Below are 42,985 nucleotides of genomic sequence, written 5' to 3' on the forward strand. Positions count from 1 at the left end.
GGCCGTTTTCAATACAGAGTTCACGGATTGGTCGACCGGTTTCCATCGCCAGCCCTGCAATGCGACTCGCCGCCTCGTAGCCGACATGCGGATTGATAGCTGTGATAATGCCGATGCTTTTCTGTACGTATGCTTCCATCTGCTCGACATTCGCTTGAATGCCGTCTAAACAATAGTTACGGAAAGCTGTGAAGACATTGGTCATGATGTCGATGGATTGGAGCAAGTTGAAAACAAGCACCGGCTCCATGACATTCAATTCAAACTGACCCGCTTCGGATGCCAAACAAATCGTTTGGTCATTCCCCATCACTTGGAACGCAACTTGGTTCATCACTTCCGCCATGACCGGGTTGACTTTTCCTGGCATGATGGACGAACCCGGTTGACGTGCCGGCAATGAAATTTCGGTTAGTCCCGCTCTCGGACCCGAAGCCATTAAACGTAAATCGTTAGCGATTTTTGACATATTGACCATGCAACCGCGCAATGCAGCAGAAACTTGGACATATGCATCCGTATTTTGCGTGGCATCTACAAGGTGATCCGCTGATTCCAACGCCATCCCGCTATTCGTCGTTAAGCATTCCACTACTTTTTCAATATAGAGTGGATCTGCATTTAGCCCTGTCCCAACAGCAGTCGCGCCCATATTCACTTCATAGAGGTGCTGTCTCGAGCCGCTAATGCGCTCAATATCACGTTGGAATACTCTTGCATATGCTTCGAATTCTTGTCCTAAACGGATAGGAACTGCATCTTGTAAATGCGTCCGACCCATTTTCAAATAAGGCTGGAATTCTTCCGCTTTTTTCAAAAATGTTCCATGAAGCTCGTCCATGACTGTAAGAAGCTGTTGCACTTTTGCCAACACGGCAATATGGATCGCTGTCGGGAACGCATCGTTCGTGGACTGTGCCATGTTGACATGCGTGTTCGGACTGATTGTCGCGTAATCCCCTTTTGAATGGCCCAACAATTCAAGTGCCCGGTTGGCGATGACTTCGTTTGCGTTCATGTTCATGGATGTTCCTGCGCCGCCCTGAATCGGATCGACGATAAATTGATCGTGGAATTGTCCCGCAATGATTTCATCGGCAGCTTGGATGATCGCACGCGCAATCGATTTATCCAATTGTCCGACCGCTTCGTTTGCTTGTGCGGCGGATTTTTTGACAATCGCAATCGCTTTGATCAACTGCTTATCGACTTGATACCCCGTAATCGGGAAGTTCTCGACCGCACGCAATGTCTGAATGCCATAGTACGCATCGATCGGTACATATTTTTCACCGATAAAATCTTTTTCGACCCGATATTCCATTACCTCTTCCATTTGTGTCACTCCCAAAAACTTATGTTAGTTCAATCGTAGATGACTTGTCGGCAATAATGAATATGGAAAAGAAACCATTTGTGTCTGTTTTGTGACATTCCGTAAAGTAAGCGCATTCATTGGAGTTTGGAATATGCAGTCAGGGAAATAAAAGGGTTAGGTGGATGGAAGTGTGACTTTTAAGTAACTTAATAATATCCCAAAATAAAGTTGGCAATGCTCTAGTAAAACTTCACAACGCTTCCCACTTAATAAGAAAGGGCTATCCAGAAAGTCTTTTCTCATTGACTTTCCGGATAGCCCTGTTATTTCATCTTACAAATATTTCGCAAACCAATCGATGATTTCGTTCAACCGAGCGATGCGCAAGTTAGGGATGCCGGTGCGTGATAGATTGTGGTCGGCCTTTGGGAAGCGGACGAATTCCGTTTCTTTCCCCATTCTTTTCAATGTGATGTACAATTGTTCTGCCTGTTCGATCGGGCAGCGGAGATCATTTTCCGAATGTAAGATAAGCAGCGGTGTTTCCACGTTTTCCGCATATTTTAAAGGTGAATGATCCCAAAGCTTGTCGACGTCGTTCATATCTGCTTGGATTTGCCACTCACTGAAATAATAACCAATATCAGAGACGCCGTAAAAGCTAACCCAGTTTGAAATCGAGCGCAGTGTGACCGCCACTTTAAAGCGATTCGTATGGCTGACGATCCAATTCGTCATAAAGCCGCCGTAACTGCCGCCCGTTACGCCGAGGCGACCCGTGTCGATCCAATCGTTTTCCTCGATGACCGCGTCGAGCCCTGCCATAATATCTTCATAATCACCGACGCCATACTCGCCGCGAACCGCATTGGCAAATGACTGGCTATAGCCGTGACTGCCGCGCGGATTGACGTAGAGCACGCCGTAGCCTTGTGCCGCCAGCAATTGCATTTCATGGAAAAAGGAGTTGCCATACATCGTATGCGGTCCGCCATGGATTTCGACGATGAGCGGATATTTTTTCCCTTCTTCATAGCCCGCCGGTTTCATGAGCCAGCCATGCACATCCAACTCTGACGTGCTTGTATAGGTTATTGCTTGCGGTTCAACAAGTTCCACTTCCTCCAAATAACTTTGGTTGAATGAAGTGAGGGCAATCCGTTCGCCCGTTGTGATCGTCTGCTTGTACAATTCGCCTGGATTGGTTGCATCCGTGACCGCAACAAGCGCAAATTCGCCATCCGCCGAAATGGCATAGTCATAAATATGTTCGTTTTCCGGAGAAGCCGGATAGAGCTCCCCTTCCAGCGTTGCAAAATAGAGGCGCACATCCCCCATCGTCGACAATTGGAAATAAAGTTGGTTATGTTTTGTCCAACTGACTGCCGGTGCATTCACCCCTTGCTGATGATCTGCCACGACATAGTCCCCAACCGGCGCATCAAGACTTTCCGTCAAATTCATGCGCATGCCGTCTTCGATATCGTAGACATATACATACGAATGTGTCGCATTGTAAAATGTTTGGTCTTTCCCGACGAAGGCAATGTATCGATCGTCCGGTGAAAACCGCGCACCGCCATAAAAGCCTTCCTCATCGATGAGCACGGTCTCTTCTTTCGTCTCCACGTCGACCAACAATAACGGTTGGCGGAATTCCAAATCCTGATTTTTGTTCCGATTAACGCCGATGACAAGTTTCTTCCCATCGTGTGAGACAGCGTGTAGCGTGTGTTGATGATTGCCTTCGGTGAACTGGGTCACTTCGCCTGTTGCAAGTTCGACCGCCCCGATTTGCTGGAATGTATCTTGTGGCAATAGTCCCGCTCCGTCCATCTTGTACTTCATCTTTGTGACGCGGTACGGTTCCGGTTTTTGCTTCTCCTCTTTTTCTTCTTTATCTGTCCATGTCTTGCCTTCTTTGACAGCAGCATTGACCCAGATTTTCTGGCCACACGGGGACCAAAGGAAGCTCGACACCCCTTTATCGAACGACGTCAGTTTTTTCGCTTCGCCGCCCTTTGTCGACATGGTGTACACTTGATTGTTTTCTTCACGGTTTGACAAAAACGCGATAAACTTGCCGTCCGCAGACCATTGCGGCGATGAGACATGATTGTTTCCATATGTCCATTGTGTCACTTCATTCGCTGTCAAATCGACGTGATAGACATTCGACACATATTTATTGTCCTTTTCGTCCATATGTGTTTTCACAAACACGGCTTCCTTGCCGTCCGGCGACAATCGCGGATTCGTCACAGAGTGTAATTTGAATAGATCCTCCACTTGCAGTTTACGTTTACCCAACGGTAATTCCCCCTTACTAATACTTCATCTACTTATTTCGCCATTCGGAACAACTTCCCTTTAATCGTGGGAATAAAAAGCCCGTTTTTGGTATACTGAAAGGACCATATACAGGGAGTGATCTGGATGCATGATAAAACCTTCCAGCAGGTCCGTACGTTTCTTAGTGAAAAATTAGATCCCGCTTTCCTCATTGTTTTCGGTTCATATGCAAAAGGGACGACGCATAGCGAAAGCGATTTGGACGTCGCTTTCTACTGCGAGAATCAATCCTTTTCTTCCTATGAACTGTTTATGATTGCACAACAATTAGCAGACCTGATCGGACTCGAAGTCGATCTTGTCGACTTGAAAGAAGCCTCCACAGTTTTTGCCGCGCAAATCTTTTCAACAGGTGAAGTCATTTATTCCCAAAACGAAAACTTGCGGATGGAACTGCATATGCGTACGTACAGCATGTACGCACGACTGAACGAAGAACGGCAGCCGATACTCGATAAAATCATTGAAACGGGGTCAGTCTATGGTGAGTGATGTGATTCTGAATAAAATTAGCGTGATTGAAAGATGTTTAGAACGGATCAAAGAAGTCTATCATGACAATCCTGATAACTTATCCGATTTTACCAAACAGGACTCAATCGTACTGAATATCCAACGTGCATGTGAAGCGTGCATTGACTTGGCCATGCACGTTTCGGCAATCAAACAATTTGGGATCCCTCAAAAAAGCAGGGAAGCATTCGATCTATTACTTACCAACAACGTGATTACTGAAGATATTGCCGCTAACATGAAAGCGATGGTCGGGTTCCGCAATATCGCCGTCCATGATTATCAAACGATCAACATTACGATTTTACAAAAGATTATTGAAGAGCACTTGAATGACTTTATCTCTTTCACAAAACAAATTCTTGCTTATTAACCATTACTGAAAATAATATATTTTTCCTACATACGCTTTTGTCTCCTGTCTTTCTAGTACAACCACGTACGTTAAAGAGAGGGAAAGTGTTTTGTGGTAAATCTCGAAAGCTCCCACTTCCTTTCTCTACTTATTCGGAAAGGAGGTTTGGACATGTCACTTTTTTTTGACAATGATTTTCAACGTTCCGGCAACAATCGTTGCGGTTGTGGACAACAACGGCCAAGCAACAGAGGTTGCGGTTGCGGACAGCAGCGGCCGAGCAATAGAGGTTGTGGCTGCGGACAACAACGGCCGAGCAATGACAGAAGATGTTGCAACTCCAACACACAACCGACTTTTACATTCAGGCATCGACTGGCTGATTGCAATGAGCGGTCAAACTTCGATCGGGATCGCTGCAACCCTTGCCGTGAACAGCGAAATCGCAGACGTTGCTGTTGGTGGTAATACGCCAAGTCACTAAATGACAAGATCCCCCTTGCCAGCTAGCAAGGGGGATTGTTCATTCGCGGACGCCGAATCTCAACCAGTTGCTTTAATATGCGCAAGATAACGCCAGCGAATGAGATAAAAATAACAAATTTGCATGACCGTAAAGCCGGCGAGGACGAGTGTCAGTTCTTTCACAATCGAAATTTCCGCAAGCGCATCCCAGATGACTTGCAACGTAAGAAATGCAAACGAACTATGGACCAATGCGACGCCCCACGGGAAGAAAAATTGCGGGATCAATTGCCGATTGACGATTTTTTTGAATTCGCGATCTGTCAGACCCATGCGACGCAATACGTCGAACTGTTTCCGATCACGTTCCAGCGATGTATACAACCTGAAATAGATGAAACTTCCAGCTGCCAGGAAAAAGACCGCCGCAAGCAGTAAGCCGATGAACAATAACAAGGAAAATGTCGTTCGGATGACCGAATAGTTCAAGCCCGGATTTTCAAATGTATAGGGCAAGGGCTCCGCATCACTTGTCAAAAACGTTTCCGTCACGGTGGCATCAATGGAACGTCCAATTTCTTTTGTCGACTGCCATTCAGGTACGTTGAACGCATAATACGTAAAGGATGGTAGATTTTTGGTATAAACACTTTCCAGCACTTTATCATAATCATTATTGTTTAAAATGATGGCGTTCGTCCCGATGGAATAGGATGTAAATAAATGATAAGGATATGCCCCTGTTATCCGGATATGGACATCACTTTCCACGAGCTGTGTCCGGACGGTCTGATCTTTCAGCTGATCATAGGATGAAGCGGAAGGCGGCAGAAAGATCGCTTCCCCCGGATCCAGTTCTAGCTCGGGATAGCCGAACGAATGGGCGAGCATATCAACATTGGACTGTTTCAAGATGGCAACACGATTCTGCGTAAAAGAGGAAGTCTGTTGCAATACATGGAACCGTATTAAAGAAAAATCGATTTTTTGCACATTCAGCTCCTCGACGAGCTGTCCGATATGTTGCCGCTCCAACTCATTTTCCGGTTCACTTTTATAGACAAGTCCGAGTGGATGCATTTCCCGGTATTGGGAAGCGAAAGAAGTCAAGGATGCAAGAATGCCGACCGACATGAACGCAATCGTCGACACGAGTGTTACGATGAAAAACATGCGGGCATTTTCACGCAACCGGACAACGCCTTCCGAAATGGAGAGCAACCAAAAATGATGCCAATATAATCGTTTTCGATTGCGGATCGTTTGCAGCAACATCGGCAAGGAATCATTAAAAAAGTAAAAGGTTCCAATTGTCGCCAGCGGGGGCAATAAAAAGAGGAGTCTAATGATAACAACATTGCCCGACGCGGCTGCCATCGCATAAGCCAAACCGAGAAAGAGCAATCCGAGATAGCCCCGGCTCTTCGAATAGCCATGCGCCTCGTGATTTCCCGCTTCTCCTTGAATCAATTCTGCCACTTCCCCTGTACGGATAAAAACAGGTGCGACATACGAAATGATGCCAAATAAGCTTAGGAAAGCACCGATTGTCAAAGCGAACGGTTCCCAGGACAAATAGAGCGGCAAGGCCGGCAACAGCACAATTTCCCGGACGATCATAAAGAAGAATTTTGAAAACATATAACCGAGAACCGTTCCCGCAGCGATGGACACCATACCGATAATCATCGTTTCCAGGAAGATGAGCCGGTTCAATTGCCTTTTTTCCATCCCTAAATGAAGCAGAATGCCAAATTCTTTCGAGCGCGCTTGCAGAAAAGCCCGCAGTGAATAGAACAGGAAAAACACAGTGAAAATGTACAAAATGAGTTCCGCCCCGCCCATTCCCATGATGGCGACTTCCTGTAAAAAACGGCCTTCAATGGATGGATGGAACAATAGCATGGAATAGAGAAAAAACACCATGACGGAGAAAATACTCGCCATGAAAAATGCGGCGTAACTCCGGCTGTTGCGCATGACATTACGGTAGGCGAACTGTCGAAAGGTCATTGACATTGCCCCCAAGAAGCGAGAGTACGTTCAAAATGCGTTGGAAAAACGTCTGACGCCGCTCATCTTTATATATTTCGTTGAAAAACTCGCCGTCTTTGATGAACATTACCCGATCGCAATAACTGGCAGCAATCGGATCATGCGTCACCATAATGACGGTCGTTTTCTCGATTTGATTGATTTGGCTGAGCAATTCAAGCACATCTCTGGCTGATTTCGAATCGAGATTCCCGGTCGGCTCATCCGCCAAAATAATTTTCGGTTTATGGATCAAGGCACGGCCGATTGCCGTCCGTTGCGCTTGTCCGCCCGACAACTCATCCGGCCTGCGATTCAAAATATCTTGTAAATCAAGCCGTTCTGTCAATTCCGCCACACGTTTTTCCATTTCCTTCACGGGCAATCCGTCAAGCGTAAGCGGCAAGACAAGATTCTCTTCCACGGTCAGCATTTGCAGCAAATTGATATCTTGAAAGACGAAGCCGAGATTCCGCCGTCTGAAAAGGGCCAAGTCATTTTGTTTCAGCGCTTCCGGTTCAATGCCGTCGATCATCAAGCGGCCGTATGTCGGCACCGCAATCGTCGAAATCAAATTCAACAAGGTCGTCTTGCCACTTCCTGAAGGACCCATGACCGCGACAAATTCCCCTTCCTCCACTTCAAAATCGAGGCGGTTCAATGCCCTGTGCATCACTTTCCCTTCATAGATCTTCGTCACTTCCGTCAGTTCGACGATCGTCTTCCGTGTCATCCCGCTCACCCGCCTCTCCATTTTCAAATAATACGGTCACTGTCGTACCAGCCCCCAATTCCGAGTCGATTGCGAGTCGATGGCCAAGCCGCTGACATACTTCCGATGCAATATACAACCCCATCCCGGTCGATTCACCTGTCAACCGTCCGTTTTCACCCGTAAAGAACGGTTTCGTAATGCGCTTCAAATCCGATGACGGAATGCCGACGCCTTCATCACGGACGGTAAGTTGAAGACCTTCAGCTGTACGCGCAGCGTCAATATGCACTTTCTTTCCTCGTTCAAATGTATACTTCACCGCATTGGTGATAAATTGCCCGATGACGAATTTCATCCACTTCATATCGGTGGCCACAGTATAGTTGTCGTCGATTGAAATGACGGGAAACACCCCATTGGTGATGAAAAGCCGCTTATGTTCATTGACAATTTCTTGCACCAACATTTTCAAGCCGACTCTTTCAATCTGCATATCCTGTTCAAATGTCTCAAGGCGCGCATTGACAAGTACAGTATCGAGGCCCCGACGGATTTTCTCGATTTCTTCCGTGAGACTGTCCCGATCCAACTCCCCTTTTTCCTGCAGGAGCAGACCGATGACTGAAATCGGCGTTTTCATCTGGTGCACCCATTGATTCATGAATTGCAGCTGACGATGTTGGGAAGCATACAAGGTTTGCACTTCATTTTGATAGATTTTGTACAATTCCCTTGTGAACGCCATCATCTGTCGGTGCTCGGGCGATTGCCCATGCCGGATCAGCGCATCCTCCATCTTTTCCGGTTTTTGCGTAATGGTCGCATAAATGGAACGCCGCATGATAAATTTGCCGACGAGATAACCCGCCGTCAACAGCATGCTCATACTGATCGAGTATACCGCCGTATTGAAATTCCGAAACCCGTCCAACCAATAAAGGAACATGATAAACAACACAAGAAACAATTGGAACACCATGAACGACATATGTTCCTGGATAAACATCGTAAACTTTTTCATGATTCCTCCGGTGCGATCATGAACCGGTAACCCGCACCACGCACCGTTTCAATGGAGGACTGGATACCGTAATCCGCCAACTTTTTCCGCACGCGCGTCATATTGACATTCAACGTATTTTCATCCACAAAAGACTGATCGTCCCATAACTCCTCCAACAACTTTTCCCGCGACACGATCTTCGGCGACGCCTCCAGCAACAATTCCAAAATGACGCTCTCCTTTTTCTGCAACGGCACAACATTATCCCGGACATGCAACTCCATCCGTTCAATGAATAAATTCAACGCGCCCACCTTCACCGTCCGCTCCGCCTGATTCGGCGCATACTCTCCGAACGTCCTGCGCAAATGGCTCCGTATTTTGGCAAGGACGATTTCATAATGAAAAGGTTTCGTAATAAAATCATCCCCACCGTTTTCCAGCGCAAACACCTGATCCATATCCCCCGATCGCGCTGAAATGAAAATAATCGGACACGTCGTATGCTGCCGCAACTCACGACACCAATAATACCCATCATAAGAAGGCAAATTAATATCCAACAAAATCATATGTGGATCAAATGCCATACACTCTTCCGTCACTTGTTCAAAGTCCTCTACAATTGCAACATCATATTGATATTTCCGTAATGTATCTGCCAATAGCTGGGCGATTTTCTTATCGTCCTCCACTATGAATATGCGATGCTTGTCCATCGTTCAATCCCCTTTCACACTTCCTCTCATTATAACCTAAAAAGCGGAAATAAGTTGGGGGTTGATTGCTTGGGGAGTTGGGTTTGGAGTGGAGTTTGAGCGCGTGATATGGGGATTGATCGCTTGGGCAGGGTTATGAGCGCTTGATTCATAGGTTGATCGCCCGCGCGGGGTTATGAGCGCGTGATTCATGGGTTGATCACTTGCGCGGAGGTATGAGCACTTGATTCGATGTTTGATCACTCACACGAGAGTTTGAGCGCTTGATTCGAAGATTGATCGCCCGCGCGGGGTTATGAGCGCTTGATTCGATGTTTGATCACTCACGCGAGAGTATAGGCGCTTGATTCGAAGATTGATCGCCCGTGCGGGGTTATGAGCGCTTGATTCATGGGTTGATCACTTGCGCGGAGGTATGAGCGCTTGATTCATGGGTTGATCGCCCACGCGAGAGTTTGAGCGCTTGATTCGAGGATTGATCGCCCGCGCGGGGTTATGAGCGCTTGATTCATGGGTTGATCGCCCACGCGAGAGTTTGAGCGCTTGATTCGAAGATTGATCGCCCGCGCGGGGTTATGAGCGCTTGATTCATGGGTTGATCACTTGCGCGGAGGTATGAGCGCTTGATTCATGGGTTGATCACTCACGCGAGAGTTTGAGCGCTTGATTCGAAGATTGATCGCCCGCGCGGGGTTATGAGCGCTTAATTCAAGGCTTGATCGCCCACGCGAGAGTTTGAGCGCTTGATTCGAGGATTGATCGCCTGCGCGGGGTTATGAGCGCTTGATTCATGGGTTGATCACTTGCGCGGAGGTATGAGCACTTGATTCGATGTTTGATCACTCACGCGAGAGTTTGAGCGCTTGATTCGAAGATTGATCGCCCGCGCGGGGTTATGAGCGCTTGATTCATGGGTTGATCACTTGCGCGGAGGTATGAGCGCTTGATTCATGGGTTGATCGCCCGCGTGGATTTATGAGCGCTTGATTCGAAGATTGATCGCCTGCGCGAGGTTATGAGCGCTTGATTCAAAGGTTGATCGCTCGCGCGGAGGTATGAGCGCGTGCTACGATGTTTGATCACTTTCATAGCAGCTAGCTCGCGTAAAAACAAACTCCACCAATCCAAAAAGCCTGACGCATTGTCAGGCTCCTTAATTTCTATCAATAAATCAATTGCAAAAATTCTTCTTTTGTGATGCCGCCCAAGTATGTGGTGATTTCGATTGGAGCGAGTGCTTCGCCAATCGATTGTCGATCATATTGAACACCTTTGAGCTTTTCCTCAATCTCGGCCACATCGCCTACTCCGAAAAAGTCGCCGAAGATGTTGACGTCTTCGATGATGCCTTTGTTTACTTGCAAGCGGACATCGATGCCGCCAACCGGGAAACGATGCGAATGCTGCATGTTGAATTTCGGCGATTTCCCATAATTCCAATCCCAGTTTGCGTAGCGCTCAGCGGATAATTCACGGATCTTTGTCCAATCGTCTTCCGTCAGCTCCATATATTGAATCTTCTCTTCTCCACCGAAAATCGATTTCAAAACTTCCATTCGGAACTGTTCAATCGTCATCGGCTCTTCGAGAAATTCAGAAATATTGGCGACCCGGCTGCGGATCGATTTGATACCTTTCGATTCAATTTTATCTTTTCGAACTTTTAACGCTTTCACAACGCGTTCGATTTCCGTATCGAACATCAGCGTTCCATGACTGAACATGCGGCCGTTTGTCGAGAATTGTGCATTCCCCGAAATCTTGCGCCCTTCGACCAAGATATCATTCCGGCCAAGCAATTCCGCTTTCACGCCCATTTCGGCCAATGCTTGTACAACGGGTTCTGTGAACTTTTTAAAGTTGCGGAATGACTCCCCGTCATCTTTCGTGATAAAACTGAAATTCAAATTGCCCAAATCGTGATAGACTGCTCCTCCACCCGATAATCTGCGAACAACATGAATGCCATTCGTATCCACATAATCTGTGTCAATTTCCTCCACCGTGTTTTGGTTTCTCCCGATGATGATCGACGGTTCGTTGATGTAGAACAGCAAATAGGAATCTTTGTCTATATCCATCGTTTTTAACGCATACTCTTCGATTGCGAGATTGATGCGAGGATCTGTAATACCTTTATTGTCAATGAAATACAATATAATCGCTCCTTAACTTAAATTGGGCTTCAGTCCTATTTTATCTGAAAAGTAAAGAAAAGTGTTGACATTCGATCAACTGTTATAATACACTACTAATATCGATTTAAGTTATAGTACAAATAAGGAGTGAGGGACATCTTCCTGGAAAACAACTTGGACTTCTTAATCACTCTTCCAACCCAATTTTGTATCATTTGTGGAAAAGAAATTGGCGAACCGACTACATGCCACGGACATATATGTGAAGCTTGTAACATCCTTCAATTTTTTAAACTGCATACGAATACGCTAGCAAAAGGAGAGATCTTGAATGCTTGAAAACATCATCGAGTTTTTTAAAAATCTACCGGCTAAAGTTTGTACGTCTTGCGGCAAGGAAATCGAAGAGCAACACGAGTGCTATGGCAATCAATGCGATTCCTGTAATATGCTTTAATATTTTTTTGTAATAGCTGTACTACTACATCAATAGATTATTAACATAGTCATAATACAAAAGAGAAAGTAGGGATTGGAATGCTTGAAAACATCATCGAGTTTTTTAAAAGTCTACCAGCTAAAGTTTGTACGTCTTGTGGAAAAGAAATCGAAGAGCAACACGAGTGCTATGGCAATCAATGCGATTCCTGTAACATACTTTAATATTTTTTTGTAATATCTGTACTACTACATCAATAGATTATTAACATAGTCATAATACAACAGAGAGAGTAGGGATTGGAATGCTTGAAAACATTATCGAGTTTTTTAAAAATCTACCAGCTAAAGTTTGTACGTCTTGTGGTAAAGAAATCGAAGAGCAACACGAATGCTATGGCAATCAATGCGATTCCTGTAATATGCTTTAATATTTTTTGTAATACCTGTACTACTACATCAATAGATTATTAACATAGTCATAATACAACAGAGAAAGTAGGGATTGGAATGCTTGAAAACATCATCGAGTTTTTTAAAAATCTGCCGGCTAAAGTTTGTACGTCTTGTGGCAAGGAAATCGAAGAACAGCACGAGTGCTATGGCAACAAATGTGACACTTGTAACAACCTTTAATTTTTTCACACTTTCTGTACTAATACAACGCACACGATAATGCGAGTACTAATACACTATAAAAAAGGAGGGAATTGCAATGCTTGAAAACATCATCGAGTTTTTTAAGAACCTACCACCTAAAATCTGCACGTCATGCGGCAAGGAAATCGAAGAACAGCATGAATGCTACGGGAATAAATGTGACTCCTGTAATATTTTATAATCTGGCACACCCATTTGAACGCAACCCCGAATGTCGGACTCCTCGTAGAGAGCCGGGATTCGGGGTTGCGTTCACTTTTATTTTTCCAGAATATCGGGACGGTCTGTATGAATGCCGTTTGCATCGAGGTCCTTCATGCGGAGTGCTGTTTCTTGATCATTCACCGTGTATGCATATACAACGAGCCCTTGTTGCTGCATATAGCTGATAAATGGCTCTGTTAAAGCTTCATAACTGACGCCGATTCCTGCCGCGTAAGTTTGTAACTTCTCTATTTCCTCTGTGGTTAACTGGGCTTCTTCTCCTTCTTCAAAAGAGATCAGTCTTAAAAGCGGGATTTTCGGATTCAACGCATGTATCTTTTCAAGCCCTTCTTCGCTAAACGATTGAATCACGGCTTTCGGATGTCCATCTTCATCCGATCCAATCATGTCATTTGCTTCCAATAGATCCATTAACTTTTCTTCAATCCCTGGATAGTCTTCCGGATTCTTTAGTTCGATGATGAAATTCATCCGATCTTCGAATTGGTCGAACACTTCACGCAGTGCCGGCACTGCATACATTTCCGCCTGTCCCTTTGCTGCCATCCCTTCGTCGTCCTGATAGCGAGATTTTTTTGATAGTTTCTTTAGTTCCTCTAAAGTGAATTCGCTAATTTTACCACTGGCATTCATCGTGCTCTCGACATCTTGGTCATGCATGACGACCATTTCTCCGTCTTTCGTCAGATGAATATCCAATTCAATATAATCGGCATCCAGATCTTCCGCCAACTCATACGAAGCCAATGTATTTTCCGGTACATATGCAGACGCACCGCGATGTGCAATGACGAGAAATTCGTCTTCCGGCATCGGTCCAATATCCTTACCACAACCTGTCAGCCATAAAGTGGCACACAACAGCACAAATAGAAGTTTTTTCATCTCATATCCTCTTTTCGCAATTTCTCTTTTTAAGTCTTATACCCCCATTCGCCTCATTCCCGTCATTCTTCTACGAGAATAGGCTTTTCGAACTAGAACAAAAACGCAATTTGTCCGGATGCAACAATTAGAGCTTCTTCATTGATCAGAGCTCCTCCTGTTCATGGCAATAAAAAAAGCCCCATTCACAATGGAATAAAGGCTCTGGTTCATGTCATTCAAATAGATCTTCTAATACTTCACGGACTGCAACTCTTCCTTGATCGATGCAATCGGGTAAACCGACGCCGTTGTAGGAAGCGCCAGCTAGTTTGACTTGCGGGAAACGCGCTTTCAGCTCTTCGCGGGCTTCTGCAATCCGTTGTTTGTGACCGACTCGGTATTGCGGACGGTCTTCTTTCCAGCGGGTGATAATGGTAAAATCAGGTTTTCCTTTGATCGTCATGATTTTGTTAAGGTCGGCGAGGACAATTTTTTCGATTTCCGCATCGGATAGGTCGACGATGGCTTCGTCGCCTACTCGGCCGACGAATGCCCGCAAGAGAATTTTACCTTCCGGCGTTGTTGTCGGCCATTTCCGATGCGTCCATGTGCAGGCTGTAATGGAATAATCGCTGCTTCTGGAAACGAGGAAGCCTGTTCCTTCCCTATCCTGTACGACCGCTGCTTCTGGAAACGCTAGCGCAACTGTCGCCACAGATGTAGTCGGAATCGCACGCAAATCTTGCAACAATCCATAAGGCGCAAATAAGCGGCCCGCCATTTCATGGCCTGTTGTCAAGATGACCGCATCCGCTTCCAGTTGCTGTCCGCCATTCAATTCAAGGACAGTCTTTCCACCTGGAGTTGCAGGCTCTTTGATCGCTTCGATCCGGACGCCTTTCATGACCGATCCCGGTTCCAGTTTTTGTTCCACCGCTTCGACAAGTGTTTCAAGGCCGTTCCGGAATGTATGGAAGACCCCTTCCTTTTTCGAGCTATGACTGTTCTTTTGTGGCAATTTTTTCGGAGTCGACTTTTTCATGCCGAGTATGAGGCTTCGATGCTTCTTTTCCACTTCGTAAAACTGCGGAAATGTCGATTCCAAGCTCATATGGTCGATGTCGCCTGCGTAGACGCCGGATAACAGCGGTTCAATCAGATTTTCAACGACTTCTCCACCGAAACGGCGACGGAAAAAACCGCCCAATGATTGATCCCCTTGAATGGCTGAGCGTGGCAGGACAAAATCGCCTGCCGCCCGTAATTTCCCTGCCAATGAAAATAAGCCTGTTTTCAAGAAAGGGCCGATTTCTGTCGGGACACCCATGATGGAGCCTCCCGGAATCGGATGGAGCTCGCCATTGACCAGCACATAGGCTTGCCCGGTCGCATTCCTTACGAGTTCTCCTGCAACCCCGACATCTTCCGCCAGAATGCCCATGCTTTTTTTCCGTATGAGAAATGAATCCGGACCACGCTCGATGACAAAACCGTCTCGCCGGACCGTCTGGATTTTTCCACCGAGCCGATTTGCCGCTTCGACAAGGGTGACATCGAGCGGAAGCCCTTTCTCACGCGCTTCTTTCTGCATGTAGAACGCCGCAGAGAGGCCGGTGATCCCTCCGCCGACGATGACGACTTTTTTGTTTCGTCTTTCCATGTCCATCATCACTTTCTTCTGTCATTTTTAGGCTTCCTTCATTTTATCGAATACTGCGTCCACCATGGCATCCACAAATAACGGATTGATATTCGGCATCTCCGGACGATAATAGGCAGCACCAATATCATCACAGACGACTTTGCATTCATAATCATTGTCGTACAGCACTTCAAGATGATCGGACACAAAGCCGACCGGTGTGTAGACGAATGCTTGATAGCCTTTTTCAGTGTGCAAGTTTCGTGTCAAGTCCTGTACATCCGGACCAAGCCATGGTTCAGGCGTCTGCCCTTCACTTTGCCAGCCGACTTCATAGTGTTTCACACCAGCTGCTTCTGCAATCAAATCTGCCGTCTCTTTCAGCTGATCTGCATACGGATCGCCGTTTGCCAAAATCTTTTCTGGCAAGGAGTGTGCCGATACGATGAGACATGCTGCTGCCCGTTCTTCGTCGCGCATGCTATCGAATGTGCTGCGCACTTTACCTGCCCAGTAATCGATAAATTTCGGTTGTTTGTACCAACTTTCGACCGATGTGATCGCAATACCATACTTATCCGCTTCCTCTTTTGCACGCCCGTTATAGGACTTGACGGAAAAAGTAGAGAAATGAGGTGCCAAAACAATCGACACCGCTTCTTCGATGCCATCCTGGTGCATTTTTTCCACTGCATCTTCGATGAATGGTGTAATATGTTTTAACCCGATATACACTTTGAATTCGATATCGTCTTGCACTTCATTCAGACGGTTGCAAAGCGCATTTGCTTGGTCTTCGGTAATGCGTGCAAGCGGTGAAATACCGCCGATCGCTTCGTAGCGGTTCCGCAAATCTTCCAATTGCTCTGGTGCCGGCGGACGCCCGTGTCGAATATGTGTATAGTACGGTTCGATATCCTCTTCTTTGTACGGCGTGCCATACGCCATTACTAGTAATCCCATTGTTTTTTTTGTCATTCTGTTCACCTCTTCGTTTGAATCAATCAATACATCATTTGCGCAATTGTGCACTATAAGTATGAATTAGTTCTGTTAACTTTTTCAGTGTGGCCGGTTTCACTTGCGGGAATACGCCGTGTCCAAGGTTGAAGATGTGGCTACCATGCTCGACGCCTTGCTCAATAATCACTTTTGCTCGTTCTTCGATGATATTCCAATCTGCAAGTAGCAAGGACGGATCAAGGTTTCCTTGCAACGGCTTCGTCAAACCGCGCTCTTCCGCTTCCTTGATGGACAAACGCCAGTCAAGACCGACAACGTCAACTGGCAGATCATGCCACTCATTCGCCAAATGGCTCGCACCGACACCAAATGTAATAAGTGGAACGTTCAATTTACGTAGTTCAGTGAAAATGCGTGTCATGACCGGTTTAATGAAGATCCGGTAATCGGAAACGTTCAAAGCCCCTACCCATGAATCAAAGATCTGGATCGCTTTCGCCCCCGCCTTCACTTGCGCAGTGATGTACGTAATCGTCATATCCGCCAGCTTGTCCATCAGCGCAAACCATGCTTCTGGTTCGGATACCATAAATGATTTCGTCAAGTTATAGCTTTTCGAAGGACCGCCTTCGATCATATAGCTTGCAAGCGTGAAAGGAGCCCCTGCAAAGCCGATAAGTGGAACGTTCAATTGCTCCTGTGTCAGCATTTTGATCGTTTCAAGAACGAACGGAATGTCGTCTTCAGGTGATAACTCGCCAAGATTATGGACATCTTGAACAGTACGGACTGGGTTGGAGATGACTGGACCGACGCCTGCTTTAATTTTCACGTCGATTCCTAATCCTGGAAGCGGAGTGACAATATCTTTGTAAAGGATGGCCGCGTCTACGTTATATTGGTCGACGGGAAGCTTTGTGACATATGCACATAGCTCGGGTTGGTGCGTAATTTCTTCCAGCGAGTACTTTTCTTTGATTTTCAAATACTCAGGTTGTGAACGCCCTGCCTGTCGCATGTACCAAACCGGTGTATGTTCAATTTTTTCACCTCTTGCCGCGCGCAGAAGTGTATCGTTGAATGTTGTCATATCGTCTATTCCCACTTTCATATATAATCGCTATTACGTGTTACATATCCGTACTCAATATAGACGTTTTGCCTTGTAATGTATAGCGTTTCGTCCTGTTTGTCATAAAATTGTGCTCCCTTTCTTCATGAGTTCGACACCAGTTTGTCATGGATTGTTTTAACTTTCTTCAGCAAAGGTTTCCTTCTTCATACGAGTGCTTGTTCGGGCAAAATATATGTTCATTTTAAGTGGTTGTCAAATCCCTGCTGAATAAAGTTAAACCCTCCGGAGGATGTCACAGATTTTGAAAGGAGTCAATATGAAGGCAGTCTAAGTTCGCGACGTCCTAAAAGGAAAGTGCCTTAATTTCTGCAAAGATCGCAGAAATACGGCAAATCGAACCCTTCGTTGTTCGATTCGCAACGACTGCATGACCTACCTCCTGTAGGCCTCAAGCTCAATTCAAAATCTGGACACAAATACGCCAAGGCGTATTTGTTTTAAGTTGTTGAATAAGGGAAAATAGGATGATAAGGATTGAAGGAGGTTTTGGTATTGAATATTTTTATGACGTCCGGTACACCTGAATTCATGGAAAAATTGAGAGCCAAACATGCACGGGAACAGATGATTATGTTACATGGGGAAAGCACGACCGTCCTCTTGCATGAAACGAATGGCAAAACGGTGTTCCAAACACCGCGCCGCTTTGAAGTGGTCGCTTCTTCCGGCGCCTTCGAAGAAAACGGCTATTTCGTCTTTCATCATATTCCTGTTGCGGATGAAGGGCGCCCCGTTTTCGAACATCGCGTTAAAGAGCGTGCGAATACGCTCGATGCCGAACCTGGGTTCATCGCTTTCCGTTTGTTGCGTCCACGCGATTCCGATACGTATATCTTCTTAACGGAATGGTCCGGCAACCAGTTTTACACCATGTGGAAAAACGCTTCATCTTTCGATCACTTTTTGACGGCCCCCACCCAAACAGGCGCCAACAGCACGCTCAACCTTTTCTCAGGCGCCCCATCCATAACGACTTATATTTCGAAGGAAAAGGATGACGAGGCGTGACTCTATCAGTCACGCTCAGCCTGTTGACAAACGCTCGCATCCGTTGTTGAGGCCTACAGGAAGTAGGTCATGCATCCGTTGCCAATCGAACAGCGGAGGGTTCGATTTGCCGTATTTCTGTGCTCTTTGCAGAAATTAAGGCACCTTCTTTCGGGACGCGGCGCCCTTAGGATGCCTTCCTTATTCGCTCGTCCGCTCATGAACTTTAGTTCTATTCGCGTCTTCGCTCGACTTCGCGCGGGCTCGCAGGAAGCGAGTCATGCAGGCGTTGCGACAGGACGTCGCGCTTTTAGCCTGCCTTCCACGTGACAAGCGTTTTCAATCAGGCTGAGGAAATTTCTAATTGATAGCATATACTCTTTATTGATTTTGCGGTGCTTTGCGACCTTTTCGGATATTTGTTATAATAGAAAAATTAACACCACTGTTATTTCGAGAGGGGAAGTACTAATGAAACAACAATTATTCGAGAAATTAGATAGTGCGTATGAAGATATGGTCGTCATTCGACGTCATCTCCATATGCATCCCGAATTATCCTTTAAAGAAGTGAAAACTGCACAATATATTCATGATTTTTACGCAGATCTTGGTATCGAAGTCCGTGCGGGTGTAGGCGGCAATGGAGTCGTCGCTCGTGTGAAAGGCGGCAGACCTGGTAAAACGGTTGCCCTGCGTGCTGATTTTGATGCGTTACCGATTCAAGACGAGAAAGAAGTCCCTTACAAATCAACCATTCCTGGGGTCATGCATGCTTGCGGTCACGATGGGCATACAGCGACCCTTCTTCAAGTTGCAAAAGCAATCCATGAATTGCGGGAAGACCTTGCCGGCGAATACGTATTTATTCACCAGCATGCGGAAGAATTTGCGCCAGGTGGGGCGATTTCAATGATTGAAGATGGTTGCCTCGATGGTGTCGATGCCATTTTCGGTACACATCTGTGGTCGATGACACCTGCTGGCACGATCGAATATTTGACAGGCCCTATTATGGCTGCCGCAGATCGTTTCTCTATCAAAGTACAAGGGGCTGGCGGTCACGGTGCATCTCCTCATGAGACGAAAGATGCGATTGTGATCGCTTCACAACTCGTCATGAATTTACAGCAACTCGTTTCACGTCGCGTCAACCCGATCGACTCAGCAGTACTATCTATCGGTTCGTTCGTTGCGGAAAATGCATTTAACATCATCGCGGACACTGCAACTTTAGGTGGTACTGTTCGAACATTCAATCCGGAAATTCGTGACCTGATGGAAGTAGAGATGAAGCGTGTAGTAGATGGTACTGCGCTCGCGCATAATTGTACGATCGAGTTCTCCTACCACCGTGGCTATCCGGCTGTTGTCAATCATGCCGCTGAAACGGAATTTTTGAAAACGGTGGCGGAAAGTGTACCGGAAGCGCAACGCGTCGTGGAATCCATTCCACAAATGGGCGGAGAAGATTTTGCCTACTATCTCGAAAAAGTGCCTGGCACATTTTTCTTTACAGGCGCAATGCCTGCCCAGCCTTACCCACATCATCATCCGAAATTTGACTTTGATGAAAAGGCCATGTTGCTTGCAGCTAAAACTTTAGGAGCTGCTGCTATCGATTATCAAGCAGACGAATCCCTATCCCTTTAATAATATCTTTTAAATTACCTAAAGCCTTCCCTCGTATTCGAGTGGAGGGCTTTTCTATTCACTCTTCCCCTTTCAACTCCCGGTTCAAACATCCCATATTCCTATTAAAAATGTTTCGAATATCAACTTTTGTAATAGTCTTAATTATCTACATAATCTGTTGCATTTTTCTTATTTTTTCCTATAATAGGACTTATAGTGGGTTCTACATTAAAAAGGGGGATATTAAATTGGAAAAAAAGACAAGAGCTGGAGATTATATTATATCTTTCGACACGTTAATGTTACAACCTGTCATCAAGGATAACAAAATTGTCACACGGGTTATTGAAAGGAATGGAGAATTTATCATTCCAAGGAAGCCGCTTCACATCGTCAGAAAGTCATGCAACTTTTATGGTGGTTCGCTCATGAATTCAACAAACACCGCTAAACTAGCCCTTGGAAAGCGGCACAAAGCACCGATTATCATTGCGCACGATTTCGGAATACCCTACATTTTTCTCCCTACCATGTCTCCGAACGCCGAATTGAATGCCTGGGTCTCCTACCATGCAATTGAAAATATAGAGCCCCATCGTTTAAATAGCATCATCCATTTAGACAATGGACGGACTCAGCAAGTGAACGTTTCTGCTATGACGATGTACAGGCAATTTGCATTTGCCGCCATTCTTGAAAAAGACTTTTTGAAAAAGCAAAGACAATTGACTCGACCAGCTCCTTACCGGGATTTTGAGGATTCCTTCAATGACTAACTTCGCCTTCAACCATCGCGAAGTACATGTTCAGCAATTCCTCTGTGCGATTGCGCAGACGGACATTTAAATAGCGCCTATAATCTTCATAGCCTCCATGGATGAATAAATACTCCGTAAATGTATCATCCGTCTTGTTGCGTATCACTTTCATCTGATGACGTTGCAAGTAGATTTTCGTTTGCTTTAACTCGGCACGCGCTTGCTTCACTGCTCCATCGATCAGCTTGACATAGGGGCCCTTTAATTTGAAGGGGCCCTTTTCAATTAATTCCCGGTCCCGTTCCAATATCGTAAGAATCATCGGCAAATAGATCATGTTCTCAAAGTACGGCAACGCCTCTGGTGGAATTAAAGGCATCTCCATCCCTCCCTAAATAGAACTAACGTTCGTACACCTATTGTATGCCTCTCTTTCAAGAAAATCAACCATCCAAATTTCGGAAACTGGACGTCGACATAAGAACTATCCAAAGTATCGATATAAAAAAGCTTCCAGCTGCACGAGCCAGAAGCTTTTGTCTACTTATTTAGTAACGTCATCTCCAATATAATGCACTGATGCAATTTTCCATTCTCCATCCTCTTTCGTCAGTACAGTCACTTGTCTACCTGTTGGATTCGTTTCCAAACCTGTTGATAACTGTTTCATGGATGTTGCAAGTTTTGCAAAAACTTGTGCTTCTTCTTTCTCGTATTTCACGATTGTCACATCGGTCACTTCACGCTGAATATCAAACTGGCTAAAATAGTCTTCCAAATCAGCCTGTTCCTGTTCCTTATTAAAACTTTCCGTCCGCTCTGAAAGTGTTTCGATATACCGTTCAATATCTTTATCATTAAACGAATCGATATACACATCGAACACTTCCAAAATCCGTTCTTTTTCTTCCACAGGCACATTGGCCGCTTCCTCAATCGTATCCCCTGTCAGATTGAAGCCGACTTTTTTGTCATCCACTCCGTGATCGATTGCACCATGCCCATTTACCGATTCTCCATCATTGACAGAGCCATGCTGAGAAGCCGGGTCCTCCTCTTTGTTGCATGCAACCAGTAACACCATCACAGCTACCAGACAAAAAACAAACCATTTCTTCATTTCTTTTCCTCCTTTAAACAAAAGCGTAGGGTACCCAGATACCAAAGAAAAAGGCCGCTCCAGACGGAAGGCCTTCCCTTTTTATGGCTAAATTTCAAAATAGTTTACTTCACTTCCACCCAACCATTTTTAATCGCTGTGACAACGGCTTGCGTCCGGTCATTAACAGCCATTTTTTGCAAAATGCTGGAGACGTGGTTTTTAACCGTCTTTTCGGAAATAAACAAAGTCTCTCCGATCGTCCGGTTACTTTGCCCATCCGTCAACAACTGCAGTACTTCACATTCACGTTTTGTCAGCAAATGGAAAGGACGACGGATATCATTTTGTTGGAATGATCCTTTATGCTCCCGTTCACTTAAGCGACGGAATTCACTCACTAAATTATGCGTCACTTTCGGATGAAGATAAGAACCGCCTGCCGCAACCACTTTGATGGCTTGGACAATGGCATCTGCATCCATCTCTTTGAGCATATAACCAAGAGCTCCCGTTTTTAACGCATGGGATACATAAGATTCATCATCATGGATGGATAACATGATCACCTTTGCATCCGGGTATTCTTTAACGAGCTGTGCAGTTGCATCGACGCCGTTCATGCGTGGCATGTTAATATCCATCAGCACAACGTCCGGTAGGTACTGCCGGTAAAGATCATTTACCTCACTGCCGTCATCACCTTCTGCAATCACTTCGAACGAATCCTCAAAATCAAGAATTCGCTTTACCCCTTCACGGAATAGCTGATGATCGTCTACAATCAATATTTTCGTCATAATCATTTCCTCCCATTGCAACTAGTTACTATTTATTTGCTTCGAGTGGGATTTGGAAATGGATAGTGGTTCCATTGCCAATTGTCGAAGAGATTGTCATATTCCCTTTCAACAAATCAATCCGCTCTCGCATTCCGATCAAACCAAATGATTTGTCTTTCACTTCGTTTTGGTCAAATCCTTGACCGTTATCTTTGATGATAATGTTCATTATATCGCGAAGCCATTCAACTTTCACCCAAATATCATCTGCTTTTCCATGTTTTAACGCATTTGATACAGATTCTTGCACAAGTCGAAAGACAGATACTTCAAAATCGGATTGAAATCGCTGTTCTTGACCCGCACTTCGAAAATGGATCTCAACGTTTTTTTCATATTCCTCAATTGTCGATAAATACTTTTTTAATGTCGGTATTAGGCCCAAATCGTCAATCGCCATCGGCCGCAGATTATAAATGATGCGTCGTACTTCGGAAAGCGCGTTTCTGACCATCCCTTTCAAATCTGTCAGTTCTTTGAAAGCCATGTCAGGCCCTTTTTCCTCATAAGTCTTTTCGATCAATCCAGATCGGATCAGCACATTTGCTAGCATTTGCGCAGGCCCATCATGGATATCACGCGAAAGCCTTTTTCGTTCTTCCTCCTGTGCTTGGATGATTCGAATACCGAACTCCTGTTTCTGTCTTGCAGTCTCAAGTGCTTCTCCCACATTTTTCAAATCGGATGTCAAATAGTTAATGACTGTCGTGACTTGATTGACAAGTTGGTCCGCTCTTTCAATCGTATCGAGCAAAGCCGCCAATCGCCTATCTAAGTCATCCCGTCTGTTACGCAATTGCTTCTCCTCCATCCGGTTGATGGATAAACGGACAAGCAAATCGTTCGCAACTTCGTAGGCGTCCCTCACTTGTTCTTCCGAATACTTCATGAAGTTTTTCGAAACATCAGCGAGACGCTTACGTGCATGGCGGGTCATCTCCTCTAAATGATCACCTTCAGTTATTACCCGGGAAATATCTTCTTTAATAACGGCAAGCTCATTTTGCATTTCTACAAGGCTCGCACGGCTCTGTTCACTAATAATGAAGATATCATTTTTCGATTGATCCATTGCACGCACCATGTTATTGAAAATCGTCTCAAGCGTTTGGATATCGACTGTATGTTCCTTCAATATACTCCCTCCCGCCTATAACCTGGTAGCACCCGTCAACTTGGAAAGTGTTGCAGGAAGGATGATTTCCTTACACACTTCATTTATTATAGCATTATAGGGACATTTGAATATTAAAATTGTATTACAAGTAATGGAGGTGCCGCAAATGCGGGCTGATTATACTACAGTTAAAAATTACGGGGAAAGTGAATTGGTCATCCAAAAGTCCCGATTCCTTACCTATGTAAAGCGTGCCGAAACGGAAGATGAAGCGCTGGAGTTTATTCAAGAGATAAAAAAGATGCATCATACAGCGACGCATAACTGTTCCGCCTATTTGATTGGCGAACATGATTCCATCCAAAAAGCGAATGACGACGGCGAACCGTCAGGCACAGCGGGTGTACCGATGCTCGAAGTATTGAAAAAACAAGGGTTGAAAGACACGGTCGTCGTCGTGACACGCTATTTTGGAGGCATTAAGTTAGGCGGTGGCGGACTGATCCGCGCGTATGGCCGCGCCACGTCAGAAGGGATTGCAGCGACAGGAGTCGTGGAGAGAAAGTTACATCATCTAATGAAAGTAACGATCGACTATACATGGCTTGGAAAAATCGAAAACGAAGCAAGGCAATCGGTCTATCCTTTAAAAGAAATGGCCTATGCCGATCTGGTAGATCTTTTCATGTACGTTCCGGTAGCAGATGTTACCTCATTTACCGAATGGATGATTGAGCTCACAAATGGTCAGGCGCAGATCAATTCGGTTGCAATGGAATTTCTAGAATTCGACATTTGAAAACGTTGTACCTTTCATGCAAAAGATAGTATAATGGTTTAAGTTGTACTATTTTCGCCTTGAACTATTGCTGTTTGTTTACATTTTTCGACATAAACAAGCGTATATAGTCCATGTAAATAATCTGCTATTTAAATTTTTTACTAGCTGATTTCGGAGGAACGACGCATGAAAAGAAGAGATTATAAGAAACGGAAGAAATCGAAGGGCAAGCGTTTGGCATTAAAAGTTTCGCTCCTGTTGACGCTTTCTGCATTTCTAATGGTCGCAGCCTATGCAGCATCCTTACAGAAAAAAGCGGAAAAAGTCGTGGAAAGTGCTTATGAGGAGATTCCAGATCGTCCGACATCCGACATTCGGGGTGAATCGACTGTCGAACCCGCCCATGATAATGTTTCCGTTCTGTTCATCGGTATCGATGATAGCGAAACCCGTCATCAGGGAGATGGTAACAGCCGATCTGATGCACTTTTGATGGCTACTTTGAATATTAAAAACAAGTCTGTGAAACTTGTCAGTATTCCACGTGATTCATATGTCTATATCCCTGAAGTAGGCTACCGGGATAAAATCAATCACGCCCATGCATTCGGCGGAACCCAAGCGACCGTTGAAACGATTGAGGAATTATTTGAAGTACCGGTCGACTATTATGTGAAAGTGAACTTTAATGCCTTCATAGATGTTGTTGATGCACTTGGAGGGATTGAAGTCGAAGTGCCTTATGATCGACTCGAAAAAGACGAAAATGATAAATACACCATTCAACTGAAAAAAGGGCTTCAACATTTGGATGGGCAACACGCGCTCGCCCTTGCGCGGACACGGAAGCTGGATACAGATGTCGAACGCGGCAAGCGCCAGCAAATGATTTTGCAAGCGATCATGAAAGAGGCGGTTTCTGCTAAGTCCATCACCAAATATGGCGATGTGATTGAAGCTGTCGGCGATAATATGAAAACCGACATGACATTCGATGAAATGAAGTCATTTTTCGCTTATGCGAAAGGCGGCATGCCACAAGTGGATACGATCAGCTTGAAAGGCTATGACGATATGTCCACCGGCACTTATTATTGGAAGCTCGATGAAACTGATTTACATGAAACAAGACAGTTGTTAAAAGCACATCTCGGACTTATTCCGGATTCCTCCAGTTTAACGGATAGCCGTTCAAATCTGACAGACTCCGCGAATGAAGCCTCTGAATCCGACAGCTTTTACAGCAACTGACACAACTGCCGAAGGCGATCGCCTCCGGCAGTTTTTTTGTTCCCATGTATAAAATGAAGAAAGTCCGAGCATACTACCTGAATAGGTCAGGTGGATGCTCGGACTCTTTTCATTTATATTTATTCAACAGAGATGCGCCATTGCTTGTCCTGATACCCGGGTATCCATCAAAACGCTATTTACTTGCCGATCATTCGGACAAGATTGAGTAGCGGGCGGTAATTCCCTCCGGCAAGACCGATGATTTCGACAAACAATTCAATCGCGATTAACATGACGATAATGAGCAAGATCGCTCCCCATACAGTTGCTTGTGAAAACAAGATTGCTGCAACACCGAATAAAGTCGCAAGACCATAAATGATCAGCACGGTTTGTCTATGGGAAAACCCTGTCCGTAACAAACAGTGATGTAAATGGGACTTGTCAGGTGCGGTAATCGGTTGTTTCATGCGGATTCGACGCACAATCGCGAAAAATGTATCTGAAATCGGAACACCAAGTATGATAACTGGAATGATAAGTGAAACGACAGCGATGTTCTTGAATCCTAATAAGGCAAGAACAGAAATCATGAAGCCAAGGAATAACGATCCTGTATCTCCCATGAAGATTTTCGCCGGATGGAAATTGTAAAACAGGAAGCCAAGTGAACTTGCCGCAAGTATTGCGGTAGTCGCCACAACGAAAAGGTCTCCCATGAGCAACGCCATCACGGAAATCGAAATGAGTGCGATCGTCGAAACACCTGCAGCCAATCCATCTAACCCATCAATCAAATTGATGGCATTTGTAATTCCGATGATCCAAATAATCGTAATTGGGATACTGAAGTAACCAAAGTCAATTTGACCGATAAATGGCAAATTGATGAACTCGATTTGTAAGCCGCCCCAAGTTACAACAACGAGCGCAGCGGCCAATTGACCTGCGAGCTTCGCTTTTGCTGTAATTTCAAGCATGTCATCCAAGAAACCGACGATGACGATAATGAGGGCTCCCACCAGGATCCCCGCAGCATGTTCGTCTGCCGGACGCAAGATCATGTAACCAATAAGAAACGCACCAAATATAGCAAGACCGCCGATTCGCGGCATAACAGACGCATGTACTTTTCGATAGTTCGGGCGATCAACCGCTCCGATCCGAAATGCTAATTTTATGACGAGCGGAGTAAGTAAGATGGATGCAATCAATGCAGCAACCATTGCAAGGAATAACATGTCCTTCCTCCCTTATGAAAATCAATAATTTTTTCAAACCAACAGTATTATAGCATGTTCGGTCAAGGAAAGCACTTAGCAAGGAAAATTTTGTTCCCTTGGTTCCCTCCACTTCCTTGTTTCTCCTTATCCTTCCCTTTGTTTCCTACACTATCCGCCGACTTTTCTTTCCTTATATATGCAGTTCTCGTCCAGACTCCGGGCACCAGATGCTCGGAGGCTCACAGGAAGTGAGTCAGGCAGCCGTTGCCACAGGACGTGGCGAACTTAGGCTGGCATCTTTGAGAGTCAATTCGACTCTGTGGTAAAAAACACCACGACGTCGACTAGCCTTATGCCTGTCGCATCTAAGCGGCGCCCTACGCTTTTGTTCCCGCTCATGGTAGTCATTTCAACCGTTTTTTGATAAAATGAGGACGGGTCCTTTTGATGGATCAGAAAAAAGGAGCGTTCATTCATGTTATCTATTTTCAAACGTTCAACTCAGACGAGCGAAAGACAACTCCGGAAATACCGGAAAATTGTTCAACAAATAAATAAACTGGAAGCTACATACGAAAATCTGTCCGATGAAGAACTCATCGCAATGACAGATACTTTTAAACAACGGATTCAATCCGGGGAATCACTCCCCTCCATTACACCGGAAGCATTTGCGGTCGTGCGCGAAGCCTCTAAACGGATACTCGGTATGCGCCATTTCGACGTGCAACTCATTGGCGGCCTTGTGCTGACCGAAGGGAATATTGCCGAAATGCCGACAGGGGAAGGGAAAACGCTTGTCGCTTCCCTTCCTTCCTATGTGCGCGCCCTTGAAGGGAAAGGCGTCCATGTTATCACGGTGAACGATTATCTGGCGAAACGTGACTATGAGCAAATCGGCCAGATCCACCGATTTTTGGGGCTTACTGTCGGATTGAATGTACCGATGATGCAAGGGCCCGCAAAAAAAGCTGCTTATCAGGCGGACATCACATACGGCGTTGGGACAGAATTCGGTTTCGATTATTTGCGTGATAATATGGCACAGCAAATGGCGCAACGTGTACAGCGCCCTTATCATTTTGCCATCATTGATGAAGTTGATAGTATCCTTGTCGATGAAGCGAAAACACCGCTTATCGTCGCAGGCAAAATGCAGGCGGATGCGGATCTTCATCATATTGCGGCACGTCTCGCTAAACGTTTCAAAAAAGGCGTCGATTTTGATTTTGATGATGAAACGAAAGCAACTTCCCTTACCGATGCCGGCATCGAAAAAGTGGAAAAGGCTTTCGGCGTAGACAACCTATATGATTTGGAACACCAAACGCTTTACCACTACATGATCCAAGCGGTACGTGCACACGTCATTTTCGAACGGGACGTCGATTATATCGTACGAGATGGAAAGATCGAACTTGTCGATATGTTTACGGGACGAATCATGGAAGGGCGTACGCTTTCCGACGGTCTCCATCAGGCAATTGAAGCGAAAGAAGGCGTACCAATTACGGAAGAAAACAAAGCGCAAGCCCAAATCACCATTCAAAACTATTTCCGAATGTATCCAAAACTTTGCGGGATGACAGGTACGGCGAAAACACAGGAAAAAGAATTCCGTGAAGTCTATGGAATGGAAGTCATCCAAATTCCGACAAACCGCCCGCGTGCGCGGATCGATTCGCCGGACCAAGTCTATGCAACCATCGATCAAAAATATAAAGCAATGGCCAAAGAAGTGGCTGAACGTCATGAAAAAGGACAACCAGTCCTCGTCGGCACAACATCCATTTTGCAATCGGAAAAAGTCGTTCAATATTTGGACGAATATAAACTTAAATACAATTTGCTAAACGCTAAAAGTGTTGAGCAAGAAGTCGAATTGATTTCCCAGGCTGGACAGCTCGGACAAATCACTGTCGCGACGAATATGGCAGGACGCGGGACTGATATTGTTCTCGGAGATGGCGTAGAAGAAGTCGGTGGACTTTTCGTTCTCGGAACCGAGAAACATGAAAACCGACGGATCGACAATCAGTTACGTGGTCGTTCGGGTCGGCAAGGTGACCATGGTGAGAGCCGCTTCTTCCTATCCCTTGAAGATGATATGTACAAACGATTCGCCAAGGATGAATTGGAGAAATTCCTGAAAAAAGTGAAGACGGATGACAATGGACTTGTCCTCAATCCGGAAGTCGATGAATTGACAGAACGCACACAAAGGATTGTTGAAGGTGCCCACTATTCCATGCGTGAATACAATTTGAAACTCGACGACGTCATCAATGATCAGCGGGAAGTCATCTACGCGCTTCGTGATAAAGTTATCGAAGGAGAAGACGTACTCGACCAATTGAAGACGATGCTGTCCGAAACTGTGGAATTCGTCATCTACGATAGCTGTCCGGAAGACGAAGTGCCGGAGAACTGGGACTTCGATCGGATTGAACAGACGATGAACAGTCTTCTTCTAGAGCCTGTTTCCGTACCACGCACAGTGGAAAGAACAGCAGACATTTTGAAGTTCTACAAGGAACCCCTTGATGACCTGCTGAACTATGTCGATTCGTTCGCAGACAATGAACGCGTCAATCAAATGATTCCGCAAGTCATGTTGTCTTATATCGACACAATGTGGGTCAAACATTTGGAAGTGATGACACGCTTGAAAGAAGGGATCGGACTCCGTTCTTATGGACAGGAAGACCCGATGCGGATTTATCAGCGGGAGGGGCTTGAATTATTCGGCCGCCATTATCAGAAACTCCGCCGCAACATCGCTTCTGAAGTGATCGGCTTTATGAAACTTATAACAGAACAACAGGAGGCCCAATAAACATGAAACTATTTTCATTTTTCCAGAAAGCCGAAAAGACTGGATCCGATAGTACAATTGGTTCAGAAGAAATCATTGAAGGCATAGACCAATCCACTGCTACAGATGAAGTGGAGACAACGCTTTCCCTTCATCCGAGTTGGGAAGTTCCACAGGAGCAGGAATATGTTTTCCGCTTCCTTTCCAACGAACTTGAACCGCTTAAACCGAACCAAATCTCTCTCTCAGGGATTGATATTGATATGGAATCGGCAAATGGCAGCTGGCTTGTCAAAGCATTTTTCCGTTCATCACTCGACCAAGAAATTTCAGTCGGCTCCGTTGAATTGATGTTGCTCGATGAAGAGGGGAAAACACTTGCTTCAGACGAATTCGATTTGAAAGAGCTCGGTGATATCCCGGCTCGCAGCGCACGCCCTTGGGTATTCACTTTTACGAAAGACAATATCTTTGCCGAAGAACCGCCGAAAGAAAACTGGAAGCTCGCATTCAATGTTCAATCGATGGTACCGCATAAGCTTGAATTGGAACAAACGTGGGAAGATGGGCTGACAGCAGAGCAAAAAGAAGGTTTAGCGAAAGTCGTCGAAGGCCTTCCGAAATTGAAGCCACGCGAGGTGAATATTAGCGGGTTCCAAGTGAAGCAACAAGAGGACGGCAGTATCGCAGCATCCGTCTTCATCCGTAACGGGCACTCCAAACAGATCAACATCGAGAAATTGCCATTGGAACTGATCGATGCAACAGGTGACCTCGTAGCGCGCGGCTCATTTGCACTCAATCCGTTATCTGTAAAAGCAAACACTTCAAAACCGTGGACATTCATCTATCCGAAAGAAATGGTCCAAAAAACGGAGCCGGATTTCACTCGTTGGACAGTCCGCGTTCCTCAGTAAAGTGAAACTTCAATCAGTGGGGGTTTTCCCCATCCCCCACTGATTGAGGGGAACACAAGCTAAAAGCGTCACGCCCTGTGACAACGCTTGTGTGACCAACATCGTGTTGGCCCGAACCAATCGGGCTTTTATCTTCCTTTAATGGATGCCCAAACTACCCGCTGTAGGAAGGCGACTTAAGTTCGCGGCGTCCTGTAAGTGCCTTAATTTCTGCAAAAAGCGCAGAAATTAAGGCAAATCGAACCCTTCGCTGTTCGATTGGCAGTTGATCTCCCACCTATCCTTATTGTTTTACTTAAGTCTTGAGGTGGGAGTCTTACTGCCCGTTAAAGCGGGGCAAAATGCCTGATTTTTAGATTGCAAGAAGCCGGATTTCGCGGCCTTGCAATCTTTTTTTATAAAAAAACTGCCCCGTAAATGTTAGTTTAGTGTCTAACATTTACGGGGCAGTTCATACCCGATGTTTTCATTTTATTTCGCTACAGCGACCGCATTGACATCTGCGATGCGTTTAGCGCCGACATAACGTTTGCCCCAATAATAAGGGTCGTCCACCTTATCGACGCGCACGCCTTTGGATGTCGAAGCGTGTGCAAATTCACCATTTCCTATGTAAATCCCCACATGTGAAACACCTTTACCTGACGTATTGAAAAATACAAGGTCTCCGGTTTCCAATTCGGATTTTTTAACAGCCGTTCCAGAGTTATACATGCCAGAAGATGTACGTGGAAGCTTAATATCATGTTGGTTAAAAACGTAATTGACATATCCTGAGCAGTCAAAACCACTCGTAGTCGTACCACCGTAACGATATTTGATCCCTTTCAAGCTTGTTGCCGTTTCAATGATCGAGTCCGATGTGGATGCTTCAGCTTGTCCCGCGAAAGGTGCGACGAATAATAGAATGGCCATCGCCATCACTGTCAGTGTCTTTTTCAACGAAAATAGAAGTTTCATATGTTCCCCCATTGGCATAATTTCTCTCTTTTTTATCTTTATTAACCTTAACATGTAATAAACCCGCATTATATTACAGTTATGTAACAACGACATTACATAAATCGTAATAAATCGCATATTTGAAATATACTTGTCTGTTTTTGAGGTTTAATGTCCGATAGAGAGGGTATTTAATAGAGAGGACTATCTTCAATGGAGGTGCACGCATCATGAAACAGGAACCAGATGGATTGAGAAAGGATAAGAAGAAGCTTCATGAAGTTCCCGCTAAAGCGAAAAACGGCGAATGGTCGACAAATGATCATTCATACTCTGCCACGGAGACAGACTGGAAATCCTATCATCGAAATCCGCAACTTGATCATGCAGCTGGTGATTATGAACCGCTCCAACATCGTGAAAAACTGCACGCTTCCGAACATCCAAAGCACAAGATGAAAAATTCAAGAAAAATGAGCAGCCCTCTCCTACGCGATTTGTCGACCGTTCCCATCTCCGGTGAACAGATGGATGAAACCATTCATCTTCTCATGCAGGAAGAACTGTATGCGGCAGAATTCGAACAATTTCACACTTCCGGATTCGATCAACCCTAATCATTTCAAATAGAAGAACAAGGCTTTTTCTCCATACAAAAACCGCATCCCATTAAAGGGTTGCGGTTTCTTTGTTTCTTTTGTTTCCTTATACGTCCAAATCCGTAATGACAATCACATCATCATGCTCCAGCAATGCCGTAATCGTCCATTCTGTCGATACGTTTCCTTCCAATAGCTTCTCAATCGCAGCACGTTTCTTTTCACCAAAAGCAAGTAGGATCAATTTTTTTGAGCGCAAAATGGAAGTGATCCCCATAGAGATCGCAGTCTCTGGAATCTTTTCATCATTTTCAAAATACTGGCTGTTCACGCCTAGCGTAGACTCTGTCAATTGAGCTACATGTGTAACAGAATCGAAAGGCGTTCCCGGCTCGTTAAAGGCAATATGACCGTTTTCGCCAGTCCCCAAAAGTTGAATATCCAGTGGATGCTTTAGTAGCAACGCTTCGTAATCTGCACATTCTTTATCCAAATCAGGCGCTGCACCATTCGGGATATGTGTTTCTTTAAATTTCTTTTTCGAAAACAAATGTTGTTCCATAAAGTAAGCATAGCTATTCGGATTCGATGCAGAAAGTCCGACGTATTCATCCAAATTGAACGAAGTGACATCCGAAAAATCAAGATCCGATGCTGCCCATTCTTTGTAAACAGGGATCATCGTGCTTCCTGTAGCTAGACCTAATACATGGAGACGTCCATTTTCAAGCTCTTCTTTAATGATCCGGAAAACATGCTCCGCACCTTTTTCAGGGCTTTCAACTTTTATAAGTTTCAAATTTTCCATATCAATCAACCGACTTTCCATTAGATTTTGCCACTGTCTAATTGTAATTTCCACAGACAGTATGGTCAACTTTGACGTATTTCAAAAACTTTCCTCTGCATTCCTTCAATATATGCCGGATATGTTTTAAAAATAATTGAATTGATTTGACGAAATGATGAAGTGTACGTGAACAAATCGTGACATAATGCCCTGCTTCGAAAGGCATAGGGATTCCCCTAATTCCACTATTCCACCATCGGATTATGATAAAGGTAAGCGACATTCACTTCACCAGAAGAGGAGGTGTAACGATGACAAAAGGAAAACTGGACCCACACCAACCTGACCAAAAAGGAGCTTCTATCAGTTTGAAAGGGACTTTTATCGCAGTCATGTTGTTGGGTGTCTTCATACTCGTCTCCTGGTTCGCCCTTTACGCATTATTTCTTTCACGATAACACTATTTTTTAGGAGGTAAACCTATGCATCTGCATAAATACGAAAAGATATGGCTCATTTTCGGAATGGGTTCTCTCGCCCTTTTCTTAGCGATTATCGGCTTTGCCGCATTTTGGAAAGGGATACATCCCCAAAGCCATATCGAAACGATCGACCCGCAAAACATCGAAGCCCATGACGCATTCAAACCTGAAAATCTCGGTCTCCATGAAGTGGCTGATGGTAAATATATTGTCAATATCGTCGCCTCGGCATTCAACTATGACTTCGGGACAGATGAAAACGGCAATGCTGTCAAAACAATCCGCGTACCAAAAGGTTCCACTGTCCTTTATCAAATCACAACAAAGGACGTTGTACACGGCTTTCAGGTTGCAGGTACAAATATCAATATGATGGTGGAACCTGGACATATTAGCCGCTTTGAAACCGTCATGAAAAATACCGGTGAATTCACAGTTGTTTGTAATGAATACTGCGGAATCGGTCACCATTTAATGTTCGGCACAGTGGAGGTGTATGAATAATGATAGCAAACAATCGATTGCTGTTTCCTAAAAAGGAAGCTCGACTCTATATGGCCTTTATGTATGTGACATTTATTTCTTTATTTGTCGGTGGGTTGATGGGACTGTTGCAGACCCTCGTCCGTTCCGGAAAATATACGCTTCCTTTCAATATCGATTATTATACGATTTTGACTGTTCACGGAGTCATTCTTGGACTCGTTCTTACTACATATTTCATCATCGGTTTTCAATTTTCACTCATGGGAAAAACAGTCGGCATTTCCGATAAGCAACTAAAAGTCGCTTGGCTTTCTTTCTGGGTCATGATCGTCGGAACGATTATGACTGCCGTGACAATCCTAGTCGGTGAAGCGTCCGTACTATACACATTTTACGCACCATTACGGGCACATCCAGCCTTTTATATCGGTCTCGCACTCGTCATCATAGGTAGCTGGATTGCAGCATTCGTCAACTTCCGCCAGCTCTATGTGTGGAAGAAAGCCCATAAAGGACAGAAATCACCATTGCTAGCGTTTATGGTGACGATCAATATGCTGATGTGGTTCATCGCCTCACTTGGGGTGGCTTCATCTGTGCTGATCCAGTTCATCCCATGGTCACTTGGCTACGCGGAAACGATTAATGTTTTGATGAGCCGTACATTGTTCTGGTATTTCGGACATCCGCTCGTCTACTTCTGGCTGCTCCCTGCCTATATGGCATGGTATGCTTTGATTCCAAGGATTATTGGCGGAAAACTATTCAGCGATTCACTGGCAAGAATGTCCTTTATTTTATTGTTAATGTTTTCGATTCCAGTCGGCTTCCACCATCAATTAACGGAGCCCGGGATCAATCCTACATGGAAATTCATCCAAGTCGTATTGACCTTTATGGTTGTTATTCCGACGTTGATGACGGCGTTTTCGATCTTTGCAACATTCGAAACAACAGGGCGCAAAAAAGGCTATACCAGTTTGTTCGGCTGGTTTAAAAAACTGCCTTGGAAAGATGTGCGTTTTCTTGCTCCTTTCATTGGAATGGTCGCTTTCATACCGGGCGGTGCAGGTGGTATTGTCAATGCCTCCCACCAGATGAATGCGCTCATCCATAATACGATTTGGGTGACAGGCCATTTCCATTTGACAGCGGCAACGACCGTCATCTTGACATTTTTCGGAATTGCTTATTGGCTCGTTCCTCATTTGACAGGAAGAAGGCTCACACCGAAGTTGAATAAGCTCGGAATCATCCAGACATTCATTTGGACGATCGGGATGACCATCATGTCAGGTGCTATGCATATCCAAGGTTTGCTCGGCGGACCGCGACGTTCGAATTTTTCCAGTTATGCGGGCGGTGAGCAAGTCGAGACATGGGTTCACTACCAACTTGCACAGGCGATTGGCGGTTCGATTCTCTTCATCGCTATTTTGCTCATGGTTTACCTTTTCATCCAACTTGCTTTCTTTGCACCGCGTGGCGTTGAAGAATATCCGATTGCCGAAGAAGAAGCGGATGCTGAGCCGACACCTAAAATCCTTGAAAACTGGTATCTCTGGGTTGGCATCACAATCGCGCTCATCCTATTCGCCTATACGATTCCCGTATTCGATATTTTAAAACATTCCCCACCCGGCTCCGCCCCATTCGACTGGCCGATTGGAAGGTAATAAGAAAAGCGGAGGCGGCTGTTCAGCCTCGACAAGCGCTGGAAGGCTTGAAGATAAAGGCGTACTTTGCCTTTATCAGCAAGACTGAAGCGACTCGAGAGGCTAGCCGCTGGAGTCTGGACATATAAGAAAAGCGGAAGGCGCCGTTTAGCCCCGACAGGCATAAGTCACCCCAGCGACGTGGCGGTTTTTGCCACATAGTTGGGTTGCTATCAAGGAACGCAGTCTAAGTACGCCACGTCCTAAAAAGTGCCTTAATTTCTGCAAAGAACACAGAAATCAAGGCAAATCGAACCCTTCGCTGTTCGATTGGCAACGACTGCGTAACTCACATCCTGTGAGCCTCCGAGGGGCTGGCGCTTGGAGGCTAGACAATAAAAATAGCCTATCCATGGAGATTTCTCTCGTGGATAGGCTTTTTCATTCATCAGCTATTTGCTACACGTTCGACTGCAGCTGCTACGTTTTGGTGGACGTTCGGATCAAGTGGATGCGGCACTAAATCCCCTGGTTTTGTGCTCTCTACAATGGCTTGTGCAGCCGCGATGAGCATTGGATACGTAATTTCTTTCGCATTTGCGTTGAGCGCTCCTCGGAAAATTCCCGGGAAGCCTAGAATATTATTGACGAGGCGGCCGTCTGCTGCAAATGCGGCACCTGCCGCCAGTGCATCCTCAGGCGTGATTTCCGCATTCGGATTGGATAATGCTAAGATGATTTGCCCTTTGCGGACCATTTCTGGTTTGATCAACCCTGCAACACCTGTTGTAGCTACAATAATATCACAAGTTTCCATCAGTTCTTCTATCGTATCCACGACAGTTCCGCCATGGTTGGCAAGACGGTTCCGCGCTTCTTCGTTGCGGTCAACCCCACGCATCTCTTTGACGCCATACTCCATCAACATACGGCTAATCGCAAGACCCGCAGCACCAAGACCAATTTGCCCAACAACCGAATCCGCCAATTCCACACCGGACTGTTGACATGCAGAGATAACCGATGCGAGTGTGACAACGGCTGTTCCATGTTGATCATCATGCATAACCGGGATTGGCAGCTCCGCTTTCAAGCGCTCTTCGATTTCGAAGCAATGCGGAGAACCGATATCTTCCAGCAAAATACCGCCAAATCCTTTATGTATATGCTTCACTGTTTCAACGACCTGATCAGGATCGCTTGTATCAAGTAAAATCGGCACACCGCTGATTCCTGCAAATTGATCGAATAATACCGCTTTCCCTTCCATAACTGGCATTCCAGCTACCGGGCCGATATTCCCTAATCCAAGAATGGCAGTTCCATCTGTTACAATAGCAACTGAATTGGAGATACCTGTGAAATATCTTGCCTGATCAGGATCATTTTTGATCACTTCACAAACGTTTGCCACACCTGGTGTATAGACACGTCGCAAGTCTCCAAGTGAACGGATTTCCATACGGCCTTTCATATGGATTTTTCCGCCTTCATGCGCTTGTAGCACATCATCGGTAACAGCATGAACGCTAATGCCACCGCCAATTGCATTCACGGCATCTACGATTTTAAGCAAATGCTCCTCATTTGCACATGAGATCGCTATATCACGGATGGTTGTTAACGTACCAACTTTGATCGTCTGGATATCGCCCATATCCCCTTCCAGTTCACCGATCGCTTTTGCCACTTTCGCAAAGTTCCCAGGTACGGAAGGCGTTTCGATAATAAGATTACGCATAAATTGAACCTGTCCCATTGTATGACCTCCTGATGAATTCATCACCTATATTTTACACGTAGTCTGACGTCCGTACAACATCTCTAGCTTCTTCATTAATAAAATACCGCCATCCAACCACTTCATGGTCGATGGCGGTGCAGTTTCGCTAGAGGGAGCGTCTTAGTTTTTCACACCCTTTGACATGGGTAGCAAGAGTTCTTTAGAAGAAGCGAAAAATCTATGAATATCTTCGGCCGGAAGTGGCTTGCTGAAATAAAATCCTTGAATTTCGTCGCACCCCATCGCTTGTAGCCTTTTCCATTGTTCTTCGTTTTCGACGCCCTCCGCAACTGTTTGAAGCCCAAGCATTTGCGCCAATTGGACAATCGATTTAATTATGATCTCACTTTTCGGATCAACGTCAACTGTACGGACAAATTGCCGATCAATTTTAATCTCTTGGACAGGGAAATGTTGCAAATAGATGAAAGCAGAGTAACCGGTTCCGAAATCGTCGATCGATACAGGATAACCCATTTCGGATAATTGGTTGATGCGCTTGATCACTGCTACATGATCTTCAAGTGCGACATTTTCCGTAATTTCAAGCTTTAATTTCCGTGGTTCAATGCCCTTACTAGTTGCACATTCCATTAAAAAGGCGGGCAGTTTCGTATGTAAAAAATGCCTTGGCGATAAATTGACGGAAATGGTCAGCTCCCCTCTCCCCAGTTCTTCCCAAATAGCCAATTGGGAAAAGGCCTCCTGGATGACCCACTCCCCGATCGGGATGATAAGCCCTGTCGATTCAGCAAGTTCGATGAAATCGCCCGGGGCAATCAATCCCCTCTCCGGATGCTGCCACCTAATCAACCCCTCAAACCCGATTACCTCCCCGGTTAGGCAGTCGACTTGAGGCTGATAAAAGAGCCTGAACTCATTAAAATCCAACCCTCTTCTTAAATTCATCTCGGATAGCATTGTTTCTTTCATGGATTTGAACAGGTCAGGTTTATAAAATCCCCGCGCTTTCCGAGGCGATTTTTTACGCGCCGCTTCCAATGCGACTTGGGCAGCCTGCAGCCCATCTTTGACATTGCTAACATGATCTGGAAAAGACGATACACCATAACTGAAGGTCATATAGACTTCTTGTCCGCCAACCACCATAGGCTCTCTTAGTACTTTGGTGATAAAATCAATATCTATCTCCCTTGTAACACGGTTTCCGCTATAGGGATAGAAAATGATAAAATGATCAAATCCGATACGGGAAGTCAATGCCGGCTCAGGAAATAAATAACGCAACCGATCCGCAATCAGTTTCAACACTTTTTCACCTGCACCATGCCCAAGCGTTGCTTGCACTTCCGTAAACTGATCCAGAATCATATAGATGAAAATTCCCCGCTCTTTTTTCGCAAGCGACCGTATTTTCAATGCTGCTTTTTCCGTAAAGGCATGCGGATTATCCAATCCGGTCAAAACATCCGTGTAGGCGAGTGTCCGAATATGCTCCTCTGCTTCCAGCCGATACAGCCGGTCAAATAGAAAGGATAGCATATCCGCAAGCGATGCAATAACGGTCTCATCGAAAGGCGTCCATACCCGACGCGTTGCCGTTTCACAACAAAGTACCCCGCCGATCCCTTGGCTTAAGATGAGGGCTACGTCCAGCATGGATGTGATTTTTCCTCGATTGCCGAAATAACCGTTCACGAGATCCTGTGTGGCAGGGTGTGTCGCAACATCATCCACTGCTAATGTCCGCTCCTGCTGAATCGCTTTGAAATAGGAAGGCGAATCACTTTGGAATAGGCGTTCCCCCGATGAATGTTTAGATAAAGTGGCATCGTAGCAATTTTGGGCCGTCAATTCATTTTGCTCTTTATTAAATAACCAAATCCCTACTCTTTCACACTTCATGATCTTTGCAATCCGTCTACAAGTTTCCTCAAGCACAAATTTAATGGAGTCGTTTGTGACATTTAAAAATTTTGCCTGTGTAAAAAGAAGTTGTTGTTGTTGATGCAGTTCTTCCAATACGGTATTCACTGTTTCAGCGGAAAGCTCTCTTCCATGTTCCATGTGGCTGTTCCCTCCTTCTTTCTAACTAATATAGTCATATTTTGTCGAAATTCGCTTATTATTGCGATTATAACATGGATTTACTTGTTTGATAGATAAATAGAATGGTCTTTGTGTTTTTTTATAAATTTGGACTTCTCGACTCACTTTTATATACAAAATGATTTTTAATTCGATGAAAATCCCTCATTAATTAACCGCGTTAATCCAGTAACACATTCGACATGTTTTTGTAACACAAATGTAATTTAATGAAAGATTGTACTATAAATCTAGCAAAGGTAGAATAGTAGTAGATAGATTGTCGTGGAAAGGGGAAAATGAGATGAAGAAGAAGGCTTTTTCAATTTTGGCAACGGTTGCGCTTGCAACATGTATCGCAACCGGTACCGCTGACGCGGCGACACAATCCTATACCGTAAAGTCAGGCGATACATTGTGGAAAATCGCAACAACGCATAAATTGACAGTTGATGAACTGAAAAGCTTAAATAAGCTAACTTCCGATGCGATCAAAGTCGATCAAAAATTGATTGTCAAAGCAAATAATGGAGGAACGGCATCAACAGGCGGCTCGTCCATCGTCTCTAACAAGAACGCTGCTACGAAACCCGTCACTTCTTCCACAAGTGGCTGGAAAAAAACGACCGCTTCAATCGGAAAAGGGGAAAGTCCATCGCTCTCCACTGAAAAAATCATGTTGAATGCCGTTGAACTGGCTCATCCTCTTCTCGACACGCCATATGCATGGGCTGGTGTCACGCCAGAAGGGTTTGACTGTAGCGGCTTCATCTATTATGTATTTACATCTGCCGGATTGGAGATGCCGCGAATGGATACACTCGGCTTATACGGCAATTCTGCCTATGTGGACACGCCTATGCCAGGTGATTTAGTCTTCTTTGAAAATACATACAGAAGCGGAATTTCACATGCGGGCATTTATTTAGGTGATGGGAACTTTATCCATGCGGGTACAAAAAAAGTAGAAATTGCATCTGTCGACTCCGCTTACTGGAAAGATAAATTTACAGGCTATAAACGCTTCAATCTTCTTCAATAATGATAAAAGAGCTGTTTCAGAAAACTGATTTTCTGAAACAGCTCTTTTCATTGTCCTTGTGTATCCTTCAGTTCAAACATCCGGTCCGTCCATTCATCTACCCTTTTGATAATTGCTTGACGATCCGCTTCGTCCTGCTCCATTTTCCTCTTATCCATAACGTTTTTAATCTCTTTTCCGCGTTGATCTTTCGCCTTGACCATCGTCTTCAACTCATCGGCAAGTTCCTTGGGGATCATTTTCTCACTCTGCATAATAGAAATGGCAGAGTTGAAACGGTCTGCTTCATTAATCGTCGCGTAAAAGAAACGATCCGAGAGCCCACTGCGGGTGACGGTTTCATCCCATGACTGGCCCCAATGATTGATAAGGGAATTGGATTTGCTCATAATATCCTGAAGCGAAGGTAGCCATTGGGTCTCGATGGAATTATCGAGCTCATCAATCGTCTTCGCAGAAATATACTCACCGTTGCCGGCAGCCGCGACGTCTTTCAACTGGTTCTCACCTGCCGTATCAACATCAAAGCCAATAATATTGACAGCTCTTCTATCATCTTCCCCAGCAAATGCTTGTGCCGCGGCGACCGGATCGCCACCACAAGTTTCCGCGCCGTCGCTGACGATGTAGAGTGTGACATTATCCGTCGATCCTTCCATCTGGTCACGAACGAACTCGATGGCATTGGCAAGGGGCGTCCATCCTTTCGCTTGCACATCGTTCAATGCTTTAGCGAATTGTCCGGAATCGTACTTCTGAAGTGGATAGACATCTTCGATCGTTGTGCAAGATAACTCTTTATCCGATTTGTTTTGTGTACCAACATGGCCATAAGCGACAAGTGCGATATCGTCATCCCCACCTATTGTCGTCGCGAAACGGCCGGTCGCTTTTTTGGCGATGCCCATCTTCTGCTTGCCTTCTACATTCAACAACATGCTGGAACTCGCATCGAGTAAAATGAACGTCTTCCCTGGATCGATGACCTCTTCTCCCTCTTGGCCTTGCATTTCCCCAGGCTCGGGCAAATAAGGTTCAAACCATGCGACACTATAATCGTCCAAATTTGTTGCCGCCTGTCCGTACGCGTTGCTGCCGATGTAATAATGCAGCGCCTTGAACAAGTCTTCCGGATCTTGGGTCTCCGCGGTCACTTCCGCCAACTTTGCAGTCAATTCCTCTTTATAGTCCCCCAGTCCGAAAAACCCCCAAACTTGCGCCGTCTCTTTTTCATAAGGGATATCAGCTGTGAAAATGCCAGGCTCTTGAGCACGGAAACTCTCTTCCGAATCCGGAATTTCAATCTTCCGGATCAAATCAAGTTCGGATTCGGCCTTCGGTTCAGGAACCACTTCTTCTATAACATCTTCTTCTCCTTGGGCGACATCCTCAGAAGGTTCTTGTTCATCCGCTGTCCCTTTCTCGGAACACCCTCCTACAATCAAGGCCAGCACTAATAAGGCTCCCAACCACCACTTGCGTACCATTTAACAACCCCCGCTTACAACCTATTTTTCTATACTTTAGCAATCTAAAGTAGTGTTTGCGAGAGTATTTCCATTAATTTCACAAAATAATCCGAACACCCTACTACTTAGGGATCACTATGGTTTATCGTTTCTATATAATGGAGTTTCTCATATGACATGTAAAATTCTATGACTTTCATATTCGAGGGAGATTGAGCGTGAGTGACGGGGTTATGATCGCTAGGGGAGAGGGTTTGAGCACTTAGCGATTGGCTTGGAGCGCAGGGGTAGCACTTTAATCACTTGGCGAGGTTCTTTGAGCGCGGGAGCAACGCTTTGATCACTTAGCGAGTTCTTTGAGCGCGGGGGCAACACTTTGATCACTTGGCGAGATTCTTTGAGCGCAAGGGCTGCGCTTTGATCACTTGGCGAGATTCTTTGAGCGCGGGGACAGCACTTTGATCACTTGGCGAGATTCTTTGAGCGCAAGGGCTGCGCTTTGATCACTTGGCAAGATTCTTTGAGCGCGGGGACAGCACTTTGATCACTTGGCGACTTTCTTTGAGCGCGGGGGCAACACTTTGATCACTTGGCGAGATTCTTTGAGCGCGGGGGCAACACTTTGATCACTTGGCGAGATTCTTTGAGCGCAAGGGCTGCGCTTTGATCACTTGGCAAGATTCTTTGAGCGCGGGGACAGCACTTTGATCACTTGGCGACTTTCTTTGAGCGCGGGGGC

General features: G+C 45.3%; 41 protein-coding genes (1 of these 41 cut by a window edge). 20 read left to right on the plus strand and 21 right to left on the minus strand.

Going from position 1 to position 42,985, the window contains the following annotated elements; genetic code table 11:
- Positions 1-1,336 carry the 5' portion of an aspartate ammonia-lyase gene (gene aspA, locus MHZ95_RS03590; RefSeq protein WP_239389117.1) on the minus strand. It extends 107 nt beyond the left edge of the window, so only the first 1,336 of its 1,443 coding nucleotides appear in the window; its start codon is at positions 1,334-1,336; the stop codon falls past the left edge of the window.
- Positions 1,337-1,651: 315 nt separating this feature from the next.
- Positions 1,652-3,628 (minus strand): S9 family peptidase, encoded by a 1,977-nt coding sequence (locus MHZ95_RS03595; RefSeq protein WP_239389118.1) that lies wholly within the window; start codon positions 3,626-3,628, stop codon positions 1,652-1,654.
- A 126-nt stretch (positions 3,629-3,754) separates the two neighbouring features.
- On the opposite strand from MHZ95_RS03595, the gene mntA reads away from it, so the two are divergent.
- From mntA to MHZ95_RS03610, 3 genes are all read left to right on the plus strand, one after another.
- Positions 3,755-4,162, plus strand: a complete 408-nt coding sequence (gene mntA / locus MHZ95_RS03600; RefSeq protein ID WP_239389119.1) for a type VII toxin-antitoxin system MntA family adenylyltransferase antitoxin — start codon at positions 3,755-3,757, stop codon at positions 4,160-4,162.
- Positions 4,152-4,556, plus strand: coding sequence for a type VII toxin-antitoxin system HepT family RNase toxin (gene hepT / locus MHZ95_RS03605; protein ID WP_239389120.1), 405 nt, complete (start codon positions 4,152-4,154; stop codon positions 4,554-4,556). The genes mntA and hepT overlap by 11 nt, the downstream gene beginning before the upstream one ends.
- A gap of 166 nt (positions 4,557-4,722) precedes the next feature.
- A complete protein-coding gene (locus MHZ95_RS03610; RefSeq protein WP_239389121.1) occupies positions 4,723-5,022 on the plus strand; it encodes a hypothetical protein in 300 nt (99 codons plus the stop codon).
- A gap of 59 nt (positions 5,023-5,081) precedes the next feature.
- Here the strand turns inward: MHZ95_RS03610 and MHZ95_RS03615 are convergent, their stop codons facing one another.
- The 5 genes from MHZ95_RS03615 to lplA form a co-directional block, all read right to left on the minus strand.
- Positions 5,082-7,016 (minus strand): FtsX-like permease family protein, encoded by a 1,935-nt coding sequence (locus MHZ95_RS03615; RefSeq protein WP_239389122.1) that lies wholly within the window; start codon positions 7,014-7,016, stop codon positions 5,082-5,084.
- Entirely contained in the window at positions 6,988-7,770 is a 783-nt protein-coding gene (locus tag MHZ95_RS03620; protein WP_239389123.1) for an ABC transporter ATP-binding protein, read from the minus strand. Before MHZ95_RS03620 ends, MHZ95_RS03615 begins: the two co-directional genes overlap by 29 nt.
- Positions 7,721-8,773 carry a sensor histidine kinase gene (locus MHZ95_RS03625; RefSeq protein ID WP_239389124.1) on the minus strand — a complete coding sequence of 351 codons (1,053 nt, stop codon included), beginning with the start codon at positions 8,771-8,773 and terminating at the stop codon, positions 7,721-7,723. The genes MHZ95_RS03620 and MHZ95_RS03625 overlap by 50 nt, the downstream gene beginning before the upstream one ends.
- Positions 8,770-9,474: a response regulator transcription factor gene (locus MHZ95_RS03630; RefSeq protein ID WP_239389125.1), complete on the minus strand. Its 705-nt coding sequence runs from the start codon at positions 9,472-9,474 to the stop codon at positions 8,770-8,772. The genes MHZ95_RS03625 and MHZ95_RS03630 overlap by 4 nt, the downstream gene beginning before the upstream one ends.
- A 1,163-nt stretch (positions 9,475-10,637) precedes the next feature.
- Positions 10,638-11,630, minus strand: coding sequence for a lipoate--protein ligase (gene lplA / locus MHZ95_RS03635; RefSeq protein WP_239389126.1), 993 nt, complete (start codon positions 11,628-11,630; stop codon positions 10,638-10,640).
- Positions 11,631-11,943: 313 nt separating this feature from the next.
- Here lplA and yhfH (MHZ95_RS03640) point away from each other — a divergent pair, with 313 nt between their 5' ends.
- From yhfH (MHZ95_RS03640) to yhfH (MHZ95_RS03660), 5 genes are all read left to right on the plus strand, one after another.
- Entirely contained in the window at positions 11,944-12,069 is a 126-nt protein-coding gene (gene yhfH, locus MHZ95_RS03640; RefSeq protein ID WP_239389127.1) for a protein YhfH, read from the plus strand.
- A gap of 80 nt (positions 12,070-12,149) precedes the next feature.
- A complete protein-coding gene (yhfH, locus tag MHZ95_RS03645) occupies positions 12,150-12,275 on the plus strand; it encodes a protein YhfH (RefSeq protein WP_239389128.1) in 126 nt (41 codons plus the stop codon).
- Positions 12,276-12,355: 80 nt separating this feature from the next.
- A complete protein-coding gene (yhfH, locus tag MHZ95_RS03650) occupies positions 12,356-12,481 on the plus strand; it encodes a protein YhfH (protein ID WP_239389127.1) in 126 nt (41 codons plus the stop codon).
- Positions 12,482-12,560: 79 nt separating this feature from the next.
- Entirely contained in the window at positions 12,561-12,686 is a 126-nt protein-coding gene (gene yhfH / locus MHZ95_RS03655) for a protein YhfH (RefSeq protein ID WP_239389129.1), read from the plus strand.
- Positions 12,687-12,765: 79 nt separating this feature from the next.
- Complete coding sequence (yhfH, locus tag MHZ95_RS03660; protein WP_239389130.1) at positions 12,766-12,891, plus strand: protein YhfH; 126 nt, start codon at positions 12,766-12,768, stop codon at positions 12,889-12,891.
- Between the two features lie 77 nt (positions 12,892-12,968).
- Here the strand turns inward: yhfH (MHZ95_RS03660) and MHZ95_RS03665 are convergent, their stop codons facing one another.
- The 4 genes from MHZ95_RS03665 to hemE all read right to left on the minus strand — a co-directional run bounded on the left by MHZ95_RS03665 (position 12,969) and on the right by hemE (position 17,497).
- The gene (locus MHZ95_RS03665) at positions 12,969-13,820 is read right to left on the minus strand and encodes a glycerophosphodiester phosphodiesterase family protein (protein WP_239389131.1); all 852 of its coding nucleotides are present in this window, start codon (positions 13,818-13,820) and stop codon (positions 12,969-12,971) included.
- Positions 13,821-14,034: 214 nt separating this feature from the next.
- Positions 14,035-15,462, minus strand: a complete 1,428-nt coding sequence (hemY, locus tag MHZ95_RS03670) for a protoporphyrinogen oxidase (RefSeq protein WP_239389200.1) — start codon at positions 15,460-15,462, stop codon at positions 14,035-14,037.
- Between the two features lie 27 nt (positions 15,463-15,489).
- The gene (hemH, locus tag MHZ95_RS03675; protein WP_239389132.1) at positions 15,490-16,422 is read right to left on the minus strand and encodes a ferrochelatase; all 933 of its coding nucleotides are present in this window, start codon (positions 16,420-16,422) and stop codon (positions 15,490-15,492) included.
- Between the two features lie 34 nt (positions 16,423-16,456).
- Positions 16,457-17,497: a uroporphyrinogen decarboxylase gene (gene hemE / locus MHZ95_RS03680; protein ID WP_239389133.1), complete on the minus strand. Its 1,041-nt coding sequence runs from the start codon at positions 17,495-17,497 to the stop codon at positions 16,457-16,459.
- 537 nt (positions 17,498-18,034) lie between these two features.
- Between hemE and MHZ95_RS03685 the strand changes: the two genes are divergently transcribed.
- The 3 genes from MHZ95_RS03685 to MHZ95_RS03695 all read left to right on the plus strand — a co-directional run bounded on the left by MHZ95_RS03685 (position 18,035) and on the right by MHZ95_RS03695 (position 20,940).
- Positions 18,035-18,550 carry an antibiotic biosynthesis monooxygenase family protein gene (locus tag MHZ95_RS03685; RefSeq protein ID WP_239389134.1) on the plus strand — a complete coding sequence of 172 codons (516 nt, stop codon included), beginning with the start codon at positions 18,035-18,037 and terminating at the stop codon, positions 18,548-18,550.
- A gap of 450 nt (positions 18,551-19,000) precedes the next feature.
- Positions 19,001-20,182 (plus strand): M20 metallopeptidase family protein, encoded by a 1,182-nt coding sequence (locus MHZ95_RS03690; RefSeq protein WP_239389135.1) that lies wholly within the window; start codon positions 19,001-19,003, stop codon positions 20,180-20,182.
- Between the two features lie 230 nt (positions 20,183-20,412).
- Positions 20,413-20,940 carry a competence protein ComK gene (locus MHZ95_RS03695; RefSeq protein WP_239389136.1) on the plus strand — a complete coding sequence of 176 codons (528 nt, stop codon included), beginning with the start codon at positions 20,413-20,415 and terminating at the stop codon, positions 20,938-20,940.
- On the opposite strand, the gene MHZ95_RS03700 is transcribed toward MHZ95_RS03695, so the two are convergent.
- The 4 genes from MHZ95_RS03700 to MHZ95_RS03715 all read right to left on the minus strand — a co-directional run bounded on the left by MHZ95_RS03700 (position 20,930) and on the right by MHZ95_RS03715 (position 24,001).
- Positions 20,930-21,301 (minus strand): YhjD family protein, encoded by a 372-nt coding sequence (locus MHZ95_RS03700; RefSeq protein ID WP_239389137.1) that lies wholly within the window; start codon positions 21,299-21,301, stop codon positions 20,930-20,932. The genes MHZ95_RS03695 and MHZ95_RS03700 overlap by 11 nt on opposite strands.
- 165 nt (positions 21,302-21,466) lie before the next feature.
- Complete coding sequence (locus MHZ95_RS03705) at positions 21,467-22,042, minus strand: Cif family virulence factor (protein ID WP_239389138.1); 576 nt, start codon at positions 22,040-22,042, stop codon at positions 21,467-21,469.
- A 104-nt stretch (positions 22,043-22,146) separates the two neighbouring features.
- Positions 22,147-22,821: a response regulator transcription factor gene (locus MHZ95_RS03710; protein ID WP_239389139.1), complete on the minus strand. Its 675-nt coding sequence runs from the start codon at positions 22,819-22,821 to the stop codon at positions 22,147-22,149.
- Positions 22,822-22,849: 28 nt separating this feature from the next.
- Positions 22,850-24,001 carry a sensor histidine kinase gene (locus MHZ95_RS03715; RefSeq protein ID WP_370642890.1) on the minus strand — a complete coding sequence of 384 codons (1,152 nt, stop codon included), beginning with the start codon at positions 23,999-24,001 and terminating at the stop codon, positions 22,850-22,852.
- A gap of 145 nt (positions 24,002-24,146) precedes the next feature.
- Between MHZ95_RS03715 and MHZ95_RS03720 the strand changes: the two genes are divergently transcribed.
- Together MHZ95_RS03720 and MHZ95_RS03725 are read left to right on the plus strand one after the other, a co-directional pair.
- Positions 24,147-24,779, plus strand: coding sequence for a YigZ family protein (locus tag MHZ95_RS03720; protein ID WP_239389141.1), 633 nt, complete (start codon positions 24,147-24,149; stop codon positions 24,777-24,779).
- Positions 24,780-24,947: 168 nt separating this feature from the next.
- Complete coding sequence (locus MHZ95_RS03725) at positions 24,948-26,012, plus strand: LCP family protein (RefSeq protein WP_239389142.1); 1,065 nt, start codon at positions 24,948-24,950, stop codon at positions 26,010-26,012.
- A 179-nt stretch (positions 26,013-26,191) separates the two neighbouring features.
- On the opposite strand, the gene MHZ95_RS03730 is transcribed toward MHZ95_RS03725, so the two are convergent.
- A complete protein-coding gene (locus MHZ95_RS03730; protein ID WP_239389143.1) occupies positions 26,192-27,235 on the minus strand; it encodes a glycosyltransferase family 4 protein in 1,044 nt (347 codons plus the stop codon).
- Between the two features lie 457 nt (positions 27,236-27,692).
- Here MHZ95_RS03730 and secA2 point away from each other — a divergent pair, with 457 nt between their 5' ends.
- Complete coding sequence (secA2, locus tag MHZ95_RS03735) at positions 27,693-30,053, plus strand: accessory Sec system translocase SecA2 (RefSeq protein WP_239389144.1); 2,361 nt, start codon at positions 27,693-27,695, stop codon at positions 30,051-30,053.
- Between the two features lie 2 nt (positions 30,054-30,055).
- A complete protein-coding gene (locus tag MHZ95_RS03740) occupies positions 30,056-30,949 on the plus strand; it encodes an accessory Sec system S-layer assembly protein (RefSeq protein WP_239389145.1) in 894 nt (297 codons plus the stop codon).
- A gap of 471 nt (positions 30,950-31,420) precedes the next feature.
- Here the strand turns inward: MHZ95_RS03740 and MHZ95_RS03745 are convergent, their stop codons facing one another.
- Positions 31,421-31,909, minus strand: coding sequence for a C40 family peptidase (locus tag MHZ95_RS03745; protein ID WP_239389146.1), 489 nt, complete (start codon positions 31,907-31,909; stop codon positions 31,421-31,423).
- 212 nt (positions 31,910-32,121) lie between these two features.
- On the opposite strand from MHZ95_RS03745, the gene MHZ95_RS03750 reads away from it, so the two are divergent.
- Positions 32,122-32,508: a hypothetical protein gene (locus MHZ95_RS03750; RefSeq protein ID WP_239389147.1), complete on the plus strand. Its 387-nt coding sequence runs from the start codon at positions 32,122-32,124 to the stop codon at positions 32,506-32,508.
- 88 nt (positions 32,509-32,596) lie between these two features.
- Here the strand turns inward: MHZ95_RS03750 and MHZ95_RS03755 are convergent, their stop codons facing one another.
- Positions 32,597-33,289: a glucosamine-6-phosphate deaminase gene (locus tag MHZ95_RS03755; protein WP_370642891.1), complete on the minus strand. Its 693-nt coding sequence runs from the start codon at positions 33,287-33,289 to the stop codon at positions 32,597-32,599.
- Positions 33,290-33,591: 302 nt separating this feature from the next.
- On the opposite strand from MHZ95_RS03755, the gene MHZ95_RS03760 reads away from it, so the two are divergent.
- Genes MHZ95_RS03760 through MHZ95_RS03770 form a run of 3 tightly spaced genes read left to right on the plus strand, consistent with a single transcriptional unit; the run spans position 33,592 to position 35,924 of the window.
- Entirely contained in the window at positions 33,592-33,738 is a 147-nt protein-coding gene (locus tag MHZ95_RS03760) for a cytochrome c oxidase subunit 2A (protein WP_239389149.1), read from the plus strand.
- 24 nt (positions 33,739-33,762) lie between these two features.
- Positions 33,763-34,266 carry a cytochrome c oxidase subunit II gene (locus MHZ95_RS03765; RefSeq protein ID WP_239389150.1) on the plus strand — a complete coding sequence of 168 codons (504 nt, stop codon included), beginning with the start codon at positions 33,763-33,765 and terminating at the stop codon, positions 34,264-34,266.
- Positions 34,266-35,924: a b(o/a)3-type cytochrome-c oxidase subunit 1 gene (locus MHZ95_RS03770; RefSeq protein WP_239389151.1), complete on the plus strand. Its 1,659-nt coding sequence runs from the start codon at positions 34,266-34,268 to the stop codon at positions 35,922-35,924. The genes MHZ95_RS03765 and MHZ95_RS03770 overlap by 1 nt, the downstream gene beginning before the upstream one ends.
- A 427-nt stretch (positions 35,925-36,351) precedes the next feature.
- On the opposite strand, the gene MHZ95_RS03775 is transcribed toward MHZ95_RS03770, so the two are convergent.
- Both MHZ95_RS03775 and MHZ95_RS03780 read right to left on the minus strand, forming a co-directional pair.
- Positions 36,352-37,662, minus strand: coding sequence for an NAD-dependent malic enzyme (locus MHZ95_RS03775; RefSeq protein ID WP_239389152.1), 1,311 nt, complete (start codon positions 37,660-37,662; stop codon positions 36,352-36,354).
- Between the two features lie 144 nt (positions 37,663-37,806).
- Positions 37,807-39,714: a sensor domain-containing phosphodiesterase gene (locus MHZ95_RS03780; protein WP_239389153.1), complete on the minus strand. Its 1,908-nt coding sequence runs from the start codon at positions 39,712-39,714 to the stop codon at positions 37,807-37,809.
- A 325-nt stretch (positions 39,715-40,039) separates the two neighbouring features.
- Between MHZ95_RS03780 and MHZ95_RS03785 the strand changes: the two genes are divergently transcribed.
- Positions 40,040-40,777: a C40 family peptidase gene (locus MHZ95_RS03785; RefSeq protein ID WP_239389154.1), complete on the plus strand. Its 738-nt coding sequence runs from the start codon at positions 40,040-40,042 to the stop codon at positions 40,775-40,777.
- 47 nt (positions 40,778-40,824) lie between these two features.
- On the opposite strand, the gene MHZ95_RS03790 is transcribed toward MHZ95_RS03785, so the two are convergent.
- Positions 40,825-42,264 carry a vWA domain-containing protein gene (locus tag MHZ95_RS03790; RefSeq protein ID WP_239389155.1) on the minus strand — a complete coding sequence of 480 codons (1,440 nt, stop codon included), beginning with the start codon at positions 42,262-42,264 and terminating at the stop codon, positions 40,825-40,827.
- Between the last annotated feature and the right edge of the window lie 721 nt (positions 42,265-42,985).

This window comes from Sporosarcina sp. ACRSM (genome assembly GCF_022346545.1).
In the GTDB taxonomy this organism is placed as follows: domain Bacteria; phylum Bacillota; class Bacilli; order Bacillales_A; family Planococcaceae; genus Sporosarcina.

Coding starts and splice junctions, on each gene's coding strand:
- mntA (WP_239389119.1), top strand. CDS start 3,755: ATGCATGATAAAACCTTCCAGCAGGTCCGTACGTTTCTTAGTGAAAAA.
- MHZ95_RS03765 (WP_239389150.1), top strand. CDS start 33,763: ATGCATCTGCATAAATACGAAAAGATATGGCTCATTTTCGGAATGGGT.
- hemH (WP_239389132.1), bottom strand. CDS start 16,422: ATGACAAAAAAAACAATGGGATTACTAGTAATGGCGTATGGCACGCCG.
- MHZ95_RS03725 (WP_239389142.1), top strand. CDS start 24,948: ATGAAAAGAAGAGATTATAAGAAACGGAAGAAATCGAAGGGCAAGCGT.
- MHZ95_RS03775 (WP_239389152.1), bottom strand. CDS start 37,662: ATGGGACAGGTTCAATTTATGCGTAATCTTATTATCGAAACGCCTTCC.
- MHZ95_RS03730 (WP_239389143.1), bottom strand. CDS start 27,235: ATGTTATTCCTTGCAATGGTTGCTGCATTGATTGCATCCATCTTACTT.
- yhfH (WP_239389128.1), top strand. CDS start 12,150: ATGCTTGAAAACATCATCGAGTTTTTTAAAAGTCTACCAGCTAAAGTT.
- MHZ95_RS03740 (WP_239389145.1), top strand. CDS start 30,056: ATGAAACTATTTTCATTTTTCCAGAAAGCCGAAAAGACTGGATCCGAT.
- yhfH (WP_239389127.1), top strand. CDS start 11,944: ATGCTTGAAAACATCATCGAGTTTTTTAAAAATCTACCGGCTAAAGTT.
- MHZ95_RS03710 (WP_239389139.1), bottom strand. CDS start 22,821: ATGACGAAAATATTGATTGTAGACGATCATCAGCTATTCCGTGAAGGG.
- secA2 (WP_239389144.1), top strand. CDS start 27,693: ATGTTATCTATTTTCAAACGTTCAACTCAGACGAGCGAAAGACAACTC.
- MHZ95_RS03700 (WP_239389137.1), bottom strand. CDS start 21,301: ATGCCTTTAATTCCACCAGAGGCGTTGCCGTACTTTGAGAACATGATC.
- MHZ95_RS03750 (WP_239389147.1), top strand. CDS start 32,122: ATGAAACAGGAACCAGATGGATTGAGAAAGGATAAGAAGAAGCTTCAT.
- hemY (WP_239389200.1), bottom strand. CDS start 15,462: ATGGAAAGACGAAACAAAAAAGTCGTCATCGTCGGCGGAGGGATCACC.
- MHZ95_RS03615 (WP_239389122.1), bottom strand. CDS start 7,016: ATGACCTTTCGACAGTTCGCCTACCGTAATGTCATGCGCAACAGCCGG.
- MHZ95_RS03785 (WP_239389154.1), top strand. CDS start 40,040: ATGAAGAAGAAGGCTTTTTCAATTTTGGCAACGGTTGCGCTTGCAACA.
- MHZ95_RS03665 (WP_239389131.1), bottom strand. CDS start 13,820: ATGAAAAAACTTCTATTTGTGCTGTTGTGTGCCACTTTATGGCTGACA.
- MHZ95_RS03630 (WP_239389125.1), bottom strand. CDS start 9,474: ATGGACAAGCATCGCATATTCATAGTGGAGGACGATAAGAAAATCGCC.
- MHZ95_RS03690 (WP_239389135.1), top strand. CDS start 19,001: ATGAAACAACAATTATTCGAGAAATTAGATAGTGCGTATGAAGATATG.
- MHZ95_RS03625 (WP_239389124.1), bottom strand. CDS start 8,773: ATGAAAAAGTTTACGATGTTTATCCAGGAACATATGTCGTTCATGGTG.
- yhfH (WP_239389129.1), top strand. CDS start 12,561: ATGCTTGAAAACATCATCGAGTTTTTTAAAAATCTGCCGGCTAAAGTT.
- MHZ95_RS03790 (WP_239389155.1), bottom strand. CDS start 42,264: ATGGTACGCAAGTGGTGGTTGGGAGCCTTATTAGTGCTGGCCTTGATT.
- MHZ95_RS03720 (WP_239389141.1), top strand. CDS start 24,147: ATGCGGGCTGATTATACTACAGTTAAAAATTACGGGGAAAGTGAATTG.
- hepT (WP_239389120.1), top strand. CDS start 4,152: ATGGTGAGTGATGTGATTCTGAATAAAATTAGCGTGATTGAAAGATGT.
- yhfH (WP_239389130.1), top strand. CDS start 12,766: ATGCTTGAAAACATCATCGAGTTTTTTAAGAACCTACCACCTAAAATC.
- MHZ95_RS03705 (WP_239389138.1), bottom strand. CDS start 22,042: ATGAAGAAATGGTTTGTTTTTTGTCTGGTAGCTGTGATGGTGTTACTG.
- yhfH (WP_239389127.1), top strand. CDS start 12,356: ATGCTTGAAAACATTATCGAGTTTTTTAAAAATCTACCAGCTAAAGTT.
- MHZ95_RS03745 (WP_239389146.1), bottom strand. CDS start 31,909: ATGAAACTTCTATTTTCGTTGAAAAAGACACTGACAGTGATGGCGATG.
- MHZ95_RS03780 (WP_239389153.1), bottom strand. CDS start 39,714: ATGGAACATGGAAGAGAGCTTTCCGCTGAAACAGTGAATACCGTATTG.
- MHZ95_RS03770 (WP_239389151.1), top strand. CDS start 34,266: ATGATAGCAAACAATCGATTGCTGTTTCCTAAAAAGGAAGCTCGACTC.
- hemE (WP_239389133.1), bottom strand. CDS start 17,497: ATGACAACATTCAACGATACACTTCTGCGCGCGGCAAGAGGTGAAAAA.
- MHZ95_RS03760 (WP_239389149.1), top strand. CDS start 33,592: ATGACAAAAGGAAAACTGGACCCACACCAACCTGACCAAAAAGGAGCT.
- MHZ95_RS03620 (WP_239389123.1), bottom strand. CDS start 7,770: ATGACACGGAAGACGATCGTCGAACTGACGGAAGTGACGAAGATCTAT.